This window comes from Mycobacterium montefiorense, assembly GCF_025823255.1.
GTDB lineage: Bacteria > Actinomycetota > Actinomycetes > Mycobacteriales > Mycobacteriaceae > Mycobacterium > Mycobacterium montefiorense.
The window spans coordinates 115343-171033 of sequence record NZ_JACKVL010000017.1 but is presented as its reverse complement, the minus strand read 5'-3'; the positions used below and the strand labels follow the sequence as shown (position 1 = coordinate 171033).

Here is a 55691-nt window from a genome sequence, read left to right as displayed (position 1 = left end):
CAATGCCGGTGTACCGCACCAGATTCCGCGAGCCGGCAATATGCTCAGTGTGTTCTTCGCGGACGCGCCGGTCACCGACTTCGCGTCCGCACGCAACAGTCAGACCTGGCGCTATCCGCCGTTCTTCCACGCCCTGCTGGACGCGGGCGTGTACCCGCCGTGCAGTGCCTTCGAAGCGTGGTTCGTTTCGGCGGCACTCGACGAGACCGCGTTCGAGCGCATCGCGGCCGCGTTGCCCGGCGCGGCGCGTGCGGCCGCAAGCGCGACCCGGGAGGGGAAGTCCTGATGGCCGAGCAAACCCGGGTGCACGTGATGCGGCACGGCGAGGTGCACAACCCCGGCGGCATCCTATACGGCCGGCTGCCCGGATTTCAGTTGTCCGACAAGGGGAAAGCGCAGGCGGCCGCGGTCGCCGACGCGCTGGCCGACCGCGACATCGTCGCGGTCATCGCCTCGCCGCTGCAGCGAGCCCAGGAGACCGCGACACCCATTGCGGCCGGGTTCAACCTGCCCATCGACACCGACCCCGATCTGATTGAGTCCGCCAACTTCTTCGAAGGCCGGCGGGTCAGCCCGGGCGACGGCGCCTGGCGCGACCCGCGGGTGTGGTGGCAGCTGCGCAACCCGCTCACGCCGTCGTGGGGGGAACCCTATCGCGAGATCGCGGACCGGATGTCCACCGCGGTGGACAAGGCGCGTGTCCGTGGCGCCGGCCACGAGGTGGTGTGCGTCAGTCATCAGCTGCCGGTGTGGACGCTGCGGCTGCACCTGACCGGCAAGCGGCTGTGGCACGACCCGCGGCGGCGCGAGTGCGGTCTGGCCTCGCTCACCACCCTGGTCTACGACGGCGACCGGCTGGTCGACGTCGAATACTCCCAACCGGCGGGCGCTTGAGCATGCGGCGACGCACGATCGCCGGGGTGGTGTTGGCAATCTCCGGATTGCTGACCGGCTGCTCGGCTGGTCACGACGCCGTCGCGCAGGGCGGCACCTTCGAATTCGTCTCTCCCGGTGGGAAAACCGACATCTCCTACGACCCGCCGTCGAGTCGTAGCCGCCCGGGCCCGCTGTCCGGGCCGGACCTGGCCGATCCCGCGCGCACGCTGTCGCTGGACGATCCGATCTTCTCGGGCAACGTCGTCGTCATCAACGTATGGGGCCAGTGGTGCGGGCCGTGCCGCGCCGAAGTCACCCAACTGCAGCAGGTGTATGACGCCACCCGCGAGTCCGGGGCGTCCTTCCTCGGCATCGATGTCCGTGACAACAACCGCCAGGCGGCGCTGGATTTCGTCAACGATCGCGCCGTCACGTTCCCGTCGATCTACGACCCGGCGATGCGCACCCTGATCGCATTCGGCGGCAAGTACCCGACCACCGTCATTCCGTCCACGCTGGTGCTGGATCGCCAGCACCGGGTCGCGGCGGTGTTCCTGCGCGAATTGCTGGCCGCCGACCTGCAGCCCGTGGTGCAGAAGCTGACCCGGGAAGCGCCGCCGGGACTGAGCACGCCGGCACGACCGGGTACGCCTCGATGACCGGTTTCGCACAAACCGCCGCCGCCGGGCCGTTACTAGTGGCGCTGGGTGCCTGCGTGCTCGCGGGGCTGGTGTCGTTCGCCTCGCCCTGTGTGGTGCCGCTGGTGCCCGGCTACCTGTCATATCTGGCCGCGGTGGTCGGAGTCGACGAGCAGCCCGGGTCCGGCGTGATCAAAGCCCCGCCGGCCGCCCGGTGGCGAGTCGCCGGATCGGCGGCGCTGTTCGTCGCCGGGTTCACCACGGTGTTCGTCCTGGGCACCGTCGCGGTGCTCGGCATGACGACGACCTTGATCAGCAACCAGCTGGTGCTGCAGCGGGCCGGGGGTGTGCTGACCATCGTGATGGGGCTGGTGTTCGTGGGCCTCGTCCCGGCTCTGCAACGCCAGGTCCGGTTCAGCCCGCAGCAGCTGACGACGGTCGCCGGGGCGCCGGTGCTGGGCGCGGTGTTCGCGCTCGGCTGGACACCGTGCCTGGGGCCGACCCTGACCGGCGTGATCACCGTCGCCTCGGCCACCGAAGGCGCGAATGTGGCCCGCGGAATCCTGCTGGTGATCGCCTACTGCCTGGGCCTGGGAATCCCGTTCGTGCTGCTGGCCTTCGGCTCGGCGCGCGCGGTGGCCGGCCTGGGCTGGCTGCGACGCCACAGCCGGGGGATCCAGATCTTCGGCGGCGCGCTGCTGATCGCGGTCGGGGTGCTGCTGGTCACCGGTGTGTGGAACGACTTCATCTCCTGGCTGCGCGACGCCTTCGTCAGCGACGTGAGGTTGCCGATTTGACCCCGCTGATCGTCGCGTATGTACGCAACACCTGGCGCGCGCTGACCTCGATGGGCACCGCGCTGGTGCTGTTGTGTCTGCTGGCGCTCGGCGCGATCCCCGGAGCGCTGCTGCCCCAGCGCAGCCTCAACGCCGGCAAGGTCGACGACTACCTGGCTGCCCATCCGACGATCGGCCCGTGGCTGAACCGGCTGCAGGCCTTCGACGTGTTCTCCAGCTTTTGGTTCACCGCCATCTACGTGCTGCTGTTCGTCTCTCTCGTCGGCTGCCTGACCCCGCGAATGATCGAGCATGCCCGCGGCCTGCGCGCCACGCCGGTCGCCGCCCCGCGCAACCTGGCCCGGCTGCCCAAGCACGCCAGCTCGCAGCTCACCCTGGCCGACGACGCCGACCTCAACGCCGTCGCGAACCGGCTTGCCGGCCGGCTGCACGGCTGGCGCACCGCCATCCGCCATGACGGAGACGCCGTGGAGATCTCCGCCGAAAAGGGCTACCTGCGCGAATTCGGCAACATCGTCTTTCACTTCTCGCTGCTGGGCCTGCTGGTCGCGGTCGCCGTCGGCAAGCTGTTCGGCTACGAGGGCAACGTCATTGTGATCGCCGACGGCGGCCCCGGCTTCTGCTCGGCGTCGCCGGCCGCGTTCGACTCGTTCCGCGCCGGCAACACCGTCGACGGCACGTCGCTACATCCAATCTGCGTGCGGGTCAACGACTTTCAGGCACACTACCTGCCGTCCGGACAGGCCACGTCGTTCGCCGCCGACATCGACTACCAGGACTACCCGTCCAGTCATGACCTGACGGCCAATAGCTGGCGGCCTTACCGGCTCGAGGTCAACCATCCGCTGCGCATCGGTGGCGACCGGGTGTACCTGCAGGGACACGGCTACGCGCCGAGCTTCACGGTGAGGTTCCCCGACGGGCAGACCCGCACCTCGACCGGGCAGTGGCGGCCCGACAACCCGCGGACCCTGCTCTCGTCGGGGGTGGCGCGCATCGACCCGCCGGCCGGCAGCTATCCCAACGCCGCCGAGCGTCGTAAACACGAGATCGCGATCCAGGGCCTGCTTGCTCCCACCGAACAACTCGACGGCGTGTTGTTGTCATCGCGGTTCCCGGCGCTAAACGCGCCCGCGGTGGCTGTCGACATCTATCGCGGCGACACCGGCCTGGACACCGGGCGCCCGCAGTCGTTGTTCTCGCTGGATCCCCGGCTGATCGAGCAGGGCCGGCTGACCAAGGAGAAGCGGGTCAACCTGCGCGCCGGTCAGGAGGTGCGGATCGACCAGGGTCCGGCGGCCGGCACCACCATCCGCTTCGACGGCGCCGTGCCATTCGTCAACCTGCAGGTCTCACACGACCCCGGCCAGATCTGGGTGCTGGTCTTCGCGGTCGCAATGATGGGCGGGCTGCTGGTGTCGCTGCTGGTGCGCCGTCGCCGGGTGTGGGTGCGCCTCGTTCCGGTCACAGAACCGGCCGACCAGCCCCCCGGTACGGTGAACGTCGAGCTGGGCGGCTTGGCCCGCACCGACAACTCCGGTTGGGGCGACGAGTTCGAAAGGCTTACCGAGCGATTGTTGACCGGGCTGAGCGAACCCGCTGCCGCCTCGCCCGCCAGGGCTGGAAGGGACGTCACATGAACACCCTGCACGTCAACATCGCCCTGGCGCGCTACTCCGACTGGGCATTCACCTCGGCGGTGGTGGTCCTGGTCCTCGCGCTGCTGCTGCTGGCCTTCGAGCTGGCCTATGCGGGTAGTCGTAGGGCGGACATCCGCGAGCGGGTGCTGGCCGGCTCGGTGGCCGCCGACAGCGCCACCCCCGGTGTCGTCGAAGACGTCGCAAGGCGGCCGGCCGACGAACGCGCCGGGCGAGCCGGGCTCGCGGTTGTCTACCTCGGCATCGGCCTGCTGCTGGCGTGCCTGGTGCTGCGCGGCCTGGCCACCATGCGGGTGCCGTGGGGCAACATGTACGAGTTCATCAACCTCACCTGCTTGTGCGGGCTGATCGCCGGCGCCGTTGTGCTGCGCCGTCCGCAGTTCCGCCCGCTCTGGGTTTTCCTGCTGCTCCCGGTGCTGATCCTGCTGACGGTTTCCGGCCGCTGGCTCTACACCAATGCCGCACCCGTGATGCCCGCCCTGCAGTCCTACTGGCTGCCCATCCACGTGTCGGTGGTCAGCCTGGGCTCCGGGGTGTTCCTGGTCGCCGGTATCGCCAGCATCCTTTTCCTGCTGCGCACCTCGCGGCTGGGGGAGCCCGCGGCCGAGGGCGCGTTGGCGCGGATCGTGCATCGGCTACCCGACGCGCAGACCCTGGACCGCATTGCCTACCGAACCACGATCTTCGCGTTCCCGGTGTTCGGCTTCGGGGTCATTTTCGGAGCCATCTGGGCCGAGGAAGCCTGGGGCAGGTACTGGGGATGGGATCCCAAGGAGACGGTTTCGTTTGTCGCGTGGGTGGTATACGCGGCCTACCTGCATGCCAGATCGACCGCGGGATGGCGGGACAGAAAGGCCGCCTGGATCAACGTGGTCGGGTTCGTAGCCATGGTCTTCAATTTGTTCTTCGTTAACCTGGTGACAGTGGGCCTGCATTCCTATGCGGGCGTGGGCTGACAGTTAGGAATCGACACCGCAATCAAGGGGGAATGCACGTGTCTGAGCAATCAACGGGAGGCGTGGGGGCGCCTGAACATCCGACGACTGAGTTGTCTGGCCGAGAGTCACCTCAGCAGCCGTCCGGCGACTCATCGGACGGCAACGCGCCGACTCGAGCCTTCGCCGGCTTCCGCACCGAGCGCCGGGTCCCGGCAACGGATAGGCGGGAAGCGCAGCCCGTCACCTCGCCGCCGCCAGCTGGCATGCCGCCCTGGGATTCCACGCCGGTGACCGGCATCCCGCGGGTCGATCCGACCGCGTACGGCGCCTATTACAACGGCCACGCCGAGGCGCCGTCGCCGCAAGCGGCGGCCCCGTATCGCCCCGAGCACGTGCCACACACGCCCTATCCGGAACTGTCCACGGGCATGCTGTTGCGGCCCATCAAGCCGCCGCCGTCGGAGGGCTGGCGCCGGTTGGTCTACGTGCTGTCCGGCCGGATGATCAACCTGGGGGAGAGCCCGCGCGCGGCCCGGCAGAACAATTTGGTGGCGCAGGTCAACCGGCCGTTGCGTGGCTCCTACCGGGTCGCGGTGATCTCGCTGAAGGGTGGCGTCGGCAAAACCACGGTCGCTGCCACCCTGGGTGCCACCTTCGCCGAGGTTCGCGGCGACCGGGTGGTCGCCATCGACGCCAACCCCGACCGCGGCACGCTGAGCCAAAAGGTGCCACTGGAGACGGCGGGCACGGTGCGTCAGCTGCTGCAGGACGCCGGGACCGTCGAGCGCTACAGCGATGTCCGCCGTTACACCTCGCGGGGCCCCAGCGGATTGGAAGTGCTGGCCTCGGAGAGCGATCCGGCGGTATCTGAGGCATTCAACGCCGACGACTACACCCGCACGCTGGGAATTCTGGAGCGCTACTACGGCTTGGTGGTCACCGACTGCGGGCCCGGCCTGCTGCACTCGGCGATGTCGTCGGTGCTGGAGAACGCCAACGTTCTGATCGTGGTGAGTTCTGGCTCCATCGACGGCGCGCGCAGTGCCTCGGCGACGCTGGACTGGTTGGACGCACACGGCCACGAAGCGCTGGTGCGCAATTCGATCGCGGTCATCAACGCGGTGCGCCCACGCAACGGCAAGGTCGACATGAACAAGGTGGTCGATCACTTCTCCCGGCGTTGCCGGGCGGTGCGGTTGGTGCCCTACGACGCTCATCTCGACGAGGGCGCCGAGGTTCATCTGGATCAGATGCGGCGCGAGACTCGCGAAGCGCTCATCGGCTTGGCCGCGGTTGTCGCAGAAGGGTTTCCGGGAGATCAGCCCAATCTGGGTGTCGGGTAGCCAGCGCCGTCGGAGCGGTCAGCGCAGGGTGTCGTCTCCGTTTCCTAACCGGCGCATGAAGTCTGGATCGTCGTCTGGTCCGATGACGCGCGACTTGGGCCGGTGCATCTGCGACCGGGCCGCGCGCCAGCCAACGTAGATCAGCGTCCCCAGAACCAGGACGACCACCAGGTAAAGCACTCGACACCTCCTTTGAGCGAATATACCCGCGCCGTAGGCTCGACCTGTGTCAGAAGGGCCGAGCGACAACAGCACTGGGGATAAGCCTGCGGACGGCGCGCCGGAGCGCGGTTCAGATCGCGTGGCTGTCGAGATTTTGCTCTACGCGGTGGCGCGCCTGCTGCTGGCGGCCGTGTTCACCGGCGTGATCTACCTGGCGGCCCGGCTGCTCGGGGTTAGCCAGTTCCCTGTCGTCGTTGCCGCACTGTTCGCGTTGATCATCGCGATGCCGCTGGGTATCTGGGTGTTCAGCCCGCTGCGCCGCCGCGCCACGGCCGCACTCGCGGTCGCCGGCGAACGCCGTCGCGCCGAACGCGAACAGTTGCAGGCCCGATTGCGCGGCGAGGCGGTATCCGAAGACGAACCCGACGAGAGCTGAGCTCAGCCGTTGGGCATCCGCACGACTTGTGCGGCATAGCTGAGGCCCGCACCGTACCCGATCAGCAGCGCCAGGTCGCCGGGCTTGGACGCCCCGGTGCCCAGCAGCTGGGCCATCGCCAGCGGGATGGACGCCGCGGACGTGTTTCCGGTGTGCTCAATGTCATTGGCGACGATCGCGTCGGGCCGCATATCCAGATTCTTGGCCAGCACTTCGTTGATCCGGGCGTTGGCCTGATGCGGGATGAAGACGTCGATCTGATCGGATCGCACACCCGCGGCGTCCATCGCCTGGCGCCCGACTTTGCCCATTTCGAATGCCGCCCAACGGAACACCGCGCTGCCTTCGAGCCGAAGGAACGGGCGTGGCCCGGTGGGGTTCTCGGTGTAGGCGATCCAATCGATGTCCTGGCGGATGGCCATGGCCTGTTCGCCGTCGCTGCCCCACACCGTCGGTCCGATGCCCTGTTCGGGCGTCTCACCCACCACCACCGCGGCTGCGCCGTCGGCGAAGATGAAGCAGTTGCTGCGGTCGAGCATGTCCACGGTGGGGGGATAGTTTCTCCGACCCGATGACCAGCATCTTGGCGACGCTGCCGCCGCGGATCATGTCGGCCGCGACGCCGACCGCGTAGCCGAAGCCGGCGCATCCGGCCGAGATGTCGAAGGCGGGCACGCCGGTTGCGCCCAGTCCCGAGGCAACCGCCGGGGCGCTGGCCGGGGTCTGCAAAAACTGGGTGCTGGTGGCGACAATGACTCCGTCGATGTCGGTGGGCTGCAATGAGGCTTTCGCGAGTGCTGCTCGGCTGGCCTCGATCGACATCGAAGCGACCGATTCGTCGCGGGCGGCGAATCGGCGCGTCTTGATTCCGGTGCGGGTGTAGATCCACTCATCGGACGAGTCGATGTTGCGGCACAGCTCCTCGTTTGTGACCACGCGCTCGGGGCGGTATGCCCCGACGCTGAGCAGTCCGATGTTCTTTGGCCCGCTAGTCGCGGCGATCTGCTGCATTGCGCTCCTCGCTCGGTGTTATCCGGCTAGCGATGTAATGGCTGTCACACCTGACGCTAACGCTTGTTATCGGAATCCGGCGAGCTCTTCGAGAAGACAGTCAATGCGCGAGCGCCAGCGCCGCGGCCACCGCGGCCGCCCAGACCAGCATTGCCAGCCCGGTGTCGCGCAGCACTGCGATCAGCTCGGGCCCGCCGCGGCCGGACCGCACCGGCCCGGCGGCGCGCAGCGCGAACGGCGTGGCGACCAGCCCCGCCGCGCACCACGGCGTCGCCAGCATCAGCACCAGGGTCAGCACCCCGGCGATCGCCAGCAGCCCTTGGTAGAACACCCGGGTGCGGGCATCGCCAAGACGTACCGCCAGCGTGATCTTGTGCGCCAGCGCGTCGGTCGGGATATCCCGCAGATTGTTGGCGACCAGCACCGACGACGACAGCGCGCCCGTCGCCACCGCCAGCACCAGCCCGACCCAATCGATCCGCAACGCCTGGGTGTACTGCGTGCCGAGCACGGCGACCAGGCCGAAGAACACGAAAACCGCGACCTCGCCGAAACCCGCATAGCCATAGGGCCGCGACCCGCCGGTGTACAGCCACGCCCCGGCGATGCACGCGACGCCGACCGCAATCAGCCACGGCGCGCTGGTCAGCGCCAGCGCCAGGCCGGCCGCCGCGCCCACCGTGAGCGATGTCACCGCGGCGGTCAGCACCGATCGCGGCGTCGCCAGTCGCGAGCCGACCAGTCGCGCCGGGCCGGTTCGATCGTCGTCGGTGCCCCGGATGCCGTCGGAGTAGTCGTTGGCGTAGTTGACCCCGATGATCAACGCGAGTGCGACGGCGAGCGCCAGCAGCGCTTTCCACCACACGGCGCAGTGCAGCCATGCCGCGGCGCCGGTGCCCGCGATGACCGGGGCGACGGCGTTGGGCAGCGTCCGCGGCCGGGCCCCCGAGATCCACTGCGCAAAATTGGCCACCAGGGCATCCTGCCCTATGGACCACAATGGGCGGATGCTCGGAGTGATCGGCGGCAGCGGCTTCTATACGTTCTTCGGCTCCGACGTTGCGCACGTCGAGGTGGACACCCCATACGGCCGGCCCAGCGCCGCGGTCACGGTCGGCACCGTTGGGGGCCACGATGTCGCCTTCCTGCCCCGACACGGCGCCACACACGAATTCTCGGCGCACACCGTGCCCTACCGCGCCAACATGTGGGCGCTGCGCACGCTGGGCGTGCGCCGGGTGCTCGCGCCGTGCGCGGTGGGCAGCCTGACGCCCGCCCACGGTCCGGGTGCGGTCGTGGTGCCCGATCAGCTGGTGGATCGCACCAATTCCCGTGCCGACACCTACTTCGACTCCGGGGCGATTCACGTCGACTTCGCCGACCCGTATTGCCCGACGCTGCGCGACGCCGTCACCGGCCTGCCCGGCGTCGTCGACGGCGGCACCATGGTGGTGATCCAGGGGCCGCGATTTTCCACCCGCGCCGAAAGTCAGTGGTTCGCATCGGCGGGCTTCACTCTGGTCAACATGACGGGATACCCCGAGGCGGTGCTGGCGCGTGAACTCGAAATATGTTATGCCGCAATAGCTTTGGTAACCGACCTGGATGCCGGCGTCAGCGCCGGCGAGGGCGTGAAGACGGTGGACGTCATGGTGGAATTCGAAAAGAACATCGAGCTGTTCAAGGAACGGGTGCGCGAAGCGATTGGCCGGTTGGACGCCGAGCGTGACTGCGCGCACTGTCTGGCGCATACCGGCGTGACACTGCCGTTCGAGCTGCCATGAGGGTGCTGTTGACCGGCGCGGCCGGCTTTATCGGGTCGCGGGTGGACTCGGCGCTGCGCGTTGCCGGCCATCAGGTAGTCGCCGTCGACGTGTTGTTGCCTGCCGCGCACGGCCCAAACTCGGTGCTGCCGAATGGATGTCATCGGGTCGACGTCCGTGACGGCACGGCGCTGGCCCCGCTGTTGGACGGTGTCGATCTGGTGTGTCACCAGGCGGCGATGGTGGGCGCCGGCGTGGACGCTGCCGACGCCCCCGCCTACGGCGGCCACAACGACTACGGCACCACGGTGCTGCTGGCGCAGATGTTCGCCGCCGGGGTACGCCGCCTGGTACTGGCGTCGTCGATGGTGGTGTACGGGCAGGGCCACTACGCGTGTCCCGATCACGGGCCCGTCGACCCGCTGCCCCGGCGGCGTGCCGACCTCGACGCCGGCAAGTTCGAGCATCGCTGCCCGGTCTGCGGTGCGCCGGTCAGGTGGCTCCTCGTCAGCGAGGTTGCCGCCCTGCGGCCGCGCAGCCTGTATGCCGCCAGCAAGACTGCCCAGGAGCACTACGCGCTGGCATGGTCGGAGTCGACGGGCGGCTCGGTGGTGGCGTTGCGCTACCACAACGTCTACGGCCCCGGAATGCCGCGCGACACCCCGTATTCAGGAGTGGCGGCGATCTTTCGTTCCGCGTTGGAAAAGGGTGAGCCGCCAAGGGTTTTCGAGGACGGCGGCCAGATGCGTGACTTCGTCCACGTCGACGACGTGGCGGCCGCCAACCTCGCCGCGGCGGCCCACCTTTGCGCAACGGACGGCGCTGGGTTCACGGCGGCCAATGTCTGCTCGGGACGGCCGATTTCGATCCTGCAGGTGGCCACGGCGATCTGCGAGGCACGCAACGAGCCGGTGTCCCCGGTGATTACCGGGCAGTATCGCAGCGGCGATGTGCGCCACATCGTCGCCGACCCGGCGCGAGCCGCCGAGGTGCTGGGTTTTCGCGCGGCGATCGATCCGCGCGACGGGCTGCGCGAGTTCGCGTTCGCGCCGCTACGCTAACCCGCGTTACGACGGGTTTTGCGGGGGCCGGTAAATCTGGGGCTTGGCGACGGGTATCTGCCCGGTGGCCGAGTCGTCACCGCGGAAGATCCGCGGTGACCCGGCCAGTAACGGTATTGCGGTAGTAGGCGATTCGCCCGTGTGGATGCGCGTGGTCTGCCCCGCCGAGGGCGGGGCAGCGGCGGTCGGGATGCGTGTCGTCGGTGCATGCGCGTTCTCCGCGACGGCACGCTTGCGGGCGGCGCGGCGCCGTAGGCGCCGGCGGGTGAAGTGCCCGGTGATGACCGCCGCTACCAGGATGCACAGCGACAGCGCAGCTAGGGCCACGTCGAAGGTGCTGGTGATCTGCTGGGCGAGATCGTTTCCGTAGACCGGATTCGGCGCGCCCGCATTCGGCGCTTCCAGGAATCGCGGCGCCAGCACGACGCCGACGATGACGCGCGAAATGCTTAGCGTGGCAACGAGTCCACACAGTGTCGTGATCAGCCGGGCGGATACTGAACCGTCGCCCAGTTTGATCCGTAGCCAGATCGCCAGCGCCGCGGTGGCCACGTCGAACGCGGCCAGCACCACGCTGTCGTAACGCGAGTACGGGTAGTCCAGGCTCACCGCGACGGCCAGGTCGGTGATCCGCATCGCCACCGATCCCAGGCACCAAACGATGATGAGCAGCAAGCCGGTCCGGGCCGCTGCCCGCCAGGCACCCTCCTCGGACGACAAGGTGCGGGCACGGCCGAACAGTGTCCGCGGCACGAAAATCGCGGCGGCCGCTGCCCACGCCAGATAGCCCTCGAAGCCGACGCCCGCCGTCGACGTGTTCTGCGCGATGCCGTGGAACGCGTCGATGTCACGGCCGGCGGGCAGGAACCAGACGACGACCCCGGCGACCAGTGTCGAGGCCCCCAGCGCGATGGTCGCCAGACGCGTTGCCCGGGTACCGCGAAGCAGCCACCGCGAGGCGACGAGCACCGCGATCAACGCCACCAAGCCGTACACGGCCGCAGTCGTGATGACCGCGATGTTCTGCTTACCGAAGCCCGCCGAGTCGCCCAGCGCGTACTTCACTCGCCAGTACAGGGTGAAGCCAAAGCTCAGCACCGCGGCCAACATCGAGACGTAGCCGATGATCTGAGCGGACCGCTGCCGCCCATCGGACGTGTCGTCGTCCGCGGCGGTCGTGTTGCTGGTCGACTGCGTGCTCAGTAGCGCACCGGCGACTCCTAGCCAGGCCCCCGGTCCGACGCCGCCCGGCACGGTCACGGTCCCACCGAAGCGGACGGTCTCAAACATGTCGAACCCGACGAAGGCGAGCACCAGCAGCAAATAGGGAGCGTTGAGCGCCAGCCGAACCCCGCGAGTCGTGCGCCCGGAGCCAGGCAAAGCAATCGCGATCAGGGACAGCAGCGTCACCGCGATCAGCACGGCGAACACGGTCGTGTTGCTGTCGGGGATCGCGATACCGAAGTACAGATTCCACGGCAGCAGCGGCGCGAGGAGCAGTAACACGGCGGCAGTCAGATCGGCGACGATGTTGCGCTGGCGGGCCGGGGCCCCGGCCGGCGGCGGGCCCGCAGCGGTCTGCTGCGCCGGCCCACCCGTGATGGGGCCGGTGGGCGCCTCTTCGCTGCTCTGACTCACGGTTCCCCCCGGGTATCGAGGACGGCTACTGACGGCCCAAATTCGCTTTGGCGGCCGGGGAACCCCCTGCCGAGGCGACTTCGTTGCTTACTTGGAAACATAATCTCCGTTCGGACGACGCGGGAGTGCGTCCCCCTGGTCTGGGAACGCGGTTACGCTGCGCCTGTAGGCGAACGGGGTCGCCTGGATGATTGTTACTGCCGACGGTACCGAAGTTTAATGATGCCGGGACATGCTGGTTGCGGGGTGGGCCAGCCGAAGGAGAGCAGGGATGGACGTCGTTTTGGGGGTCGCTGTCACAGGCCCCGTCGCCCGCTTGGCGCTTGTCGGAGCGGGTGCGGATGGTAGTGACGTGATCGACCAATCCGTCGTCGACCTGGCTAACAACCCGGTTCAGCAGCTGACCGAGACCGTGGTCGGCACCAACCGGCTGCTGGCGAACGAGAACCACCGGCTGGTCGGGACCCGGCTGTGCTGGACGGACCACCCCAGCGCCGACCAGCTGCGGCAGGCGCTAGAGGATTCCGGTGTCCACAACGTCGCGGTGCTGTCGCAGTCGCAGGCGGTGACCGCTCTGATGCGTGCGGCGGGCCGGTCCGGCGGTGTGCTGGTGCTCGACGAGAACACGGCGACGCTGTCGGTGGTGGGCTCGGCCGAAGGCGACCCGGACGCGCCGCCCACCATGTTGGCCAGCGAGCTGCTGGGCGGCGACGCCACCGGCACGTTGGACACGATGATGGCCCGGCTCGGCGAGTACCCGGACGCCACCAGTGACGTGTACCTGGTGGGCGACTCGTCGGACCTGACCGGGGTCGCCGACCAGCTTCGCGACGCCACGATGCGGGTGCAGATTCCCGAAGACCCCACCTTCGCGCTGGCCCGCGCCGCCGCGATCGCGGCCGCACCACCGACCGGCGATTCCACCGCGATGGCCCCGGCGGTCGGGCTGACCGGCGACGCGACCGCGATGGCTCCCGCGGCCGGACTTACCGGCGACGAAACCGCGATGGTCCCGGCCGGGTTTGGCGATCCTCCGCCAGCCGATGAGCAGCTGGCGTACTCGATGACCGAAGACGACGCCGACCTGCTTGAAGGCGAGTTCGACGAATTCGACGACTACTACGACGACGATCCGGACGCCGAGACCGGCCCGTTGAAACTGAGCCGACGGTCGTTGCTGGTCGGCAATGCCGTGATCGCGTTCGCGGTCGTCGGAGTGGCGTCGCTGGCTGTCGCGGTGGTCGTCGCTGTCCGGCCGACCGCGAGCCAGGAGCCGGTGGTCGGACACCAGAACGCTGCCCCCGGCAAGTTCATGCCGCTGTTGCCGACGCAGCAGCAGGCGCCGGTGCCCCCGCCGCCGCCCGAAGCGCCCAACGCGGGATACCAGGGCGGGATCATTCCGGCTCCGGCGGTGCCACAGGCGCCGGTGCCCGGCGTCGGCCCGGCACCCGTCGGTCCCGCTCCGGTCGTTCCCGGTCTGGTGCCCAATCCCAATGGGCCGATCCCGATTCCGGTGCCGATCATCATCCCGTACCCGGGCTGGCGGCCACAGCCATGGGTGCCGCCGTACTACCCGCCGTACACGCCGCCGACCGCAACGACGCCGACCACGCCGACGACCGTGACTACGCCGACGACCACCCCGACCACGACGCCGTACACACCGCCGACGACATCCACTCCGATTACGCCGACGACGACCGTCGCGCCGACGACAACCCAATACACGCCGCTTACACCGACGACCACCGTCGCTCCCACCACGGTCGCTCCCACGACAGTTGCGCCGACGACGGTCGCGCCGACGACGGTCGCCCCGACGACGGTCGCGCCGACCCAGCAAACCCAGCAGACCGTGCAGCCGACGCAACAGACTCAGCAGCCGACGCCGCAGACCCAACAGCAGACCCAACAGCAGACGGTCGCCCCGAAGCCGCCCACACAGCAGCAGACCGCCGCGCCGAAGCCGCCCACACAGCAGCAGACCGCCGCGCCGAAGCCGCCGCAGACGGTGGCTCCGAAGCCCCCGTCCAGCGGAGGCGGCAGTCACTCGTCGTCCGGGTTCTGATCCCGAGTTGGTATGACGTCCGGCGATCTGGTCACGGTGGTGCTGCCGTGTCTGAACGAAGAGGAGTCGCTGCCGGCGGTGCTGGCAGCCATTCCCGCCGGCTTCCGGGCGCTGGTGGTGGACAACAACAGCACGGATGACACCGCCGGAGTGGCCGCTCGGCACGGTGCCCAGCTGGTCGCCGAACCCCGGCCCGGATACGGGTCGGCGGTGCACGCCGGTGTCCTCGCCGCGACCACGCCGATCGTGGCCGTGATCGACGCCGACGGGTCGATGGATGCCGGCGAATTGCCGCGGCTGGTCGCCGCGCTCGAACAGGGCGCGGACCTGGCCCTCGGCCGGCGCCGGCCGGTCGCTGGGCTGCACTGGCCGTGGGTCGCGCGGGTCGGCACCGTCGTGATGAGTTGGCGGCTGCGCACCCGCCACGGGCTGCCGGTGCACGACATCGCGCCGATGCGGGTCGCCCGCCGGGAGGCGCTGCTGGGTCTGGGCGTCGTCGATCGAAGGTCGGGGTACCCGCTGGAACTGCTGGTGCGCGCCGCGGCCGCCGGCTGGCGCGTGGTCGAACTCGATGTCAGCTACGGCCCCCGCACCGGCGGTAAGTCGAAAGTCAGCGGGTCGCTGCGGGGCAGCATCACCGCGATCCTGGACTTCTGGAAAGTCATTTCATGACCGACCTGCCGGTGACCCTGCTGGTGGTCGCCAAGGCGCCGGAGCCCGGCTTGGCCAAGACACGGCTCGCCGCGACGGTCGGTGACCGGGTCGCGGCCGATATCGCCGCGGCGGCGTTGCTGGACACGCTTGATGCGGTGGCGGCCGCACCGGTGGCTTCGCGGGTCGTGGCGCTCACCGGCGACCTGGCCGCGGCCGCCGCCGCGACCCAGATCCGGCAGCGGCTTGAGTCGTTCACGGTGTTCGAACAACGCGGTGGCGATTTCGCCGACCGGCTCGCCAACGCCCACGCCGATGCCGCGGACGGCTTTCCGGTGCTGCAAATCGGAATGGACACCCCGCAACTGACCGCCGAACTGTTGACGGACTGCGCGCGCCGGCTGCTGCAGGCGCCGGCCGTGCTCGGGCTGGCCGACGACGGCGGTTGGTGGGTGCTCGGCGTGCAGGACCCGGCGATGGCCGAATGTCTGCGTAAGGTGCCGATGTCTCGATCAGACACCGGAGAACTTACCTTAAAAGCACTGCGCGACAACGGTATTAATGTGGTGCCGGTGCAGCGACTGGCCGACGTCGATGTCGCCGACGACGTCGCCGCGGTGCGAGAAGCTTGCGGGCCCGGCAGCCGTTTCGCTCGAGCCACCCGTGCGGCCGGACTGTAGCTGGCAAGCGCGCATCCGCGGCGTTGGCTGTGCACTCAGGGCGGCAAAATCGCCGGATTCACACCATAGCTGCACGCTCAACGCCGCCGACGCACAGTCGTTGCGCGCCCGGCGATTCCGACGGCGAATACCGCCAGGCCCACGATCGCCGATTCCCACGGCAGGGTGGCGACCAGTACCAGGCATCCGACCAAGCCGCAGACGCTTATGACGCGGCGCCGACGCATTGTGTACGTGGCGGCGTTGGCGATCGCGTAGTAGACCAACACCCCGAACGACGAAAAGCCGATCACTGCGCGCGAATCCCCACCCGGCGATGAAGCCCCACCACGGGCCGAGGCGTTCGCGCCCGTAGATATACGTTCCGCCCGACGTCGGATACACCGCGGCCAGTTGCGCGGACGATGAGGCGTTGCAGTAGGCGATCGCGGCGGCCAGTGCCAGCCCGATCAGCAGGCCGGTACCGGCGGCGCGGGCGGCCGGGCCGAACGCGGCGAACACTCCGGCACCGATCATCGAACCCAGCCCGATGACGACGGCGTCGGTCGTATTGAGCCGACGCGCCAGCGCGGGCTGATCCGCCATGTCCGCCTACCAGTTCGTGACCAGGACGGTGTTCACCACCAGCGCGCCGGCGGCGTTGACCGCCAGCCACATCCGGTGTGACCGCACCGGCAGCAGCGCGGGTGCGGCGGTGAGCCAGATGGTGAACGGCAGCCAGATCCGTTCCACCTCAGCCTTACTCAGCATGCTGAGATCGGCGCAGGCGATCGCGGCCAGCATGGCCAGCAACACCAGGTGAAAGCCGCAGCGGCGGCGGATGGCGGCAACGTCGAACACCCGGGTGATGCCCGCGACGCCGCCCAGGCCGATCGCGCACACCACGCACGCTAGATTGGCCCACCACCAATACTGGAACGGCCGGTCGTGGGCGATTCCTTGCCAATATCGTTGCTGCACAAGGTTGTAGCCGTCGAACCAGTAGAACCCGGCGACGGCGAAGGTCACCGCCACCGCCAGCGCGGCCAAAGTGGCGGGGCCCAGGGCCCGCAGCGCCGCTCGGAAGTTGCTGGCCGACGCCAGCACCGCCGCGGCGGGCAAGCCCATCAACATCAGGCCGTAACTCAGGAAGACGCCCCAGCCGAGCAGCAGGCCCGCGGCGGCCGCGACCAGCGCGGGGTACCGAACCTGGCGGTGCACGGCCACCGCCAACAATGCGATGCCCCAAGCGGTGACACCGGCGAAGTAGCCGTCGGCCGAGACCGCCACCCAGATCGCCGTGGGGGCTATCGCGACGAATGGGGCGGCGCGGCGCGCGGTCTGCTCGCCGGCCAATGCGCGGAGCGCGATCACCACGGCCGCCGTCGCGCTGGAGCCCACCAGCAGGCACAGCAGGCCCGCCCAGGTGCCGCCGTGCAGGCCGATCCGGTCCAACCAGACGAACGTCAACAGCGCGCCGGGTGGATGCCCGGAAACATGGGTGATCCACGAGTTGGGCTGGTAGTCGAGAATCCGGCTGGAAAACGTGCGTACCGCCGCGGCGATGTCGGTGATTCCGGGTACCTGGGACACGTACTCGTCCCTGGTCGTCAGCCGGCCCGCGAAGCCGCGCTGCCAGCCGTCGATCATCGCCAGGGCGAACGCCCATCCGCAGGCCAGCGCCCAACTGCCCAACGTTAACGTCCGCCACGAAAGTCGTTGCGCCACACCGGGCCCCCACAGCACGGCGGCGATGGCGAGCAGAATCGCCGGCGCGGTTCCCCAGCTGGCGTGGATCTCCCAGGCGCCGAACAGTGGGGCCGATTGGTCGTGCGTGGCGAAGCGCTCCGGGCCGATGTCGAGGCGCGGCCTGACCCCCCAGGGCAGCGACGGCAGCACAACCGCGGCCGCCACCAGGGCGGCACCGATCACGGCGGCCAGCATTTCCCGGCGAGCAACCCTCACGATCGATCAGCCTATTGATCGGCGGCGAACCGGCGCATCAACGCAGCTCGGTCCAGCTTGCCGATGCCGCGGCGCGGTAATGCGTCGACGATGCGCAAGTCGCGCGGCGCGGCGGTGCTATCCAGGGTGCGCGCCACGTGTGCCCGCAGCGCGTCCAGCGTCGGCGGCGCAAAACCGTCCCGCACCACGATCGCGGCGACCACCCGCTGTCCCAGCCGATCGTCGGCGAGACCGAACACCGCACAGTCGCCGACGGCGGGGTGGGTGCCCAGCACCGCCTCGACCGGTTGCGGCAGCACCGTGAGGCCGCCGCTGCTGATCGCGTCGTCGGCGCGGCCCAACACGGTCAGCACACCGGACTCGTCGACGGCGCCGAGGTCGTCGGTGCGGAACCAGCCGGCCTGCCCGAACGGGTCGGGATCAATCGGGTTGCGATAGCCCTTGGCCACTGTCGCGCCGCCGATCACGATGCGGCCGCCGGCTTGCACGCGCACCCGCACACCGTCCAGCGCGACACCGTCGTAGACGCAGCCCCCGGCCGTCTCGCTCATGCCGTAGGTGCGGACCACCGTAATTCCCGCAGCCGCCGCGGCGTCGAGCACCGGCCGGGAAGCCGGTCCGCCACCGAGCAGTACGGCGTCCAATTCGGCCAGCGCCGCCGCGGCCGCCGGATCGTCGAGCGCCTTGGCCAGTTGGGCGGCAACCAGCGACGTGTATCGGCGGCCCGGCCCCAGTTTGCTTACCGCGCACGCTAATTCGCCGGGGTCGAAGCCGCAGGAAACGTCCAGCTCGACGGGCGTCGAACCGCCGAGCACGCTGCGCACCAGCACCTGGATTCCGGCGATGTGATGCGGCGGCAATGCCAACAGCCAGCTGCCCGGTCCGCCTAGACGGTCATGGGTGGCGGCCGCGCTGGCGGTCAGCGCCGCGGCAGTGAGCAAGGCACCCTTGGGTGTGCCCGTGGTTCCCGAAGTCGTTGCCACCAAGGCGATGTCGTCGTCGATAGCTTCGCCTACCCGCAAGGCCCGGGGCTCGACGTCGGAATCCGGTGACACCGCAACGAAACCCGAGTCACGACCGGCCAACACCCGCTCCAACGCGGGCAACAGCACTGCGGCAGCGGAGCCGGGTGAAACACGCAGCGCACGCAGGACAGCTATGCGTGCGCTCCGCCATTGAGTTCGTCGTACTCCTCGTCGCGCGGGTCGTCCAGTGGCCAGCCCTTGTCTTCCAACCGGGCCCGCACTCGTTCGATGTCCGCTGGCGAGGGCAGCTCGTCGGTGAGTTTGCTGATCAGCACGCCGATATCGATGTTGTCGAAATCGCCGCGCGCCATCAGCTCATTGGCCACCAGCTTGACCTCGTCGTTCGACAACCGGTTGGCCAGCAGGGCCAGTAAAGCGAAGGTATCCGTCGGTGGGATGCCTTCCGGATATCCTGCCCGCAGCCACGAGACGACTGAGGTAAGGAATCGGTTCATTCGATCAACTCCGCCCGGGGGCTCGGTAGTTCGGTGGACGACGATTCGATGTTACTTAATCTTGGCGCCCAGGAACGGGTAGCCCGTGTGGTGCGCAATGAAATCGCGGGCGATGTAGAGCACCCCGATGACAATGACCGTGACAACCAGCGCGTAGATCACCCAGGCCAACCCGGACAACATCGGGTTGCGCTGCGCCGTGCTGCCGGTGCCTCCGGCGCCGAGGGCCTGCAGCCTGATGCCGAGGGCGAACAGCCCCGGCAGCGCGGCTCCGGCCAGCATGCTGAAGAGAAGAATCTTCAGCGTGGCTTCGTAGTTGAACCAATCGCCGAAGTGACTCATGAAGCGCTCCCCGCACTCACCGTGTCGTCTCCCACCCTAGGGCCCTGTTGATTGCTCGGAGGCTTGTCACTGTCCGAGTCCAGTCCGGCGGTCAGGTCGCCTTTCCACTCATCGTTGACGTTGTTTTGGTCGACCTTGTTCTTGCGCGACCGCAGGTAGATGGTGGTCGAGACCGCGACCAGCAGCGCGAAGCCGACGACGGCGCCGGGGTAGCCGCCGATGTAGTGGACGATCCAGTAGGTGACGGCCCCAACCAGGCCGGCCAGCGGAAGCGTCACCAGCCATGCAACAGCCATCCGGCCGGCCACGCCCCAGCGGACCTCACCGCCGGGCTTGCCTAGCCCGCTGCCCATCACCGAGCCGGTGCAGACCTGGGTGGTGGACAGCGCGTAGCCGAAGTGCGCGGACAGCAGAATGACTGCGGCCGAAGATGATTCGGCGGCCATGCCCTGGGGCGACGAGATTTCGACGAGTCCCTTGCCCAGGGTGCGGATGATTCGCCAGCCACCCAGGTAGGTGCCGGTGGCCATCGCCACGGCGCAGGCCACGATGACCCACAGTGGCGGGACCGCGGCGCTTTTGCTGACCGACCCATAGGACATCAGCGCCAGGAAGATGATGCCCATCGTCTTCTGGGCGTCGTTGGTGCCGTGCGCCAGTGAAACCAGCGACGCCGAGCCGATCTGGCCGCGCCGGAACCCAGCCTCGGTGCGCTCCTTCTGCAGGCCCCGGGTGATCCGGAAGACCGCCCAGGTTGCGATCGCGCCGACGAAGAGGGCCACGAACACCGACACGACGGCCGGGATGATCGCCTTGGACATCACGCCCTGCCAGATCACCCCGTGGGCGCCCACGGCGGCAATCGTGGCGCCGACGATGCCGCCGATCAATGCGTGTGAGGAGCTCGAGGGGATGCCGAGCAGCCAGGTCAGCAGATTCCAGACGACGCCGCCGACCAGGCCGGCAAAGACCAACTCCAGTGTGACGACGCTCGAATCGATCAGGCCCTTGGCGATCGTCGCCGCGACTGTGGTGGACAGGAACGCCCCGATTAGGTTGAGCACCGCGGACAGCGCGACGGCCGTCTTGGGCTTCAGCGCGCCGCTGGCGATCGACGTCGCCATCGCGTTTGCGGTGTCATGGAAGCCGTTGGTGAAATCGAAAGCCAATGCCGTAACAACGGCAATGATCAAGAGGAACAGTTGTATGTCCACAGGCCCTGATTCTGGTGGTAGGAGGATTAAATTGTCGAATGCTGGGACCGGTGAAACTCAGGTTAAGCACGACTCGTCGCCAGATGTTACCTGTCAGTTAACCGGACTTTCCCTGCCGTTCACCTCGGCTGTCGCGGCGCAGCGGGTGCTCCGGCGGCACCTCGACGAAGATCAGCGTAATGCCGTCCGGATCGGTCACCTGCATCTCGCGCAAACCCCACGGTTCGCGGCGCGCCTCGCGGGTAATCGGCACCCCGCGGCCCACCAGTTCGGCTTGGGTTGCCTCGATGTCGCGGACCTGTAGCCACAGCGCCCCGGGAAAGGGTACCGGGGTGTGGTCGGGGGAGCCGAAACCGGCCAGCTCCAGCAGCGACTGGCCGGCGAAAAAGACTGTGCCCGCGCCGTAGTCGCGCCAGATCGCCAGGCCGATCTCGTCGCGGTAGAACGTCAACGACCGCTGATAGTCCACCGGCCGAAGCAACATCCGACTGGCCAGGATCTCCATAGTGTCGTGTCTATCACAGCGCCTGTTTTGCAGGCCCTGCTCAGCTATCGCTCGTGCGGTTCGGCTGCAGGTTCTGGCGCGCCATGATGGTGTTCACCCAGCGCGGCCCGACGGTGTCGAGGGCGCGGGCCGCGATCGCCATCCGCGGAGCGATCCGCACCGGCCGGGTGCGGGCGGCGGTGACCATCCACTCGGCGGCTTCCTCGGATGTCAACGCCGGCAGCCCGTCGTAGGCCTTCGTCGGCTCGATCATCGGGGTGGCCACCAGCGGGTAGTACAGGGTCGTCGAGTGCACGCCGCGCTTACCCCACTCGGTTTCGGCGACGCGGCTGACCGCCGACAGCGCCGCTTTGGATGCGTTGTAGGGCGCGAACAACGGCGAGGCCTCCGACAGCACCCCCCAGGTCGAGACGTTGATGATGTGGCCGTCGCCGCGATCGAGCATTCCCGGCGCGAGCCCGCGGATCAGCCGCAACGGCGCGTAGTAGTTGAGCACCATGGTCCGCTCGACGTCGTGCCAGCGCTCCAGCGACTCGGTCAGCGGGCGGCGGATGGACCGGCCCGCGTTGTTGATCAGGATGTCGACCCCGCCGAGACGCTTTTCGACGTCGGCCACCAAAGCGTCCACGGCGTCCATGTCTGAGACGTCACACGGAATCGCCAGCGCCGTACCACCCGCGGAGGTGATCCGGTCCGCGAGCTCGTCGAGGCGGTCCTGGCGGCGGGCGACGACTACCACGGTGGCACCGCGCTCGGCCAACCGTTCGGCGCCGGCTTCGCCGATACCCGACGATGCCCCGGTCAGCAGGATCCGCTTCCCGTCCAGGTCGATCGGCTTGATTGCGGGGCGATTGACCAGCACTTGCGGCGAAATGGGCGGGCGCATGCTGGCCAGCACAATCTGGTCGGCGAACCGGCGAAGCGGACTCTTACTCACAGGCCCGAAGTCTAGGCGGCGCGGTTCACCGGCTGAGCGGTCCGGCGCGCGGGCAGCTCAGAAATAGCGCGGGAACGGGCTCCAGTCCGGGTCGCGCTTCTGCAGGAACGCGTCGCGGCCCTCGACGGCCTCGTCGGTCATGTAGGCCAGCCGGGTGGCCTCTCCCGCGAACAGCTGCTGACCGACCAGACCATCGTCGAGCAGGTTGAACGCGAACTTGAGCATCCGCTGCGCCTGAGGGGATTTGGCGTTGATCTCGGCGGCCCAGCCGATGCCGACCTTTTCCAGCTCGGCGTGCTCGACGACCTCGTTGACCGCGCCCATGTGGTGCATCTGCTCGGCGGTGTAGGGGCGCCCGAGGAAGAAGACCTCGCGGGCGAACTTCTGGCCTACCTGGCGGGCCAGGTAGGCACTGCCGTAACCGCCGTCGAAGCTGCCGACGTCGGCATCGGTCTGCTTGAAGCGGGCGTGCTCGCGGCTGGCCAGGGTGAGGTCGCAGACCACGTGCAGGCTGTGCCCGCCGCCGGCTGCCCAACCGTTGACCAGGCAGATGACCACCTTGGGCATGAACCGGATCAGCCGCTGCACCTCGAGGATGTGCAGTCGTCCCGCGCGTGCCACGTCGACGGTGTCGGCGGTCTCGCCGGCGGCGTATTGATAGCCCGAACGCCCGCGGATGCGCTGATCGCCGCCGGAGCAGAACGCCCAGCCACCGTCCTTCGGCGACGGGCCATTGCCGGTCAGCAGCACCACGCCCACGTCGGGAGACATCCGGGCGTGGTCGAGCACCCGGTACAACTCGTCGACGGTGTGCGGCCGAAACGCGTTGCGCACCTCGGGCCGGTCGAACGCCACCCGAACCGTGGCGTCGTCGACGTGGCGGTGATAGGTGATGTCGGTCAGATCGCCGAAGCCGTCAACAGGCCGCCACGCTTCTACATCAAATGGGTTACCGCTCAAGGTTATTCAACTCCTATGCCGGGTCGAGGCGGAATACCGTGCAGCGGCCCGCCAGGCCCTCGAACTCGTCGGGACTGCCCTCGGTGACGAGTCCGGCCCGCTTCATGAAGCCCACACCCGTGGGCACCTGTTTGGGAAACACCCGCAGAATCGGTCGCGCCTCGGGGGCGGGCAACTCGACCATCCGCATCCGCTGGGTGCGGCGGCCGCGTGCCACGGTCGCGAGCCCTGCAGCCCGCGCGTTGGCCACCCAGTCGGCGCCCGGAAACCCGGCCACGACGTACTGTTTGCCGTCGACGGTCATCGGTGTCACCGGTGTCGAGCGCTCGCGTCCGGATTTGCGTCCCGACACCGTCAGCACGACGGGGCTCTCGCCGCCGAAACTCATTCCCAGCCGCGACATCTGGATGAAGACTTTGTTCGCCGGTTTCAGCCACCAGGGCGGCTTTATCCGTTCAGCCATGCGACCACACTAATCATCGCCGCCGAATCAGCCGACGGAGCGCGCGGCGCCTTCCCAGAACTGCGCCCGGACGGCCTTCTTGTCCGGTTTGCCCAGCGCGGTCAACGGCAGCGCGTCGACGACGACCACCCGCTTGGGCGATTGCACCGAACCCTTGCGTTCCTTGACCGCGGCCTGAACCTCGGCGGTCATCGTCTCGATCGCGGCGTCGTCGCGGGCGGCGTCGGCGCGCAACACCACCACCGCGGTGACGGCCTCGCCCCACTTCTCGTCGGGCGTGCCGACCACGCATACCTGGGCGATCGACGAGTGCTCGGCGATCACGTCCTCGACCTCGCGCGGAAACACGTTGAAGCCGCCGGTGACGATCATGTCCTTGACCCGGTCGACGATGAAATAGAAGCCGTCTTCGTCCTCGCGGGCCATGTCGCCGGTGTGCAGCCAGCCGTCCTTGAAGGTTTCCGCCGTCGCTTCCGGCAGGTTCCAATAGCCGCCGGCCAGCAGCGGTCCGCTAACGCAGATCTCGCCCGGCTCGCCCTGTGGCACCGGCTTTGCATCCTCATCCAGCAACGCCACCCGCGCGAACAGCGTCGGGCGCCCACAGGACGTCAGCCGCTGCTCGTCGTGATCGGCCTTGGCCAGGTAAGTGATGACCATCGGCGCTTCGGACTGCCCGTAGTACTGGGCGAAGATCGGGCCGAACCGCCGGATCGCCTCGGCCAGCCGCACCGGGTTCATCGCCGAGGCGCCGTAGTAGACGGTCTCCAGCGACGACAGGTCGCGGGTGTGCGAATCCGGGTGGTCCATCAGCGCGTAGAGCATCGACGGCACCAGCATTGTGGCCGTAATCTTTTGCTCCTCAATGGTTTTCAGCACCTCGGCCGGGTCGAACTTGGCCAGCACCACCATCTCGCCGCCCTTGACCACCGTGGGCGTGAAGAACGCCGCGCCGGCGTGCGACAGCGGCGTGCACATCAGGAACCGCGGATGCTCCGGCCATTCCCATTCGGAGAGCTGGATTTGGGTCATGGTGGCGATGTTTCCGGTGGTGCCCAGCACGCCCTTGGGCTTGCCGGTGGTGCCGCCGGTGTATGCCATGCCGCCGATATGGTTCGGCGGCAGGTCGGCGACCACCAACGGCTTCGGCTGGTGTTTGGCCGCCTCAGCCGACAGGTCCACCGCCACCCCGGCCAGCGCTTCGGGAACCGGGCCGATGGTGAGGATCTGTCTGAGCGAGTCCACCTTCTCCATCAGCCCCAGCGCACGCTCGACGAACATCGGGTTGGGGTCGATGATCAGCGAGCTGGCACCGCAGTCGGAGAGCACGTAGGCGTGATCGTCCAGCGAACCCAGCGGATGCAGCGCCGTGCGTCGATAGCCCTGGGTCTGGCTGGCGCCGAGGATCATCAGCACCTCGGGGCGATTCAGCGCCAGCAGTCCCACGGTGACACCGGTTCCGGCGCCCAGCGCCTCGAACGCCTGGGTGTACTGGCTGATCCGCTCCGCCAGCTGGCCACCGGTCAGCGTGGTGTCGCCGAGAAACAGCACCGGCCGGTTCTTGTGGCGCTTGAGCGCCCCAACCAGCAGATGGCCGTTGTGGGTCGGGTTGCGCAACAGATCGACACTCATGTGGCAAGACTAGAACGTGTTGCAATTCGGGTCAGCTGCACCCTCGATGGGGGCGTCGATCACTAGGATTTCTGCACATGGCGTATGCAGATCTCGTCGTTACCGGAAACATCCTGACCGTCGACGACGCGCGGCCCACCGCCGAAGCGCTCGCCATCGCCGACGGCCGGATCGTCGCCGTCGGCAGCCGGTCCGAAGTCGCCGGTTTCATCGGCGCCGACACCCAAACCGTCGACGTCGGCGACGGCTGCGTGATGCCGGGATTCATCGAGGCACACGGTCATCCGCTGATGGAGGCTGTCGCACTGTCGGACCGCATCGTCGACATCCGCCCGGTCACCATCCCCGGCGCCGACGACGTCGTCGCGGCGATCCGCCGCGAGGTCGCCCGGCGCGGATCGGCGGGTGCCTACCTGAACGGCTGGGACGCGCTGCTGCAATCGAACCTGCCGGACCCGGCGCTGACCTGGCTCGACGACATCGCGCCGGACAGCCCATTGGTGATCATCCACAACTCCGGGCACAAGGCCTTCTTCAACTCACACGCCGCGCAACTCAACGGCCTTACCCGCGACACCCCGGACCCCAAGGGCGCCAAATACGGCCGGGACGCCGAGGGAAACCTGGACGGCACCGCCGAGGAGATCGCCGCGGTGTTCCCACTGCTGGGCGCGGCCATCGAGGCCGATAGCTACCCGGCGATGCTGCTCGCAGAGTGCGCCCGGCTCAACCGGGCCGGGCTGACCACCTGTTCGGAGATGGCGTTCGACCCGAAGTTCGGGCCGCTGGTCGAGGCCCTGCACGACGAGCTCACGGTCCGGCTGCGCACCTATGAGGTCTCCAACCCGCAGATGGCCACCGACGCCACCCCCGGCCAGGGTGACGACATGCTGCGCCAGGTCGGCATCAAGATCTGGGTCGACGGGTCGCCATGGATCGGCAACATCGCGCTGTCCTTTCCTTACCTGGACACCGACGCCACCCGGACGATCGGCGTCAAGCCCGGGTCGTGCGGATGCGCCAACTACACCGCCGAGCAACTACGCGAGATCGTCGGCGCGTACTACCCGCGGGGCTGGCAGATGGCCTGCCATGTGCAGGGCGACGCCGGCGTCGACACCATCCTCGACGTCTACGAAGAGGCGCTGCGCCGTGATCCGCGCGACGACCATCGGCTGCGGCTCGAACACGTCGGCGCCATCCGGGCAGAACAGCTGCAGCGCGCCGCCGACCTCGGGGTCACCTGCAGCATCTTCGTCGATCAGATCCACTACTGGGGCGACGTCATCGTCGACGGTCTGTTCGGCGAAGAGCGCGGATCCCGTTGGATGCCGGCAGGATCCGCGGTGGCCACCGGGATGCGTATCTCGTTGCACAACGACCCGCCCGTCACGCCGGAGGAGCCGCTGCGCAACATCAGCGTGGCCGTGACCCGGACGGCGCCGAGCGGCCGGGTGCTGGCGCCCGAAGAGCGGCTGACGGTCGAGCAGGCGATCCGCGCGCAGACCATCGACGCGGCCTGGCAGCTGTTCGCCGACGACGTGGTCGGCTCGCTCGAGGTCGGCAAGTACGCGGACCTGGTGGTGCTGTCGGCAGATCCCCGCACGGTGCCGCCCGAGCAGATCGCCGATCTCGACGTACGCGCGACGTATCTGGCGGGCCGCCAGGTCTACGGCCAGTGAGGCCCGCTTTAGCCGAGCTGTTGGAGCGCCTGCATGTGGTGGCGCTGCCGATGCGGGTGCGCTTCCGCGGCATCACCACCCGTGAGCTCGCGCTGATCGAGGGCCCGGCGGGGTGGGGCGAGTTCGGGGCCTTCGTGGAATACGGGCCCGCCGAAGCGTCGGCGTGGCTGGCCTCGGGCATCGAGGGTGCCTACCGGCAGCCGCCGCCGCTGCGCCGCGATCGCATCCCGATCAACGCCACTGTGCCGGCCGTGCCCGCCGCCCAGGTGAGCGAGGTGCTGGCCCGTTTTCCCGGTGCCGGGACGGCCAAGGTGAAGGTCGCCGAGCCAGGTCAGACGCTGGCCGACGACGTCGAGCGGGTCAACGCGGTGCGCGAACTGGTCGCAACGGTGCGAGTGGACGCCAACGGCGGCTGGACCGTCGAGCAGGCGGTGGCGGCCGCGGCCGCCCTGACCGCCGACGGACCGCTGGAATACCTCGAACAACCCTGCGCGGGCGTCGACGAGCTCGCGCAGCTGCGCCGGCGGATCTCCGTGCCGATCGCGGCCGACGAAAGCATCCGCAAGGCGCAGGACCCGTTGGCCGTGGTCCGCGCCGGTGCCGCCGACCTCGCGGTGCTGAAAGTGGCCCCGCTGGGCGGGATTTCGGCCCTGCTCGACATCGCCGCGCAGATCGACATCCCGGTCGTGGTCTCCAGCGCGCTCGACTCGGCGGTGGGTATCGCCGCCGGGCTGACCGCCGCCGCGGCGCTACCGCGCCTGCAGCACGCATGCGGGCTGGGCACCGGCGGGCTGTTCGTCGACGATGTCGTCGACGCCGATAGGCCCAGCGACGGGGCCCTGGCCGTCGGGCCGGTCGCACCGGATCCGGCGCGGCTGAGCGCGCTGGCGGCACCGCCCGAACGGCGGCAGTGGTGGATCGACCGGGTCAAGGCCTGCCATAGGTTCCTTGTACCGTCGTGCGAGTGATCAACCTGGCATACGACGACCGCGGCAGCGGCGAGCCCGTGGTCTTCATCGCGGGCAGCGGCGGGCCCGGGCGCACCTGGCTACCGCATCAGGTTCCGGCATTTGTGGCCGCGGGATATCGCGTGATCACCTTCGACAATCGCGGGATCGGTGCCACCGAAAGCGCCGACGCGTTCACCACCGAGACCATGGTCGCCGACACCGCGGCTTTGATCGAATCCCTGGACGCCGCCCCGGCGCGCATCGTCGGGGTGTCGATGGGCGCATTCATTGCCCAGGAGCTCATGGTGGCCCGTCCCGAGCTGGTCCGCGCCGCGGTACTGATGGCCACCCGCGGCCGCCTGGACCGTGCCCGGCAGGGATTTCACGACGGCGAGATCCAGCTCTATGCGTCGAGCACCGAGTTGCCGCCCGCCTACGAGGCGAAAGTCCGTGTACTGGAAAGCTTTTCGCGTAAGACGATCAACGACGACGTGCTGGTCGCGGACTGGATGACCATGTTCCGGACCTGGCCGGTCAAGCGCACCGCCGGGCTGCGCACTCAGCTGAGCGTGTCTCCGCAGACCAACCGGCTCGCGGCGTACCGCGGCATCGCCAACCCGGTGCTGGTGATGGGTTTCTCCGACGACGTGATCACGCCGCCGCATTTGGGGCGTGAGGTCGCCGACGCGTTGCCCAATGGCCGCTACGTGCAGATCCCCGACGCCGGGCATCTCGGGTTCCTGGAGCGGCCGGACGCCGTCAACAGCGTGGCGCTGAAGTTCTTCTCCGACGTCAAGGCCTGAGGCCACCGCAACCACCCTGGTCTGATTGCCCGCTTCCTCAGCCCGGCGCAGCGCGTCGGGCATCGTCAGCGCGCTGTGACACCCTGTAGGAGTGAACCCCTCGACGACACAGGCTCGCGTCGTCGTTGACGAGCTGATCCGCGGTGGCGTCCGCGACGTGGTGTTATGCCCCGGCTCGCGCAACGCCCCGCTGGCGTTCGCGTTGCAGGACGCCGATCGCCGCGGCCGGATCCGGTTGCACGTACGTATCGACGAGCGCACCGCCGGCTATCTGGCCATCGGTCTGGCGATCGCTGCCGGAGCGCCGGTATGCGTGGCGATGACCTCCGGCACCGCCGTCGCCAACCTGGGGCCGGCCGTCGTCGAGGCGAATTATGCGCGGGTTCCGCTAATCGTGCTGTCGGCCAATCGGCCCTACGAACTGCTGGGCACCGGGGCCAACCAGACGATGGAGCAGCTGGGCTACTTCGGCACCCAGGTTCGCGCCACCATCAGTTTGGGGCTGGCCGAGGATGCGCCGGAACGGCTGGATTCGCTGAACGCGACCTGGCGCTCGGCCACCTGCCGGGTGTTGGCGGCTGCCACCGGTTCTCGCACCGCCAACGCCGGGCCCGTGCAGTTCGACATCCCGCTGCGCGAGCCGTTGGTACCGGATCCGGAACCGCACGGTGCCGTCACGCCGCAGGGCCGGCCTGACGGTCAGCCCTGGACCTACGCGCCGCCCGTCACCTTCGACCAGCCGCTTGAGATCGATCTGTCGCCCGACACCGTCGTGATCGCCGGGCACGGTGCGGGCGTGCAGCCCAGTCTGGCGCAGCTGCCGACGGTGGCTGAGCCGACTTCATTTTCTGGTCGGCAGCCTCCGAACCCGCTGCACCCGCTGGCGCTGACTCTGTTGCGCCCGAAGCAGGTGATTATGCTCGGCCGCCCGACCCTGCATCGCCCGGTCTCGGCGCTGCTGGCCGACCCTGAGGTGCCGGTATACGCGCTGACCACCGGACCGCGTTGGCCCGACGTCTCGGGAAACTCACAGGCCACCGGCACTCGGGCGGTGTCTACCGGGACGCCCAACCCGGTCTGGCTGCAGCGCTGTGCCGAGATGAACCAGCATGCGGTCGACGCGGTCCGCAGCCAGCTCGCGGCACACCCGTTGACCACCGGCCTGCACGTCGCGGCCGCCGTGGCGGACGCGCTGCGACCCGGTGACCAGCTCGTGCTGGGGGCGTCCAACCCGGTTCGCGACGCCGCCCTGGTCGGCCTGAACACCGGGGGCATCCGGGTCCGGTCCAATCGCGGGGTCGCCGGCATCGACGGCACGGTGTCCACCGCGATCGGGGCGGCGCTGGCCCACGAACGCAGCGGCAGCGCCGACAGTCCGGCCCGCACCCTGGCGCTGATCGGCGACCTGACGTTCGTCCACGACAGCTCCGGGCTGCTGATCGGCCCCACCGAACCGACACCGCGGCATCTGACCATCGTGGTCTCCAACGACAACGGCGGCGGCATCTTCGAGTTGCTCGAGCAGGGCGACCCGCGGTTCTCCGATGTGTCCTCGCGGATCTTCGGCACCCCGCACGATGTGGACGTCGGCGCGCTGTGCCGCGCGTACCACGTCGAAAGCCGTCAGATCGAGGTCGGCGAGCTGAATGCGGCGCTGGGCGAACCTGGTGCGGGCATGCGGGTGCTGGAGGTCAAGGCGGACCGTTCCTCCCTGCGACAGCTCCATGCCGCCATCAAGGCCGCGCTGTGAAGTCCCCAAAAGCATTGCTGCGCATTCTGATCCACGGCCGCAGCGATGAACGGCCGAGGACCCCGGTGCGGATTGCGTTGCGAATCAGCCGGATTGCGGTGCTGATCGTCGCCGGTCTGGTCACGCTGCAGTCGGTGCTGTTGGTAGCCGGCGCCTGGCGCGATGACCTCGCGATTCAACACAACATGGGTGTAGCGCAGGCCGAGGTGCTCAGTGCCGGGCCGCGCCGGTCCACCATCGAATTCGTCACACCCGAGCGAGTCACTTACCGGCCCGAGCTCGGCGTCCTATATCCGTCCGAATTAGCCACGGGTATGCGGATATACGTCGAATACAACAAGAATGATCCGAACTTGGTTCGGGTGCAGCACCGCAACGCAGGGCTGGCGATAATCCCGGCGGGGTCGATCGCGGTGGTCAGCTGGCTGATTGCAATGGTTGTGCTGGTAGGCCTGGCGCTGCTAGACAAGCGACTGGATCGGCGTGATGTGGCCGAAAATGTGATCAGCAAAGACGGATCGGGCGTTTAGCAGCAGATTTTGCGCCCCGTATGCCCGTCGGCAACCTTATCGACAGGCAGTTCTGACATTGTGGTCTTGTGCGCGTTGCGATCGTCGCAGAGTCTTTCCTGCCACATGTCAACGGTGTCAGTAACTCGGTAGTTCGAGTGCTAGAGCATCTGCGCCGAACCGGCCACGAAGCTCTGGTCATCGCTCCCGACACCCCGGCCGGCGAACCTCCCGCCGAGCGCATTCACGACGGCATCCGGGTGCACCGGGTGCCGTCGCGGATGTTTCCGAAGGTGACCACGCTGCCGCTCGGTGTGCCCAGGCCGCGACTGCTCAAGGTGCTGCGCGGGTTTGCGCCCGACGTGCTGCATCTGGCTTCGCCGGCACTGCTGGGCTACGGCGGCGTGCGCGCCGCGCGCTACCTTGGGGTGCCGACCGTCGCCGTCTACCAAACCGACGTGCCGGGATTCGCGGAGAGCTACGGGATCGGGATCGCGACGCGGACGGCGTGGGCGTGGTTCCGCCACCTGCACCGCCTCGCCGATCGCACCCTGGCTCCCTCCACTGCCACCATGGAATCCCTTGTCGCCCATGGAATTCCCCGAGTCCATCACTGGGCGCGCGGAGTCGACATCATGGGGTACGCGCCGTCGGCGCGCGACGAGGCGCTGCGGCGGCACTGGTCGCCGGACGGCAAGCCGATCGTCGGATTCGTGGGCCGGCTGGCGCCGGAGAAGCATGTGGAGCGGCTCGCCGGGCTAGCGGCGGCCGGCGACGTGCGGGTCGTCATCGTCGGAGACGGTGTCGACGAACGTAAGCTCCAATCAGCCATGCCCACAGCGGTTTTCACCGGCGCCATGTACGGGCCGGACCTCGCCGCGGCGTACGCCAGCATGGACGTCTTCGTGCATACCGGCGAGCACGAGACATTCTGCCAAGTCGTGCAAGAAGCGCTGGCCTCGGGATTGCCGGTGATCGCCCCGGACGCCGGTGGGCCGCGTGACCTCGTCACTCCGTGGCGCACCGGATTGCTGTTGGGTGTCCAGGAATTCGAGCAGCGGCTGCCCGATGCGGTCGGACATCTGCTGCAAGAACGTCCGCGCTATTCGCAGGCTGCGCGCAAAAGCGTGCTGGCGCGCACTTGGCCCGCCATCTGTGAAGAGTTGCTCGGCCACTACACGGCCGTGCAGTCGCCGATCGCTAGGGCGCGGGCTCGTATCTCGCAACGACGCTACGCGCAAGGAGAGTGACGCTGCGCCGCTAGCCCTGCGCCAGCTCGGCCACCGGCTGCCACTGCTCCCAGGTCCGTAACCGGTTCTCGTAGTCGGCCTTTGCGGTCTGCAGCGGCGAAGCGCCGAAGAACACTCGCAGCGGCGGCTCCTCGGCGTCCACCACCCTCAACAGCGCGGCCGCTGACGCCGCCGGACTGCCGGGAGAAGCCCAGCGCCGACTGCGCTCGGCCTGGACGGCGGCGCGCACTTCGTCATAGGCGGACAGCGGCTGCGAGTGCCTCGCCGACGGGCCGGACCAGTCGGTGTCGAAGCTAGCCGGCTCGATCAGTGTGACGTGCACACCGAAGGGCGCGACCTCCTGGGCCAGTGCCTGCGAGAAGCCCTCCAGCGCCCACTTGGACGAGTGATACATGCCGACGAGGGGAAACGCGGTGATGCCGCCGATCGACGACACCTGGACGATGTGGCCGCTGCGCTGCTCGCGCAGATAGGGCAATGCGGCCTGGGTGATCCACAGCGCGCCGAACACGTTCGTCTCGAACTGGTCGCGTGCGTCTTGTTCGGACAGTTCTTCGACGAACCCGAAATGGCCGTACCCGGCGTTGTTCACCACGATGTCGAGGCGACCGAAATGGTCGTGAGCCTGCTTGACCGCCGCGAAATCCGCGTCACGGTCGGTGACGTCGAGCCCGATGGGCAGCAGCGCGTCGCCGTACTTCGCCACCAAGTCGTCCAGCGATGTGGTGTTACGCGCGGTGGCGGCGACCCGATCGCCTCGCTCCAGCGCGGCGATCGCCCACTCTCGACCGAACCCACGTGATGTACCGGTGATAAACCAAACTTTTTCGCTCACGCCGTAGGGTAACGCTTTTGTCGGCGCACCATTCCCGAGCCAGCCGGATGGGCCGGGTAGCGTCGTCGTCGTGAATCGCGCGGCCTTGGACAAGGATCCCCGGGAGGTCGCGTCGATGTTCGACGGCGTCGCCCGTCGTTACGACCTGACCAACACCGTGCTGTCGCTGGGCCAGGACCGGTATTGGCGGCGAGCCACCCGCGCGGCGCTGCGGATCCGGCCCGGCCACAAGGTGCTCGATCTGGCCGCGGGCACCGCGGTGTCCACGGTCGAGCTGGAGAAATCCGGGGCGTGGTGCGTGGCGGCCGACTTTTCGGTCGGCATGCTCGCGGCCGGCGGTGCGCGCAAGGTGCCCAAGGTCGCCGGCGACGCCACCAAACTGCCGTTCGCCGACGGTGTATTCGATGCCGTCACAATCAGTTTCGGATTGCGCAACGTAGCCGATGCGCAGGCGGGACTGCGTGAGATGGCCCGCGTCACCCGGCCCGGCGGACGCCTGGTGGTGTGTGAATTCTCGACGCCCACCAATGCGCTGTTCGCCACCGTCTACAAGGAATATCTGATGCGTGCGTTACCACGGGTGGCGCAGACGGTGTCGAGCAATCCCGATGCCTACGTGTATCTCGCGGAGTCGATCAGGGCCTGGCCCGATCAGGCGGCTCTGGCCGAGCAGATGGCACAGGCGGGTTGGTCGGGCGTGCGGTGGCGCAACCTGACCGGCGGAATCGTGGCCCTGCATGCGGGGCATAAGCCCCTGCGCTGACTAGTTCGGGTGGCTCCCGGCGGCCTGCACCACGCCCACCTGGTCCGGGCAGTAGTGGTCGACGGCCGCGCCGAGGAACTGGAACGCCTGCCCCTGGCTGGTGCCGCGCGGCAGGTTGTGCTGGATGAAGTTCGCCGACTGATACGCGTCGTGGTCGACGCCCCTGCCCAACCGGTCGCAAGTGATTTTGCCCAGCCACGCCAGCTGGTCTTGCGGCTGGTAGATGCCGAAGCCGTTGACGGTTTGCTTGAACGGGGCGTCGTTGTCGGTGGGTGGCGACGGCGTCCGGGGCGGCGTCGGAGCCGGAGGCGGCAACGGCGGCGTTGTTGGGTCGGCCAGTCCGGGCGCGGCCAGCGAAATGGCGGCCGCCGCCACGGCGACGCTGGTAAGCAGCTTGGTACCCCTCATTAGCCGGACTATACACCGCGACAACGACTCGGTCTCACGGACGATCAGTCCCGATGCGCCGTCAATAGCCACGCGCTGACCGACTTCAGACCATTGGATTCGTTGCGAACTCCGACGAACCCCACCTCGGGAGAGCTGTCCGGCAGGTTGGCGTAGATGCGGGCCGGCCGGATCTCGTCGACCACCCAGTAATTGGACACCGCGTCGCGCAGTTCGTCGGCGGTCACCGCATTGATCGGGCCTTCCGGTACGGCGGCTTTGTCGAAGACCAGGGCGAAGTAGGAGGCGCCGGGAGCGGCGGCGCGACTGATCGCCTGCTGGTAGCCCTCGCGTGCCTCGACCGGGATGGAGTGGAACAAGGTGCTGTCGACGATGGTGCCGAACCGGCCGTCGTGTCCGGTGAACGAACTGATGTCGGCGACCTCGAAGGTGGCCTTGGGCAGGCCAAGATTCGCGGCCTCGCGGCGGGCCAATTCGATCGCGGTGGGCGACAGGTCCAGTCCCAAGGTGTGGTGCCCGAGCTCGGCCAGCGTTAGCGAGATAGCGGCTTCCCCGCAACCCACGTCGAGCACGTCACCGTGGAACTTGCCCTGGTCGATCAGCGCAGACAGCTCCGGTTGGGGGGTGCCAATGCTCCATGGCGGGCGCGCTCCCTGGCCAAACTGCGCGGATTCACCGCGGTAGGCCGATTCGAACTCGAAATCAGTTGGCTGAGTCATGCCTCCAGATATATCAATCAGCCTGATGTATGTCAATGAAGTTGATATAGCGCGCATGGTTGAGTTCGCGGTGTAGGAAGTTGTTTCAGCTGAAGGGTGTTCGGCGATCGATGAGCCGCGAGAATCGGCCGCACCCGCGCCACGCTCGCGCCACCCAGTCGGCGTCGTCATCGGTGACCAGGTTGGCCATCACCCGCACGGCGATGGTCATCAGCGTGGTGGACCGCATCGCGATGGGGCCCGTCGTGGGCAGGAACCGCTGAAAGGTCAGCAGCAGCGCCAGCCGGCGCGCGACCGAGAAACCGCGGCCGTAGTGGTCGGACAGCAGCGCCAGCCACACTTTCGAGACGTCGCCGGAGTCCAGCAGCTCGGCGGCCAGCCGTCCGGTCTCGAGCCCGTAGTCGATGCCTTCGCCGTTGAGCGGGTTCAGGCAGGCCGCGGCGTCGCCGATCAGCATCCAGTTCGGCCCGGCCACCCCGGAAACCGCGCCTCCCATCGGCAGTAGCGCCGACGAGATCGCCCGCGGCTCACCGGTAAAGCCCCACTCGTCGCGGCGCAGGTCGGTGTAATAGGAGATCAGCGGGCGCAGCGCCAGGTCGGCCGGCCGCTTCGACGTCGACAGCGCTCCGACGCCGATATTCACCTCGCCGTTGCCCAGCGGGAAGATCCAGCCGTACCCGGGCAGCACGGCACCGTCGGGTGAGCGAAGCTCCAGATGCGACGTCAGCCAGGGGTCCTCGCTGCGATCGGTGGTCAGATACCCACGGGCCGCGACGCCATACACCGTCTCTTGATGCCAGCGCCGGCCCAGCTTGCGGCCCAGCGGCGAGCGGGCTCCGTCGGCGACGATCAACTGCCGGCAGCCCACCTCGGTGCCATCGGCCAACAGCAGCGAGGTCACCCGCCTCGACGAGTCGTGGTGCACACCCATGGCTTTGGTGCCGAGCAGCATGCGCGCCCCGGATTCCTCGGCGACCTTGCGGATCCGGTCGTCGAGTTCGAGGCGGGCCACCGCGCTGCCGGTCGACGGGAACGACGGGCCGGGCCAATCCACTTCGATCTCGCCGCCGAACCCGCTCATCCGCAGGCCCCGATGCCGGATACGGGTGTCCAGCCAGTCGCCAAGCCCCAGCCGTTCCAGTTCGGCGACCGCGCGCGGCGTCAGCCCGTCGCCACAGGGCTTGTCGCGGGGAAAGCTGGCGGAGTCGACGACGAGAACGTCGCGGCCCGCGCGAGCCGCCCAGGCAGCGGCCGCCGAACCGGCCGGTCCGGCGCCCACGACCACCACGTCTGCCTTGGTCTGCACGCCCACCAGTATGTTGGTCGCGTGAGTACTCCGGCGAATATGGTCGGTCGGGTGAAGACTCCCGCGACGGTGGTGGCGGGCATCGATTTTGGCGACGCCGCGTTCGCCGCGACGGTCCGAGACGGCGTCGGAAAGATTGAGCAGCTGATGGATGTCGAGCTGCGCAGCGCCGATGAGATCATGACCGACTCGCTGATGCATTTGTTCAAGGCCGGCGGCAAGCGGTTCCGGCCGTTGTTCACCGTGCTCTCCGCGCAGATCGGGCCCAACCCGGATGCGGTGGACGTCACAATTGCCGGTGCGGTCATCGAACTGGTCCACCTGGCCACGCTCTATCACGACGACGTGATGGACGAGGCCGAAGTTCGCCGGGGCGCCCAGACCGCCAATGTGCGCTGGAGCAACAACGTCGCGATCCTGGCCGGCGACTACCTTTTCGCCACGGCGTCGCGACTGGTATCGCGGCTGGGGCCGGACGCGGTGCGGCTGATCGCTGAGACGTTCGCTCAGCTGGTGACCGGGCAGATGCGTGAAACCCGTGGCATTGACAAAGGGGCCGAGGGGGCGGACCCGATCGAGCACTACCTGAAGGTGGTGTACGAGAAGACGGCCTGCCTGATCGCGGCGGCCGGCCAGTTCGGCGCGATGTTCTCTGGTGCCGACGAGGAGCAGGTCGCTCGGCTGAGTCGGCTCGGCGGCATTGTGGGCACCGCGTTTCAGATCTCGGACGACATCATCGACATCGACAGCGATTCGCATGAGTCGGGCAAACTGCCCGGAACCGATATCCGCGAAGGCGTGCACACCCTGCCGATGGTGTACGCGCTGCAACAGCCCGGGCCCGACGGGGATCGGCTGCGCGAGCTGCTGGCCGGACCCGTCGAAGACGACGACGCGGTGGCCGAGGCATTGGGGCTGCTGCGTGCGTCGCCCGGCATGGCGCAGGCCAAGGAGTTTCTGGCACAGTACGCCGCCAAAGCCCACGATGAGCTGGGACTTTTGCCCGACGTTGCGGGTCGTCGTGCGCTGCAGACGCTGATCGACTACACGATCAGCCGGCACGGCTAGCGGGTCGTGGAACCCGGACGGTTGTTTCGGGCGTTCAATTGACAGCAGTCAAGCAATGAACGAGTTCGCCCATGTCTTCTCAAGGAGGACACCGATGACCTGGCATCCGCACGCCAACAAGCTGAAGACCTTCCTGTTGTTGGCCGGCATGTCCGCGATGATCGTGTTCGTGGGCTCGTTGTTCGGCAGAACGGCGATGTTCCTGGCGTTGATGTTCGCCATCGGCATGAACGTTTACACGTACTACAACAGCGACAAGCTGGCGTTGCGGGCGATGCATGCCCAGCCGGTCTCCGAACTGCAGGCACCGATGATCTATCGGATCGTGCGCGAGCTGGCCACCGCCGCGCACCAGCCGATGCCCCGGCTCTACATCAGCGACACCAACGCCCCCAATGCCTTCGCCACCGGGCGCAACCCGCGCAATGCCGCCGTTTGTTGCACCACCGGGATCCTGGACATTCTCAACGAGCGCGAGCTTCGCGCCGTGCTGGGCCACGAGCTGTCGCACGTCTACAACCGCGACATCCTGATCTCGTGCGTGGCCGGCGCGCTGGCGGGCGTGATCACGGCGCTGGCCAACATGGCCATCTGGGCCGGCATGTTCGGCGGCAACCGTGATAGCGGGAATCCCTTTGCGCTGCTGCTGGTTTCGCTCCTCGGACCCATCGCGGCAACCGTAGTGAAGCTGGCCGTATCGCGATCCCGGGAGTACCAGGCTGACGAGTCCGGCGCGTTGCTGACCGGCGACCCGCTGTCGTTGGCATCGGCCCTGCGCAAGATTTCCGGCGGCGTGCAGGCGGCCCCGCTGCCGCCCGAGCCGCAGCTGGCCAGCCAGGCACACCTGATGATCGCCAACCCGTTCCGTGCGGGTGACCGCATCGGCTCGATGTTCTCGACGCATCCGCCGATCGAGGACCGCATCCGCCGGTTGGAAGCGATGGCGCGTGGCTAGCGCTTGGGCCGCGAATTGCCCGGCGGCTTAAGGTTATTCGGGCTCGACTAGAAGCCGGAGCCGTGCACTTCGTGGCCCGGGACCTCGGCGATAAGGCCGCTGTAGGCCTGCTCGACCGACGAGCCGTGGTTGATCACCGCGTCGACTTCGCGGGCGATCGGCATGCTCAGCCCGAACTCGTTCGCGAACTCCATGATCACGCTGGCGGCCTTAACGCCCTCCGCGACCTGGTTCATCGCGGCGATGATCTCGTCGATCGGCTTGCCCGAACCGAGTTGCTCACCGACGTGCCGGTTTCGGCTGCGCTGGCTGGTACACGTGACGATCAGATCGCCCAGACCGGCCAGCCCGGGGAAGGTGTCCGGATTCCCGCCCAACGCCACGCCCAACTTCGTCATCTCGCGCAGCGCGCGGGCGATTACGAGGGCCCGGGTGTTTTCACCGATGCCCAGGGAGTAACCCATCCCCACCGAGATGGCGTAGACGTTCTTCAGAGCGCCGGCCATCTCGACGCCGATCACGTCGTCGGTGGTGTACACGCGAAATCGCCTGGTGCGGAACAACGCCGACAACCGGGTGGCCAGATGCTGGTCGGGCATGGCTAGCACGGCAGCGGCCGCATAACCCTCGCCCACCTCGCGCGCGATGTTCGGCCCGGCCAGGATGCCGGCCGGGTGGCCCGGCAGGACTTCCTCGATGATCTGTGACATCCGCATATTGGTGCCCTGCTCGAGTCCCTTGACCAGCGACACCACCGGCACCCACGGCCGCAGCTCTTTTCCCAATTCGGTAAGTACACCGCGGAATCCGTGCGAGGGCACGCCCATCACGACGATATCGGCACAGTTGGCGGCCTCGGCGAAGTCGGTGGTGGCGCTCAGTGTGTCGCTGAGCACGACGTCATTGCCGAGGTAGCGCGTGTTGCGGTGCTTCTTGTTGATGTCGTTGGCGGTCTCTTCCGAGCGCACCCACTGCAGCGTCGGCCCGCGGCGTGCACAAATGGACGCCACGGTGGTTCCCCAGGAACCACCGCCAAGGACAACGACTTTGGGTTCGCGCTTCTCGGCTGCCATGGCGTTCAGCGTATTGCCGAAACCTCACATTTAGTAGCGATTCACGTCGTAGCGGTTCACTGGCGAGTGTGGGCGCGGGTCGGCGGCCGCAGAATCTACACACCGCGGGCGGCCGGCCACCGTGTTGCCGCCATTCCACACGAAATTCATATCTATCCACGAAAACTTTTGCGTTTGATAAGAACCCGGAGCGGCAAATGTATCCCGCGCACCGATAGTTCATAAGTTCCCGGCGAGGTTAATTAGTTTTGTAAGGCAAATTGCCGCGGCTATATCGAAACCATAAGACAGGCATTGTCGCGATCTCGTTCAAATGCGAAGCCACTCAAAGCTACTGGCCAGACGTCTCCACATGGGTTGACGCATTAATCGGTGCCGAAACTCGTGTCACTAAAAATCAGTATGAGTGTTGGCGAAAGCGCAAGTTCAGCGTCAATTTCAAGCAATCGAGCCCCTTCAATTTCCGGGGCCCTCGTTTAGCGTTTCGCGGCAACCGGACACATGAATCGCTGAAGGGAAACGGTATGTCCTTCGTAACTGTCTATCCAGAGGCGCTGTCGTCGTCGGCGAGCAATCTCGCGTCGATCACCGCGGCGCTGGGCGTCGGCAATGCGGCCGCCGCCGGCCCGACCACCGGGGTCGTTCCCGCGGCCGCCGACGAGGTATCCGCGCGGACGGCGGTGCAGTTTGCCGCCCATGCGGTGCGGTACCAGGCGCTGGCGGCCAGGGCTGTCGCGATTCATCAGCTGCTGGCGGCCACGCTGGCGGAGAGCGCTGGCTCCTACGCGGCCACCGAAGCGGCCAGCGCCGCGGCGTCGGCGCTCTGAGCAGGCAGGGATAGCGACATGGACTACGCGCTGTTGCCTCCGGAGATCAACTCGGGGCGTCTGTACGCCGGCCCGGGGCCGGGTTCGTTGTTGGCCGCCGCGGCGGGCTGGGATGGGCTGGCCGCCGAGTTGCACCTCAATGCGTCTTCTTTTCAGTCGATCATTTCCGCGCTGACCAGTGGTCCGTGGTCGGGCCCGTCGGCGTTGGCGCTGGCAGCGGCGACGGCTCCGTGTGTGGCGTGGCTACAAAGCAGTGCCGTGAGCGCCGAGCTGGCGGGCAGCCAGGCGGCGACGGCCGCGGCCGCGTTCGAGGCGGCGTTTGCCGCGGCGGTGCCCCCACCGGTGATCGCGACCAACCGCCTGCTGCTGGCGGAGCTGATTGCGACGAATGTGTTAGGGCAGAACACCGCTGCTATCGCGGCCGTAGAGGCGGAGTACTACGAGATGTGGGCGCAAGATGCCGCGGCGATGTATGGATATGTGGCGTCCTCGGTGACCGCGACACAGTTCAGCGACTTCGAGGAGCCAACCGAAGCGGTCGACCCGGCCGCGGCGGGCCAACAGGAAGCCGCCGTCGCGCAAGCCGTTGCCAACTCGTCCCAGAACGGTGCCCAGGAACTGGCGGCAAGCGCGGACACGCCAAACAGTCCGCCTCAAGCCACCTTCGGCAACCTCAAGCCGATCGATGATTGGATCTCGGCCAACACGCCGTTCGACGACCTCGCCGCGATGTACTCGAAATACTTTGTCCCCTATATCTCTTCGGGCCAGGTGGGCGTGCAGACCGCACAGTCCTTCGGCCAGATCAGCAATGGCATCACGGCGATGAGCTCGTTCGCGAAGGCGGCGGTGCCGGCTGCGGTGAAGGCGGTTGAGGGCGGTGCCAATGCGTTGGGCGCGGCCGGTGCCGGCCTGGGGAACGCCGGGGCGGCGGCAGCCGGTGTGGGGCGTGCGATTCCGATAGGCGCGCTGTCGGTCCCGCCCAGCTGGGCCCCGGTGACCGCGGTGACCAACCCGGGGATGCCGACTCTGGTCAGCGCGGCGACAGGGGCTCCGGTGGCCGCGAACGGGATGAACGCACTGCCGATGGCGCCGTTCGGGTCGATGGGCCAACAAAGCGTCTGGCGCAACGCTCCGACCTACGGGTTCAAGCCGTCGGTCATGGCCAGGCCGCCGGCGGCAGGATAGCGGTCTAGCCCGCGACCGACGCCCGGTCGGCGACGCGGCCGAATTCCATTGCCTCCTCGATCCTGTCGAACCGGTAATCGAGGGCGTCGGCGAGGTAGTTCTGCCGCACGTTCCACGGCCGCTTGGTGCCCGACTTGGGCAACTGATGCGCCGAGCGCTTGACGAATCCAGCGTTGATGTCCCAGGACGGCTTCACGCCCATCGGCTCGTTGCCCAGGTGCGGATAGGCATGGGTGTAGCCGTGAGAAGCCATGTGCGCCATCAGCTTTGCCGTAGCACGGGCCGTGATGTCGGCCCGCAGTGTCCAGGAGGCGTTCGTGTAGCCCACACACCAGAACAGGTTGGGCACGTCTTCGAGCATGTGCGCCTTGTAGACGAAACGTTCTCGGTGGTCGACCTTTTCGCCGTCGATGCTGATCGCTGCCCCGCCGAAAGCCTGCAGTTGCAGGCCGGTGGCGGTGACGATGATGTCGGCGTCGAGGTGCGTGCCGGATGTCAGCGCGATACCGGTCGCGTCGAAATGGTCGATGTGATCAGTGACGACCTCGGCGCAGCCCTGCGCGATCGAGTTGTACAAGTCGGCGTCGGGGATCAGGCACATCCGCTGGTCCCACGGGTTGTATCGCGGTTTGAAGTGGACGTCGACCTGGTACCCGTCGGGCAGGCTATCGACTGCCTTGTGCCGCAGCAGTGACTTGATCAAGCCAGGCAGCTTGCGGGAGATAAAGAAGAACACCGCTTCGGTCAACGCGTTGTATACCCGGATAGCCAGATGAGAAGCTTTGCGCGGCAACAGGGCACGCGCGACAGTCGTGACCCTGCTGTACTTCGGTGCCGAGATCAGATAGGTCGGCGAGCGCTGCAGCATGGTCACTTTCGCGGCCCGCTGCGACAGCGAGGGGAGCAGGGTGACCGCGGTGGCGCCGCTGCCGATCACCACAACCTTCTTGCCGGCGTAGTCCAGATCTTCGGGCCAGTGCTGGGGATGGACGACGGTGCCGCCGAACCGCTCGATGCCGGGAAACTCCGGGGTGTAACCCTCGTCGTAGTTGTAGTAGCCGGAGGCGAAGAATACGAACCTGCTGCGGTAGATCGTGGGGACGCCGGCTTGCTCGACGGTGATCGTCCAGGTGTCGGTCGACGAATCCCAGTCGGCAGAACGGACATAGCTGTTGCACTTGATGTGGCGGTCGATGCCGTGCTTGTGCGCGGTGGCTGCCAGGTACTCGCGGATGTGCTCGCCGTCGGCGACGCCTTCCTTCCGGGTCCAGGGCTCGAAGGGAAACGACAGCGTGAAGATGCTGCTGTCCGAGCGCACACCGGGATACCGGAACAGATCCCAGGTCCCGCCGATCTGCGCGCGGCGCTCCAGGACCGCGTACGTCAAATAGGGGTTGCGCTCGGCGATTCGGTAAGCCGCGCCGATGCCGGAGATGCCGGCGCCGATGATGACGACGTCGTAGTAGCCGGCCTCGGCCGGCGCACGGCCGGCGGCCTGCTGGGGAGTCACGGTCATCGTGAACCTCGCTTGGGGTGTGGGACTCGCCACTACATTAGGCACCCACCGGTTGGCGGGGCCAGCAGCCCTGACTAGTGCGTGTTACGACGGCTCCATCAGCACGTCGACGTGCCAGGGCGCGCACCGGTCGATCAGCCAGATCTGGTCGGCGGGGCTGGCGAAGATGCGTGCGTGCGACGGGTCCTGGGTAAATGCCTGAGCGCACCGGTCGCCGAAAAAGACGTACGCCAAGGTGTCGTTGCATTGCCGGGACATCCACACCAGCCCGTCGAACCCGGCGTCATGCGCGGCCTGCGCCCAGCGCACCGTGCTGGCATAGCTGGAGGCCGGGCTTGAGGTGAGTTCGCTGGCGGTCACCTTCAGGCGCCGCAGCCCGGTGCCGTGCAGAACGGCGACGCGCAGCTGCCGCTCGACCTTGAGCCGGACCAGCACCTTGGTCGCGTATTGGTCGTACGGCAGTAGGCCGCCGGAGGCCGGGATGTCGTGCAGCAGCGTCTCGGCGATGGCCGCGTCTTCGGTGTCGGCCGCGTACATGATCGGCACCACCGGCGCGCCGAAGAAGCCGAACCGGGTCCGCGCGCCGTAGCCGGGGTTGAAGTCGGTGGCGGTTCGGGTGGCTGACAGGACCCGGTAGAGCAGGTGCCCTTCCGGCAGGGTGTCGGTGGCCGGGTCGAAGGGGTTCGGCGGTCGCCTCACTGATCCTCTTACCAAGAGACGGCCAGAGCCTCCCCGGCGACCGCGACGACGCGGTCCGGATCAGTGACGAGATGGTCGACGGGCCGGGCCTCGTCCAGGTAGCTGGTCGGCGAGCAGAGCCACTGGACCAGACCCGCCTCCGACCAGCCGCTGTCGTCGGCCACCTGGAGCAGACGTGCGATCACGGCCAGCGGCTTTCCGTCCGGGCCGAACTGAAAGCCGGGATAGGAGAGGTAATTTCCCTGGCGGACCGCCACCAGCGTCTTGTTGCGCCGCGCGGTGGTGGCCAGATTGCGGGGGGCGCTGGATCGCGACCCCATCCGTTTGCCCGCTTCAGTGCTGGTCAGCATCCCGAACTCGGCTTCGATACGGGCGTAGAGGTTCAGTTCGGCCTGCACGGCGCGAGCGACGGCGGGCTCGGTGTACACCGTGACCGAGGACAGGGCGACGCCCACGGCGTGGGCGCTGTCGCGCAGGCGCCGGTTCGCGGCGTCCAGCTCGGCGACCGTGGGCTTCATGGCAAGCTCCTGCATTCGGTTCGTGCAGTGCAGTTTACTGCACGAACCGAATGCAGGAGCGCTGGCTAGCGGTAGTTCACGAACTGCAGCGCCACCGCCACGTCGGCCTGCTTGAGCAGCGCTTGGACCGCCTGCAGGTCGTCCCGCTTCTTGCTGGTCACCCGGATCTCGTCGCCCTGGATCTGCGTCTTGACGGATTTGGGCCCGTCGTCGCGGATCAGCTTGGTGATCTTCTTGGCGTTCTCGCTGTCGATGCCTTGCTTGAGAGTCCCGCTGACCTTGAAGGTCTTGCCCGAGGCCTGCGGCTCGCCCGCGTCGAAGGCCTTCATGGAGATGTCGCGACGAATGAGCTTTTCCTTGAATACGTCGACCGCGGCCTTGACGCGCTCCTCGGTCGACGAGGTCAGTTCGACGCCCTCGTCGCCCTTCCACACGATCGTGGTGTCGGTGCCGCGAAAGTCGAAGCGGGTGGCCAACTCCTTGGCGGCCTGGTTGAGTGCGTTGTCCACCTCTTGCCGATCGAACTTGCTGGCGATGTCGAACGATGAGTCCGCCATGCAATCGCCCTTCCTCGTTGCTCCTAGCCGTTTGTGAATTGTCTACCCGCTCGTTGTACCCTGCTAGGCGGCAGGTTGCCCGAGCGGCCAATGGGAGCGGACTGTAAATCCGTCGGCTTACGCCTACACTGGTTCGAATCCAGTACCTGCCACCAAAATTGTTGCAGCTCAAGGCATATTTCCCGTCCGCCGAGGGGGTCTGCGCCCTAGGCGCATCCTGTGACCTCAGCGTTGCTGGCCCGTAGACGTCCACGACTTGTGAATGTCGGTTTGCCCAGGCGCTATTGGGTGATTACCGGCCGGCACGCACCCGCCCTAAAGTTCGGCGGATGGGGACGAACGAGCTGAAGGTGTCCGCCGACCAGCTGCTACAGGCAGCCGTCCAGTGGCGAGGATTGACTGCTGGGCTCAGCACTGCGGCGCCCCCGCCGGGGCAACCGTTCGAACTGACGACGGCGGCGATCAGCGCTGTCGACACGGCTACCGGAGTCCGGTATGGGACGGCGTTCTACACCGGGATGGCCGTGCTGTTCCTGGCCCTGTTCGTACTGAATGCATGCACCCGCGGAACGATGCTGGGCCTGATCAGTACCGGAGGCCTCGCTGTGTCGGTGGGCTACCTCGCCTACCGAGCCTGGTCCCGCAAGCGGCGGACGAACCAGCCATGGCTCAGCCCGCCAATTGGCTAGAGGCCGGGGCGACGGGCGCATGCAGGTTCCATTTCGGAAATGCGCGACGAAGCGACTGTGGGCACTGACGGTGATATCGCCGGTTCGCAGCACATCCCGCCAGGTTCGGGCGCCCCGGTGCCAGTCGACGAACGCCTGGGATCGTGCCTCGACGCACAGATCAGGCTGTCCGCCCGGGTCTGAGGGACATAATTCGGCCCTCCCGTGGTCGACCAACATCCAGAACGAACTGCCATCACGGATTCGTCGACAGCAGTCGCAACCTCTCGGCGACGTTCTGCAGCAACCAGTGCAAGTCGCAAGCCGCGGCGGGGTGTGCCGCACCTGGCCACTCAACTGCCGTCGATTGCCGCGACGATCTTTCCGAGGACTTTTCGTTCCCCAAGGCGCGTGAGCGCTTTGGGGATGTCGTTGAACGACAAGGTTTCACCGACCGTGTGCCGGAGAGCACCGGTGTCGATCAATTCCTCGAGGCCGCGCAGGATCCCTTCGAGATGCTCGCGGCGGTAGCCCGCCGCGAGCACACCAACCAGGGTCGTATTCGTCATGACCATCATTGGTACCTCGGGGGTTGGCCAGGTGCCGCTGGCGAAGCCGACGGCTAGATGCCGGCCGTCGCGGGCCAGGGTGCCCATCGCCGCGGTGCCCTGCGCACCGCCGACGGGATCGAAGACCACATCGAGGCCGGCCCAGTCCGTCGCTTCGCGCAGCGCCTGTGCGAGTGGTGTTCCGTCAGAAGCGGTTTCGCCATGGGCGACGACAACGTGGTCGGCGCCCAAGGACCGACAGAATTCTGCTCTCTGCTGGTCGCTGACGACGGCGAGTACCCGTGCGCCTCGAGCCTTCCCGAGTTGGACTGCCGCGATTCCACTGCCGCCCGCGGCGCCGAGCACCGCCAGGCGTTCGCCCGCTTCGAGTCCGCCGCGATCGATCAGGCCGATCCATGCCGTCATGTTGGGGATCCAAAATCCTGCCGCGGCGGAGTCGTCCATCCCGGCGGGAGCCGGGAACACGGTGCTCGCGTGCGCGAGGGCTTCGGCGGCGAAGGATCCGTTGCCACTGACGAAGTCACTGACACCCAGCACGCGGGTGCCGATTGCGATGTCGACGCCCGGTCCGACCGCGGTGACGGCGCCGACCAATTCCTGCCCGGGTGTAAACGGCAGCGGGGGAGTCAACGGGTAGCTGCCCCGACACATCAGCACATCGGGTAGTCCGAGGCCCGCCGCCGCGACGCGGATTCGTACTTGCTCGGCGCCCGGGCTCGGCAGATCCCGGTCTACTTCGCGCAAAACATCGGTCGGCTCGCCGATTCCGTGGACCTGCCAAGCTTTCACGTGACCGCCTAACTCACAGTGTCTGCAGCTGGTCTAGCTTCCGGCGGCGCGCAGACGCTCGCCCGCGAGCTGACCAGAACGAAGGCCGGGATCGCGCCGACGCCCATGTCGCATTTTATGAACGCACTCTCGCCACGCGCAGCACATTCGACCTATGCGCGCCGCCTCAACGACTTATAAATCCCGGAACTCCAGTGTCTGGAACGGAATTGAATCGATGGCGAGTGTCGAGGCGCTCGTTGATCTCACGGATCCCACTTTCGGGAAGGGCGGTGACATCGGCGTTTTCGCGAATGCGTTGCGGGTTGGCCGACGATGTGAGAACAGCACTGCCACGCTGAATGCCCCACGCCAGCAACACTTGTGCAGGGGTCTTTTCGAACCGACGGGCCATCTCGACGATCAGCGGATCGTCGAGCAGTCGCGGCTCCAGCGCATGCCCCAGCGGTGCGAAGGCCAACATGACGATGCCTTGTGTTTCAAGGAATTCGTGCAGCTCCCATTGCGGGTGATAGGGATGTGACTCGACCTGGACGACCGCCGGCTTGATCCGGGCGGCGTCGATGATCTTTCGGGTGCCTTCAACACTGATATCCGACAAGCCGATCGTTCGGGTAAGTCCCTCGTCGACAAGGGTTTCCATCGCGCCCCAGGTCTCTTCCAACGTGACTGCGTCGTCGTAGACGACGGCTCCGTGCGCGTCGCGGGGATCCTGGTCGTCGCCGGGTGCGAAGGCGAATGGTGTGTGCACGAGATAGAGATCAACGGCGTCCAGCCCTAGTCGGTCCAGGCTGGCCTGCAACGCGGGCCTGACTCGTTTGGGCTGGTGGTTGTTGTTCCACAGCTTCGTGGTCACGAAGAGGTCCTCACGCCGGACCGTTCCCTCGGCGAACAACTCCTTGAGCGCCGCGCCGATTTGCGCTTCGTTGCGATAGCGTTCGGCGGCGTCGAGGTGGCGGAACCCAACCTCGACCGCGGTCTTAACGGCAGTGCGCGTTTGGTTGGGGTCGGAAAGCAATGTGCCGAACCCGAGTGCCGGAATCTCGGCACCGTTGTTCAGGGCGAATTTGTGCTGGTTCAGATTTTCAATGGTTTCCATTTTGTTCGACCTCCTTGTTGGTCAAAAGATATTCGGTGACAACATGTTTCGTTAGCTGGGTGACCGCCTCGGCGGTGGTCCACACCACGCTGGCGAGGAATCGAAAGTTCACCAGCGCGGCCAGGTAGCCGTCGCCTTCGGGCAGTCGTGGGCCCGCCGTGGCGTCCTTGACGACTGCCACCTCGAAGCCCTGTTCGATGAGTTCGCGCAGGTGCCCCTCGACACACAGATTGGCCGCCATTCCTGCCAGGACGACCTGGCTGACCCCGCGCTTGCGCAACTGCAGCACCAAGTCGTTGGACTCGGGGCCGACGATTTTGTGCGGAGAGGCGATCACGGTTCGGCCGTCGTGAATGTGGTGCTGGTAGTCGGGCAGGAAGTCGGCTCCGGACCCGGCGAAGCCGTCCGTTGCGTACGCGTCCCGGCGCCCGAACATGCCGACGTTGATCATGAATTGTTCGAGCGGATCACCAAACCGCCACTGGCTGTCCGTCGGGTAGAAGTAGTGCGGCGACACCGCGACGGTGACACCCGCAAGCTTCGCGGCTCCGAACAGTTCACCGATGTGCGCGACGGTGTTGTTGTCGCGGACACTCTCACCGAACACCGGCCACGAGACCCCTTCGGGGCTGAGGAAATCAACCTGCGGGTCGGTGATGACGAGTGCGGCACGCTGGTGATCGAGCTGGAAGTGGGCGCTTGGCAGCCCTGGGTTCTCCGGTTCGGCGTACCTAGACAAGTCGGCCATCGAGGTGATCCTTACGCTCGTAGTGCTCCAAGAATAGATGACCAGTCGTCTATAAATCAAGAGGTGGTGGAGTCTCCCCGATCACACCGGGATCAGCGCAGAACTGACGGCACCGTGACCGTTTCGAATCGTTCATACGGGGCTCGGCTGCGGGTCACCTTCCCGCGCAGGGCCGCGCCCTCCCACGATTCGATTAGTAGCGAGGCGAGCTCGGCCGCGTCCAGATCTGCGCGGATGCCATCGGCGCCACGCTGGCCGGAACGCACACACGCCGTCAGGGCCGAGTCCCAACGGTCGAGAATGCGAACGAGCTCGGCACGAACCTGCTCGCTGCAACCGCCGAGTTCGAGGGACAGATTGCCGACCAGGCAGCCGAGCAGGAAATCGCCCGACTCGTGTTCATCGGCGAGTGCATGGAAGAAGCGGGTGATTCGTTGCTGCGCCGTGCCGTCCGCGTCAAGCATTGGCAGCAAACGCGTTTCGATGTCGGACCAATGGTGGGCGAGGACCGCGGCGGCGAAAGCCTCCTTGCTCGGAAAGTAGGCGTAGAACGAGCCTTTCGGCACACCAGCCGCATCGGTGATGTCTTTGACGCCACTGGCGGAGAAGCCGCGTGCGTGCACCAGTTCGAGGCCCGCCGCAAGAAGGCGACGGCGCACGTCGGGATTCGGCGGCCGCGGCATACGACAATAGTAGCCGACCGGTCGCCTATCTACTGCCGGCCTGAATTAGCTGCGTGCCCCAGGGCCGTGCACGACCAGTCCCATGCAATTGCTCCGGCACCGGATCCGGTGGATGATCCGCCCGACCGTGTCTCCCCGCGAGGAGTACTGGTACCAGACCAGGGCATCGGCGAGCCCCTGGCACTTGCGGCATTGTTCGGTTTCACGTTTGTACATTGGATTCCTCCATCTCGGGGAGTGGGGGGAATCGTCCAACGTTGGGCGACTTAATTAAAATTACATCAGCATTTTTCGTGCGGCGCTTTCCCGCGCCAAGAGTTATTTACATTAAACACTATGCGACATTCCCGCAGCTCAGTCGCAACATAATTGATACATAGCTTGCTGACCGGCTGGCCGAATCTGCGTGGTTAGTGTCGGACTTATTGTGCGATTCGCCTTTTCGAGGAGGCAAGCGTCGTATACCTATACTTGACTCCGTGGTGGCGGGTAACCTTCCGGAAGGCATTGGCGAAATCGCCGATTTCTACAACCTGCTGGCCCCGCAGCGCCGCACCGAGGTCGTCGACGTCGGTGCGAATCCGATCGATTCCGAACCGCCTTACACGCCGATGCTTGGCGCGGGACTATGTCGTGTGACGGGATTCGAGCCTCAGCACCAACCGCTGCACACGCTGCTGGGACGCCAAGGCCCACACGAGCGTTATCTCCCGTGTGCGGTGGGTGATGGAAATGCGCACACGCTCAACGTATGTCGTGGATCCGGGATGACAAGCCTGTTGGAACCGGACCCGGCGGCGCTGGACGTGTTCGAGTATCTCAAGCTCCCGGCGGAAGTGGTGCAACGGCTACCCGTGCAAGCCCGCCGACTCGATGACATCGATGAAATTGAACACATCGACTTCCTGAAGGTTGACGTTCAAGGGGGCGAACTCGCGGTGTTTCAAGGGGGGACAGTCAAACTCGCTGAGACAGTGGCGATCCAGACCGAGGTTTCGTTCGTGAGCCTGTACAAGGACCAGCCAACTCTCGGTGACATAGATTCCGAGCTACGTGGTCAGGGATTTGTGCCGCACTGCTTTCCCGCGATCAAGCTGTGGCCGATTGCGCCGTGCGTGGATCCGCGCCAGCCCGTCAACCAGCTGCTGGAGGCTGACATCGTCTACGTGCGGGACTTCACCCGCGCGGACTCGATGAGCGACGAGCAACTCAGGCATCTCGCCGTCATCACGCACTACTGCTATCGGTCGTTCGACTTGGCCCTGCGCTGTGTGATGTTGCTGGAGCAGCGGCAAACGGTGCAGGCCGGAACTTTGCAGCGCTATCTGGATCTCTTGGCGACCTGATGGCACCCAGGCCAATCGGCGGCTAAATGCTTGACGCTCTTGATATCTCAGGCAGGATGCAGGCTGACGGCTATGCCGGAATAGCGCACCATGCCGGTCACCACGTCGATGTCGTCTTTGTTGGTCAGTCGATTGACGTTGGCATCGTGGTGGCCGTGCGGGATCGACACCGCTCCGCGTCGCATCGCTTCGTCGACCTTCGCGATGCCGGTCAACTCTCCGTTGGCGCTGCGCACGGTTACCCGACGGCCGCTGACGACGCCCGCGGCGGCGCCGTCCTGCGGGCTGATCAGGATCTCGGCGGCTTCGCCGAGAAAGTCGAGTTGCCCGTTCAGCTTTCGGCGCTGCCGGCGCGGCACCATCACCAGCGGCGGGGTCGGCTCGAGAGCGGCGAGTTGATCGACGAGCAGCGGTGGCGCCAGCCGCCAGCCGCCCATCCGCCCGACGTGCTCCTCGACCCACGCCGCCGGAAGCTCGCGCGGCGCTTCCGCCCAGCCCGTGGCGGCCACTTCGTCGTACTTGGTGCGGGCTCCGGCCAGCAGGACGGCGAGCACGTCGTCGTCGGTGCTGGTGTCGGGGTCGCCGAGACTGCTTAGGTCGTAGCCCAGCCGCCTGCCGATTTCGGCGAAGACCCACCACATCGATCGCCGCTCACCGACCGGATCGACGACCGCGCAGCTGTATTGCACCGACACCTGCGAGCTCAGGATGTCGTGAATGGTGATGTCGGGACGTTCCAGCGGATCCTTGGTCGGCAGCACGTGGGTGGCCAACTCGGTGGTCTCGTTGTTGATGATCTCGGTAGTGGCGAAGACTTCCAGGTTCTGCAGCGCGGGGATCAACTTGCCCGTTTCGGGAAACGACGTGACCAGGCTGCCGCCGACGTTGATCAGGGCGCGGATGTTCCCGGCCGCGATCTCGTCGGGCAGTACCGCGCACGGCCATTCGTTGATGAACGCCTGGGCCTCCGGGCGGCTGCGCGGACCGGGGCCGAATGATCCCTCGACTGGGGTGACCGGCAGCAGATCGCCGAAAGTTTCGAGCTGGTAAGCGAATCCGGGATGGAACCAGGTGCCGCCGGGCCGGTTCATGGCGCCGGTGAGGATCATCAGCACCCAGGCGAGCCACTGGGTGACGTTGGCCCGTTCGGCCGTCATCGTGACGCCGGTACCGGTCTCGACCGCAACGCATTTGGCGGCGCGTACCGCCTCACGCAGCAGCGTCAGCTCCGCCGCCGGAACGTCGGCGAACGCCGCGGTGTGTTCGAGAGTGAACGGCTCAACCGCGGCAGTCAGTTCGTCGATACCTTGAACCGGCACATCCGATTTCATGCCGTCGCGCAGAACTTCGCGGACCAGATAGGCCAGCACCGCGTGGTCGGTGCTGGGCCGCGGTGCGAGATGGCCCGAGGCCAGTCGCGCGGTCTCGGTGCGCCGCGGGTCGATCACCCAGACCTGACCGCGCCTGGCAATCGCGCGCACCGTGCCGGTCGGGTTGGGCATCGAGATCGCATGGCCGTGGGAGACCACCGGGTTGGCGCCGACGAGCATCAGGAAATCGCACTCGTCCAAATCGGTTCGGCCGGACAGGCCCATGAATCCGCCCACCAAATCGGAGACCAGAGGTTTGGCGGTGCCGTCGATGGTCAGCGGGCTGAACTTCGCGGGTGTGCCGATCGCGGCGTGCAGGGCTTCGGCCATCCGGAACCCGGCGCTTTCCATCGTGCTGAAGTAGAAGCCAACCGACTGGGGCCCGTGGCGGTCGATGATGTCCTTGAGTCGGGTGCCCAGGTCGTCGAGACAGGTGTCCCAGCTGGTGTCTTGCAGCGCCCCGTCCACCCGAATCCGCGGCCGTTCCAGCCGGTCCGGATGGTGGTGCAGCAGCGGCAGCGCCCGGCCCTTCGGGCAGCAGTAACCGCGCGAAAACGGGTGGTCTTGGTCGCCGCGAACGCGGACCACCTCGTCTCCGTCGACGTCGACCAGAATGCCGCAGACCGACGTGCAAATACGGCAGAAACTGCGCACCGTTTTCATACATCGGTAACGTACTCTCGCAATGCGAGAAGAACTATCACTTTTTTGATAATGGCATTTCCAGCGCTATGCGCTGTCCACCCGCAAAGCCGTGGGTGCACACTCAACGCGCCAAGCAGGTTATCGGTCTCTGAGTTGAGCCCGCCCTAGAACCAGGGGCCGGGGTAATGCCCGTCCTGGTCTTGCACCATCACGATCTCCTTGCAGTCGCCACCGGCGGTGGTTTCGCCGCGACAGACCAGCGTCCATCCCGATATCCGCTCGAAGGGCCGGACGGACCAGTTCGTCGCGACCGGATCGGGGGCAGGCAAGGCGAGCACCGAGTACGTTGCGCCGATGTTCGTGATGTAGAGATGGTCGCCGAAGAATGCCATTTTGGAGATCGGCAGCTCCTTGGCGTCATCTCGATTCTTCAGCAAGTCCCAGTGCTGGGTGCGCAGGTTCCACACTCCGAAGCCGAACTGCGAGTCGGCCGAGTCGCGGCCGTCGACGAACAGCTTTCCATCCGACAACGTCGCGGTTAGTCCACCGCCGGAGATCCGATCGGATTCACCTACCTTGATCACGGCCTTGGCGTTCAGGTCGAAAAACATGGTCGACACGACGGTGGGCGAGTCTCGATGGGTGATCTTCACCAACTTGTCCGGACCGTCCGATAATTCGGCATCCACCGTGATCACATCATTGTCCTGATAGATCGCTTCGCCCGACGGCCGGCGCAGCTGGACTTCAGAGGGCTTGCCCGGCTGGGTGTTTCGCTGAAACGACAGCACGTCCTGCCAGACGCGAGCGGCCGCAGGGTCGTTCCACGCCATGGCCAAGTCGCTACCGGACAGAATGACGGTCCGTGGCGGCGAGGTGCTGCCGTGTCCGTCGGTGAAGGCGTTGAGCCATGCCGCACCGGATGTCGTTGCGCCGAGCCGCCATTGCTTGGCCTCGGTCAATGTCAACTCGGGAACCGGTGGCTGCAGCTCCTTCATAGCCACCTGGTGTCCGGTCTTGAAGTCGAAGGCGTACGCGGTGGTCTTGGCGACTTCGGGTGCCGGCGGCTGCGCCGCTTTGACGGTCGTCACCAGGTAGACGACCAAAAGGTTGTCCGCCGTGCCCGCCAGCGCACACATGGCTCCGGTGACGTTTTCGCCGACGGGAACCGTGGGCAGGGGCGGCGCTACGTACTGGCCTGTTTTTGTGTCGAATACTTTCGGACGAATGTCCTCGAGCGCGGACTTGCTGAGCGAGAATTCCTCGGGGCAGCCGAAGTAGGCCGTTCCGCCGTAGCTTTTCCAGTCCTTCTCCAAGGGGCCAGTCACCGGCGACGGTGGGGGAGCCGAACTGGTGCTGGCCGTCGAGGTGGAAGTCGAGGTCGTCGTTATCGCCGGTGGAGACGCGGTCTCCGAACAGGACGCGATGACCAGACAGGCCGCCGGTCCGAGCAGGGCAAGCCGGCGCCTGGGCATACATGTCCCCTTGACCGCACGCATCAGCAAACCCCCATTAACTTCGTGTAACCAACGAGCGTAAAACGGGTTCGGTGCGACCGCGACTGGTGCGGCCTTTCTCACTATTGCCGATCACGAAACCGGTTGGGCCGCTGGGAATGTCCATCCGCCATTGAGGATCTCTTCATGCGGCCGGTACAGCCGGACCAAGTAATTCCATTCCGGAGTGATCGGCAGGCAGTTGGATGACGCGGCATCGCAGCCGCCGAATTGAATGGTGATCTCGCCGCCACCGTCCCGCTGCGCGGTGATGTTGTTCAGCGAATAGGCGTTGAGCGGGTTCGGGGTGAAGTAGCCGTCTTTGTTATAGACGGTAACCGACCAGAACCCGTCGACCGGCACCTCGCCGACGGTGAGTCGATAGACCGTGGCGCCGTCATTGTTGGGTGTATGGACGCTGAAATAGAAGGCGTCTTTTTCCGGATTGCCGCCCCATGCCACTGCCGAGCCGATCAGGTGCCGTACCGGGTCGACGTCATTCTTGGCGCCGAACATCGCTGCGGAATCAGGCACCGTGGCCCCCAGCTGAACAAGTGCGTCCCGGACGGCCTTCTGGCTGACCGGGTCCCACTTCGGGATCTCGAAGCTACCCGCGTTGTCCTGTCGCACCCCGACAGCGTCTTGAAGTCGATGGACGGTGTTCAGATCGGCGTCGTCATTGGGGTCGACGAGGGTGCGAACGATCGCCACCACGTACCGGGTGCCGATGTCGTTGCGGGTCAGGGTGTGTTCGCCCTGCCCGTAGCACACCGCCGGCACGTAGTGGTCTTCGGTAACCAGCTGCATCGACATGAACCGGCCGGCGGGATCCGGCAGCGATATCGTCAACGGTCCGGCCTCGAGGTCGAAGACGCCCGCCGAATACAGCGTGTCGCGGTTGGGCCGCACCACCAGCTGATTGTCCAGTGGCGTCAGCTCGCGGATGTGCATGAAGGTCCCGAAACCGCCGTCGGCGACGACATTGCCGAAATACAAGTCGCTTTCAGCCCGGGCGAAATTGTCTGGTGAAACGAGTACCGCGCCGTCGGATGTCCTGCGCTCTTTCATCGTTCGGACCATACCCGCCGGGCCGAACGCCACCTATCAATTCACGTCGAACTCGATGGGCAGGCTAGTCGGTCCGCTCAAGCTCACCATCGGCTTCCATGGCACTGGTCCGGCGATGCGTGGGTTCACCAGCCGTTGGGACAGAACCCTCAGCGCTTCGGCGAGCTCGCGGCGGGCCAGGTTGGCGCCCAGGCAGTAGTGAATGCCACCGCCGAAGGTCAGGATCGGGGGTACCCCCTCGCGGGTGATGTCGACGCGGTGCGGGTCGGCGTACACATCGGGATCACGGTTGGCCGCAGCGGTATTGACCAACACCATGGTGCCGGCCGGGAATAGGTACCCGTCGAGCTCGGCATCCTCGACCACCAGCCGCAGCGTCCCGCAGGCGATCGGTGAGTGGCGCATGGTTTCCTCGACCGCGCGCATCGCCAGTTCGGGGTGGTCGGTGAGAAGTTCCCATTGCTCGGGGTGCTCGCACAGCACTTGCACCGAGGCGCCCACCTGGTTGCGGGTGGTGTCTGTTCCCGCCAACAACAGGCCTCCGGCAAGCATGCGTAGTTCGGCGGGGTTGAGGCGATCTCCGTCTTCCCCGGCGCGGATGAGATCGGAAAGCAGGTCGTCGGTCAGGCTGTGCCGGCGT

58 protein-coding genes, 1 tRNA gene and 2 pseudogenes (2 of these 61 running past the window's edge) are annotated in these 55691 nt (G+C 67.0%); 28 read left to right on the top strand and 33 right to left on the bottom strand.

Annotated features, from left to right (window positions below; translation table 11 throughout):
- The 7 genes in view from hemL to H7K34_RS20680 are tightly spaced (at most 50 nt apart) and all read left to right on the top strand, a layout consistent with a single transcriptional unit that may run on beyond the window.
- On the top strand, positions 1-286 hold the 3' portion of the coding sequence (hemL, locus tag H7K34_RS20710; protein ID WP_264063946.1) for a glutamate-1-semialdehyde 2,1-aminomutase. 1046 nt of this gene lie to the left of the window's left edge; 286 of the gene's 1332 nt are visible here — the last part of the coding sequence; its start codon lies beyond the left edge, outside the window; it ends in the stop codon at positions 284-286.
- Positions 286-894 carry a histidine phosphatase family protein gene (locus tag H7K34_RS20705; RefSeq protein ID WP_264063945.1) on the top strand — a complete coding sequence of 203 codons (609 nt, stop codon included), beginning with the start codon at positions 286-288 and terminating at the stop codon, positions 892-894. Before hemL ends, H7K34_RS20705 begins: the two co-directional genes overlap by 1 nt.
- A 2-nt stretch (positions 895-896) precedes the next feature.
- Positions 897-1535 (top strand): TlpA disulfide reductase family protein, encoded by a 639-nt coding sequence (locus H7K34_RS20700; RefSeq protein WP_264063944.1) that lies wholly within the window; start codon positions 897-899, stop codon positions 1533-1535.
- The gene (locus H7K34_RS20695) at positions 1532-2311 is read left to right on the top strand and encodes a cytochrome c biogenesis CcdA family protein (RefSeq protein ID WP_264063943.1); all 780 of its coding nucleotides are present in this window, start codon (positions 1532-1534) and stop codon (positions 2309-2311) included. Before H7K34_RS20700 ends, H7K34_RS20695 begins: the two co-directional genes overlap by 4 nt.
- Before the next feature lie 50 nt (positions 2312-2361).
- Entirely contained in the window at positions 2362-3951 is a 1590-nt protein-coding gene (locus tag H7K34_RS20690) for a cytochrome c biogenesis protein ResB (protein ID WP_108926291.1), read from the top strand.
- A complete protein-coding gene (gene ccsB, locus H7K34_RS20685; RefSeq protein WP_264063942.1) occupies positions 3948-4925 on the top strand; it encodes a c-type cytochrome biogenesis protein CcsB in 978 nt (325 codons plus the stop codon). The genes H7K34_RS20690 and ccsB overlap by 4 nt, the downstream gene beginning before the upstream one ends.
- Before the next feature lie 32 nt (positions 4926-4957).
- The gene (locus tag H7K34_RS20680) at positions 4958-6250 is read left to right on the top strand and encodes a MinD/ParA family ATP-binding protein (RefSeq protein WP_276059895.1); all 1293 of its coding nucleotides are present in this window, start codon (positions 4958-4960) and stop codon (positions 6248-6250) included.
- An 18-nt stretch (positions 6251-6268) separates the two neighbouring features.
- Here the strand turns inward: H7K34_RS20680 and H7K34_RS20675 are convergent, their stop codons facing one another.
- Complete coding sequence (locus H7K34_RS20675; protein ID WP_108926134.1) at positions 6269-6430, bottom strand: hypothetical protein; 162 nt, start codon at positions 6428-6430, stop codon at positions 6269-6271.
- 46 nt (positions 6431-6476) lie between these two features.
- Between H7K34_RS20675 and H7K34_RS20670 the strand changes: the two genes are divergently transcribed.
- Positions 6477-6848 carry a DUF4229 domain-containing protein gene (locus tag H7K34_RS20670; RefSeq protein WP_372510822.1) on the top strand — a complete coding sequence of 124 codons (372 nt, stop codon included), beginning with the start codon at positions 6477-6479 and terminating at the stop codon, positions 6846-6848.
- A 2-nt stretch (positions 6849-6850) separates the two neighbouring features.
- On the opposite strand, the pseudogene H7K34_RS20665 reads toward H7K34_RS20670, so the two are convergent.
- Together H7K34_RS20665 and H7K34_RS20660 are read right to left on the bottom strand one after the other, a co-directional pair.
- Positions 6851-7859 (bottom strand): annotated as a pseudogene (locus H7K34_RS20665) (beta-ketoacyl-ACP synthase III).
- A gap of 100 nt (positions 7860-7959) precedes the next feature.
- Positions 7960-8832 (bottom strand): 1,4-dihydroxy-2-naphthoate polyprenyltransferase, encoded by an 873-nt coding sequence (locus H7K34_RS20660; protein WP_264063939.1) that lies wholly within the window; start codon positions 8830-8832, stop codon positions 7960-7962.
- A gap of 34 nt (positions 8833-8866) precedes the next feature.
- Between H7K34_RS20660 and H7K34_RS20655 the strand changes: the two genes are divergently transcribed.
- The gene (locus H7K34_RS20655; RefSeq protein WP_264063938.1) at positions 8867-9643 is read left to right on the top strand and encodes an S-methyl-5'-thioadenosine phosphorylase; all 777 of its coding nucleotides are present in this window, start codon (positions 8867-8869) and stop codon (positions 9641-9643) included.
- Entirely contained in the window at positions 9640-10683 is a 1044-nt protein-coding gene (locus tag H7K34_RS20650) for an NAD-dependent epimerase/dehydratase family protein (RefSeq protein WP_264063936.1), read from the top strand. Before H7K34_RS20655 ends, H7K34_RS20650 begins: the two co-directional genes overlap by 4 nt.
- A gap of 6 nt (positions 10684-10689) precedes the next feature.
- Here the strand turns inward: H7K34_RS20650 and H7K34_RS20645 are convergent, their stop codons facing one another.
- Positions 10690-12285 (bottom strand): DUF7937 domain-containing protein, encoded by a 1596-nt coding sequence (locus tag H7K34_RS20645; protein ID WP_264064811.1) that lies wholly within the window; start codon positions 12283-12285, stop codon positions 10690-10692.
- Positions 12286-12592: 307 nt separating this feature from the next.
- Here H7K34_RS20645 and H7K34_RS20640 point away from each other — a divergent pair, with 307 nt between their 5' ends.
- From H7K34_RS20640 to H7K34_RS20630, 3 genes are read left to right on the top strand one after another with little or no spacing between them, the layout of a single operon-like run.
- Positions 12593-14389 carry a hypothetical protein gene (locus H7K34_RS20640; protein WP_264063934.1) on the top strand — a complete coding sequence of 599 codons (1797 nt, stop codon included), beginning with the start codon at positions 12593-12595 and terminating at the stop codon, positions 14387-14389.
- Between the two features lie 12 nt (positions 14390-14401).
- Positions 14402-15061 (top strand): glycosyltransferase family 2 protein, encoded by a 660-nt coding sequence (locus H7K34_RS20635; RefSeq protein WP_264063932.1) that lies wholly within the window; start codon positions 14402-14404, stop codon positions 15059-15061.
- Positions 15058-15720 (top strand): TIGR04282 family arsenosugar biosynthesis glycosyltransferase, encoded by a 663-nt coding sequence (locus H7K34_RS20630; protein ID WP_264063930.1) that lies wholly within the window; start codon positions 15058-15060, stop codon positions 15718-15720. Before H7K34_RS20635 ends, H7K34_RS20630 begins: the two co-directional genes overlap by 4 nt.
- A gap of 77 nt (positions 15721-15797) precedes the next feature.
- On the opposite strand, the gene H7K34_RS20625 is transcribed toward H7K34_RS20630, so the two are convergent.
- From H7K34_RS20625 to fadD8, 12 genes and pseudogenes are all read right to left on the bottom strand, one after another.
- Positions 15798-16013: a hypothetical protein gene (locus H7K34_RS20625; protein WP_264064882.1), complete on the bottom strand. Its 216-nt coding sequence runs from the start codon at positions 16011-16013 to the stop codon at positions 15798-15800.
- Positions 16014-16020: 7 nt separating this feature from the next.
- Positions 16021-16305, bottom strand: a pseudogene (locus H7K34_RS20620) (amino acid permease); the annotation flags it as partial.
- Between the two features lie 6 nt (positions 16306-16311).
- Positions 16312-17664, bottom strand: a complete 1353-nt coding sequence (locus tag H7K34_RS20615) for a hypothetical protein (protein ID WP_264063928.1) — start codon at positions 17662-17664, stop codon at positions 16312-16314.
- 11 nt (positions 17665-17675) lie between these two features.
- A complete protein-coding gene (menE, locus tag H7K34_RS20610; protein WP_372510862.1) occupies positions 17676-18752 on the bottom strand; it encodes an o-succinylbenzoate--CoA ligase in 1077 nt (358 codons plus the stop codon).
- A 68-nt stretch (positions 18753-18820) separates the two neighbouring features.
- A complete protein-coding gene (locus tag H7K34_RS20605; RefSeq protein WP_264063926.1) occupies positions 18821-19144 on the bottom strand; it encodes a DUF3349 domain-containing protein in 324 nt (107 codons plus the stop codon).
- Between the two features lie 51 nt (positions 19145-19195).
- Positions 19196-19486 (bottom strand): hypothetical protein, encoded by a 291-nt coding sequence (locus tag H7K34_RS20600; protein ID WP_264063925.1) that lies wholly within the window; start codon positions 19484-19486, stop codon positions 19196-19198.
- Positions 19483-20700, bottom strand: coding sequence for an inorganic phosphate transporter (locus H7K34_RS20595; RefSeq protein WP_264063924.1), 1218 nt, complete (start codon positions 20698-20700; stop codon positions 19483-19485). Before H7K34_RS20595 ends, H7K34_RS20600 begins: the two co-directional genes overlap by 4 nt.
- Positions 20701-20797: 97 nt before the next feature.
- Positions 20798-21205, bottom strand: coding sequence for a VOC family protein (locus H7K34_RS20590; protein WP_264063923.1), 408 nt, complete (start codon positions 21203-21205; stop codon positions 20798-20800).
- Positions 21206-21245: 40 nt separating this feature from the next.
- Positions 21246-22142: an SDR family oxidoreductase gene (locus tag H7K34_RS20585; RefSeq protein WP_264063922.1), complete on the bottom strand. Its 897-nt coding sequence runs from the start codon at positions 22140-22142 to the stop codon at positions 21246-21248.
- A gap of 57 nt (positions 22143-22199) precedes the next feature.
- Entirely contained in the window at positions 22200-23102 is a 903-nt protein-coding gene (locus tag H7K34_RS20580) for a 1,4-dihydroxy-2-naphthoyl-CoA synthase (RefSeq protein ID WP_108926149.1), read from the bottom strand.
- Positions 23103-23115: 13 nt separating this feature from the next.
- Positions 23116-23565 carry a nitroreductase family deazaflavin-dependent oxidoreductase gene (locus tag H7K34_RS20575; protein WP_264063921.1) on the bottom strand — a complete coding sequence of 150 codons (450 nt, stop codon included), beginning with the start codon at positions 23563-23565 and terminating at the stop codon, positions 23116-23118.
- A gap of 27 nt (positions 23566-23592) precedes the next feature.
- A complete protein-coding gene (fadD8, locus tag H7K34_RS20570; protein WP_264063920.1) occupies positions 23593-25194 on the bottom strand; it encodes a fatty-acid--CoA ligase FadD8 in 1602 nt (533 codons plus the stop codon).
- Positions 25195-25271: 77 nt separating this feature from the next.
- On the opposite strand from fadD8, the gene H7K34_RS20565 reads away from it, so the two are divergent.
- The 6 genes from H7K34_RS20565 (at position 25272) to H7K34_RS20540 (ending at position 32138) form a co-directional block, all read left to right on the top strand.
- On the top strand, positions 25272-26876 hold the full coding sequence (locus H7K34_RS20565) for an amidohydrolase (RefSeq protein WP_264063918.1): 1605 nt from the start codon (positions 25272-25274) through the stop codon (positions 26874-26876).
- A 50-nt stretch (positions 26877-26926) separates the two neighbouring features.
- Positions 26927-27844 carry an o-succinylbenzoate synthase gene (locus H7K34_RS20560; protein ID WP_276059945.1) on the top strand — a complete coding sequence of 306 codons (918 nt, stop codon included), beginning with the start codon at positions 26927-26929 and terminating at the stop codon, positions 27842-27844.
- Positions 27841-28629 (top strand): alpha/beta fold hydrolase, encoded by a 789-nt coding sequence (locus H7K34_RS20555; protein ID WP_108926154.1) that lies wholly within the window; start codon positions 27841-27843, stop codon positions 28627-28629. The genes H7K34_RS20560 and H7K34_RS20555 overlap by 4 nt, the downstream gene beginning before the upstream one ends.
- A gap of 91 nt (positions 28630-28720) precedes the next feature.
- On the top strand, positions 28721-30379 hold the full coding sequence (menD, locus tag H7K34_RS20550) for a 2-succinyl-5-enolpyruvyl-6-hydroxy-3-cyclohexene-1-carboxylic-acid synthase (protein WP_264063916.1): 1659 nt from the start codon (positions 28721-28723) through the stop codon (positions 30377-30379).
- Positions 30376-30909 carry a DUF3592 domain-containing protein gene (locus H7K34_RS20545; RefSeq protein WP_264063915.1) on the top strand — a complete coding sequence of 178 codons (534 nt, stop codon included), beginning with the start codon at positions 30376-30378 and terminating at the stop codon, positions 30907-30909. The genes menD and H7K34_RS20545 overlap by 4 nt, the downstream gene beginning before the upstream one ends.
- A gap of 68 nt (positions 30910-30977) precedes the next feature.
- Complete coding sequence (locus tag H7K34_RS20540; protein WP_264063913.1) at positions 30978-32138, top strand: glycosyltransferase family 4 protein; 1161 nt, start codon at positions 30978-30980, stop codon at positions 32136-32138.
- Positions 32139-32148: 10 nt separating this feature from the next.
- Here H7K34_RS20540 and H7K34_RS20535 read toward each other — a convergent pair whose 3' ends face one another.
- Entirely contained in the window at positions 32149-32973 is an 825-nt protein-coding gene (locus H7K34_RS20535; RefSeq protein WP_264063912.1) for an SDR family oxidoreductase, read from the bottom strand.
- Positions 32974-33043: 70 nt separating this feature from the next.
- Between H7K34_RS20535 and H7K34_RS20530 the strand changes: the two genes are divergently transcribed.
- The gene (locus H7K34_RS20530) at positions 33044-33736 is read left to right on the top strand and encodes a demethylmenaquinone methyltransferase (RefSeq protein WP_264063911.1); all 693 of its coding nucleotides are present in this window, start codon (positions 33044-33046) and stop codon (positions 33734-33736) included.
- On the opposite strand, the gene H7K34_RS20525 is transcribed toward H7K34_RS20530, so the two are convergent.
- The 3 genes from H7K34_RS20525 to menJ form a co-directional block, all read right to left on the bottom strand.
- A complete protein-coding gene (locus tag H7K34_RS20525) occupies positions 33737-34144 on the bottom strand; it encodes a DUF732 domain-containing protein (protein ID WP_264063910.1) in 408 nt (135 codons plus the stop codon).
- A 44-nt stretch (positions 34145-34188) separates the two neighbouring features.
- On the bottom strand, positions 34189-34863 hold the full coding sequence (locus H7K34_RS20520) for a class I SAM-dependent methyltransferase (protein ID WP_264063909.1): 675 nt from the start codon (positions 34861-34863) through the stop codon (positions 34189-34191).
- Between the two features lie 85 nt (positions 34864-34948).
- Positions 34949-36169: a menaquinone reductase gene (menJ, locus tag H7K34_RS20515; RefSeq protein WP_264063908.1), complete on the bottom strand. Its 1221-nt coding sequence runs from the start codon at positions 36167-36169 to the stop codon at positions 34949-34951.
- A gap of 51 nt (positions 36170-36220) precedes the next feature.
- Between menJ and grcC1 the strand changes: the two genes are divergently transcribed.
- Both grcC1 and htpX read left to right on the top strand, forming a co-directional pair.
- Positions 36221-37237 (top strand): nonaprenyl/(2E,6E)-farnesyl/geranylgeranyl diphosphat synthase, encoded by a 1017-nt coding sequence (grcC1, locus tag H7K34_RS20510; RefSeq protein ID WP_264063907.1) that lies wholly within the window; start codon positions 36221-36223, stop codon positions 37235-37237.
- Positions 37238-37331: 94 nt separating this feature from the next.
- Positions 37332-38192: a zinc metalloprotease HtpX gene (htpX, locus tag H7K34_RS20505; protein WP_264063906.1), complete on the top strand. Its 861-nt coding sequence runs from the start codon at positions 37332-37334 to the stop codon at positions 38190-38192.
- 47 nt (positions 38193-38239) lie between these two features.
- On the opposite strand, the gene H7K34_RS20500 is transcribed toward htpX, so the two are convergent.
- Positions 38240-39265 carry an NAD(P)H-dependent glycerol-3-phosphate dehydrogenase gene (locus H7K34_RS20500; protein ID WP_264063905.1) on the bottom strand — a complete coding sequence of 342 codons (1026 nt, stop codon included), beginning with the start codon at positions 39263-39265 and terminating at the stop codon, positions 38240-38242.
- Positions 39266-39789: 524 nt separating this feature from the next.
- On the opposite strand from H7K34_RS20500, the gene H7K34_RS20495 reads away from it, so the two are divergent.
- Positions 39790-40092: a PE family protein gene (locus H7K34_RS20495; protein WP_264063904.1), complete on the top strand. Its 303-nt coding sequence runs from the start codon at positions 39790-39792 to the stop codon at positions 40090-40092.
- A gap of 18 nt (positions 40093-40110) precedes the next feature.
- The gene (locus H7K34_RS20490) at positions 40111-41280 is read left to right on the top strand and encodes a PPE family protein (RefSeq protein WP_264063903.1); all 1170 of its coding nucleotides are present in this window, start codon (positions 40111-40113) and stop codon (positions 41278-41280) included.
- Between the two features lie 4 nt (positions 41281-41284).
- Here the strand turns inward: H7K34_RS20490 and H7K34_RS20485 are convergent, their stop codons facing one another.
- The 4 genes from H7K34_RS20485 to H7K34_RS20470 form a co-directional block, all read right to left on the bottom strand.
- Complete coding sequence (locus H7K34_RS20485; protein WP_264063902.1) at positions 41285-42796, bottom strand: flavin-containing monooxygenase; 1512 nt, start codon at positions 42794-42796, stop codon at positions 41285-41287.
- Between the two features lie 84 nt (positions 42797-42880).
- Complete coding sequence (locus H7K34_RS20480) at positions 42881-43495, bottom strand: RES family NAD+ phosphorylase (protein ID WP_264063901.1); 615 nt, start codon at positions 43493-43495, stop codon at positions 42881-42883.
- 8 nt (positions 43496-43503) lie between these two features.
- Positions 43504-44013 (bottom strand): hypothetical protein, encoded by a 510-nt coding sequence (locus H7K34_RS20475; RefSeq protein WP_264063900.1) that lies wholly within the window; start codon positions 44011-44013, stop codon positions 43504-43506.
- Positions 44014-44078: 65 nt separating this feature from the next.
- Positions 44079-44570 carry a YajQ family cyclic di-GMP-binding protein gene (locus H7K34_RS20470; RefSeq protein WP_264063899.1) on the bottom strand — a complete coding sequence of 164 codons (492 nt, stop codon included), beginning with the start codon at positions 44568-44570 and terminating at the stop codon, positions 44079-44081.
- Between the two features lie 69 nt (positions 44571-44639).
- On the opposite strand from H7K34_RS20470, the gene H7K34_RS20465 reads away from it, so the two are divergent.
- The 3 genes from H7K34_RS20465 (at position 44640) to H7K34_RS20455 (ending at position 45442) form a co-directional block, all read left to right on the top strand.
- Positions 44640-44725: transfer RNA gene (locus tag H7K34_RS20465), tRNA-Tyr, on the top strand.
- Between the two features lie 363 nt (positions 44726-45088).
- Positions 45089-45259 carry a hypothetical protein gene (locus H7K34_RS20460; RefSeq protein WP_264064809.1) on the top strand — a complete coding sequence of 57 codons (171 nt, stop codon included), beginning with the start codon at positions 45089-45091 and terminating at the stop codon, positions 45257-45259.
- A 39-nt stretch (positions 45260-45298) separates the two neighbouring features.
- On the top strand, positions 45299-45442 hold the full coding sequence (locus H7K34_RS20455) for a hypothetical protein (RefSeq protein ID WP_264063898.1): 144 nt from the start codon (positions 45299-45301) through the stop codon (positions 45440-45442).
- 149 nt (positions 45443-45591) lie between these two features.
- Here the strand turns inward: H7K34_RS20455 and H7K34_RS20450 are convergent, their stop codons facing one another.
- The 4 genes from H7K34_RS20450 to H7K34_RS20435 all read right to left on the bottom strand — a co-directional run bounded on the left by H7K34_RS20450 (position 45592) and on the right by H7K34_RS20435 (position 49126).
- A complete protein-coding gene (locus tag H7K34_RS20450; RefSeq protein ID WP_264063897.1) occupies positions 45592-46596 on the bottom strand; it encodes a zinc-binding dehydrogenase in 1005 nt (334 codons plus the stop codon).
- Positions 46597-46762: 166 nt separating this feature from the next.
- Entirely contained in the window at positions 46763-47695 is a 933-nt protein-coding gene (locus H7K34_RS20445; protein WP_264063896.1) for an aldo/keto reductase, read from the bottom strand.
- Complete coding sequence (locus H7K34_RS20440; RefSeq protein ID WP_264063895.1) at positions 47682-48443, bottom strand: cysteine hydrolase family protein; 762 nt, start codon at positions 48441-48443, stop codon at positions 47682-47684. Before H7K34_RS20440 ends, H7K34_RS20445 begins: the two co-directional genes overlap by 14 nt.
- Positions 48444-48535: 92 nt before the next feature.
- Positions 48536-49126 (bottom strand): TetR/AcrR family transcriptional regulator, encoded by a 591-nt coding sequence (locus H7K34_RS20435; RefSeq protein WP_108926174.1) that lies wholly within the window; start codon positions 49124-49126, stop codon positions 48536-48538.
- 479 nt (positions 49127-49605) lie between these two features.
- Here H7K34_RS20435 and H7K34_RS20430 point away from each other — a divergent pair, with 479 nt between their 5' ends.
- On the top strand, positions 49606-50472 hold the full coding sequence (locus H7K34_RS20430; RefSeq protein WP_264063894.1) for an FkbM family methyltransferase: 867 nt from the start codon (positions 49606-49608) through the stop codon (positions 50470-50472).
- Between the two features lie 47 nt (positions 50473-50519).
- On the opposite strand, the gene H7K34_RS20425 is transcribed toward H7K34_RS20430, so the two are convergent.
- The 4 genes from H7K34_RS20425 to H7K34_RS20410 all read right to left on the bottom strand — a co-directional run.
- Entirely contained in the window at positions 50520-52505 is a 1986-nt protein-coding gene (locus H7K34_RS20425; protein ID WP_264063893.1) for a molybdopterin-containing oxidoreductase family protein, read from the bottom strand.
- A 146-nt stretch (positions 52506-52651) separates the two neighbouring features.
- Positions 52652-53962 (bottom strand): hypothetical protein, encoded by a 1311-nt coding sequence (locus H7K34_RS20420; protein ID WP_264063892.1) that lies wholly within the window; start codon positions 53960-53962, stop codon positions 52652-52654.
- A 114-nt stretch (positions 53963-54076) separates the two neighbouring features.
- Positions 54077-55051 (bottom strand): DUF1254 domain-containing protein, encoded by a 975-nt coding sequence (locus tag H7K34_RS20415; RefSeq protein ID WP_264063891.1) that lies wholly within the window; start codon positions 55049-55051, stop codon positions 54077-54079.
- 36 nt (positions 55052-55087) lie between these two features.
- Positions 55088-55691, bottom strand: partial view of a cytochrome P450 gene (locus H7K34_RS20410; RefSeq protein ID WP_264063890.1) — the 3' end only. Its footprint extends 629 nt past the window's final position; only the last 604 of its 1233 coding nucleotides appear in the window; its start codon lies off the right edge, out of view; its stop codon occupies positions 55088-55090.

Excerpts from the sequence above, each read along its gene's own strand:
- htpX (WP_264063906.1), top strand. The coding sequence starts at position 37,332 with ATGACCTGGCATCCGCACGCCAACAAGCTGAAGACCTTCCTGTTGTTG.
- H7K34_RS20690 (WP_108926291.1), top strand. The coding sequence starts at position 2,362 with ATGGGCACCGCGCTGGTGCTGTTGTGTCTGCTGGCGCTCGGCGCGATC.
- H7K34_RS20560 (WP_276059945.1), top strand. The coding sequence starts at position 26,927 with ATGCGGGTGCGCTTCCGCGGCATCACCACCCGTGAGCTCGCGCTGATC.
- H7K34_RS20440 (WP_264063895.1), bottom strand. The coding sequence starts at position 48,443 with ATGGCCGACTTGTCTAGGTACGCCGAACCGGAGAACCCAGGGCTGCCA.
- fadD8 (WP_264063920.1), bottom strand. The coding sequence starts at position 25,194 with ATGAGTGTCGATCTGTTGCGCAACCCGACCCACAACGGCCATCTGCTG.
- H7K34_RS20575 (WP_264063921.1), bottom strand. The coding sequence starts at position 23,565 with ATGGCTGAACGGATAAAGCCGCCCTGGTGGCTGAAACCGGCGAACAAA.
- H7K34_RS20705 (WP_264063945.1), top strand. The coding sequence starts at position 286 with ATGGCCGAGCAAACCCGGGTGCACGTGATGCGGCACGGCGAGGTGCAC.
- H7K34_RS20525 (WP_264063910.1), bottom strand. The coding sequence starts at position 34,144 with ATGAGGGGTACCAAGCTGCTTACCAGCGTCGCCGTGGCGGCGGCCGCC.
- H7K34_RS20605 (WP_264063926.1), bottom strand. The coding sequence starts at position 19,144 with ATGAACCGATTCCTTACCTCAGTCGTCTCGTGGCTGCGGGCAGGATAT.
- H7K34_RS20460 (WP_264064809.1), top strand. The coding sequence starts at position 45,089 with ATGGCCGTGCTGTTCCTGGCCCTGTTCGTACTGAATGCATGCACCCGC.
- H7K34_RS20425 (WP_264063893.1), bottom strand. The coding sequence starts at position 52,505 with ATGAAAACGGTGCGCAGTTTCTGCCGTATTTGCACGTCGGTCTGCGGC.
- H7K34_RS20695 (WP_264063943.1), top strand. The coding sequence starts at position 1,532 with ATGACCGGTTTCGCACAAACCGCCGCCGCCGGGCCGTTACTAGTGGCG.
- H7K34_RS20420 (WP_264063892.1), bottom strand. The coding sequence starts at position 53,962 with ATGCCCAGGCGCCGGCTTGCCCTGCTCGGACCGGCGGCCTGTCTGGTC.
- H7K34_RS20700 (WP_264063944.1), top strand. The coding sequence starts at position 897 with ATGCGGCGACGCACGATCGCCGGGGTGGTGTTGGCAATCTCCGGATTG.
- H7K34_RS20490 (WP_264063903.1), top strand. The coding sequence starts at position 40,111 with ATGGACTACGCGCTGTTGCCTCCGGAGATCAACTCGGGGCGTCTGTAC.
- H7K34_RS20485 (WP_264063902.1), bottom strand. The coding sequence starts at position 42,796 with ATGACCGTGACTCCCCAGCAGGCCGCCGGCCGTGCGCCGGCCGAGGCC.
- H7K34_RS20565 (WP_264063918.1), top strand. The coding sequence starts at position 25,272 with ATGGCGTATGCAGATCTCGTCGTTACCGGAAACATCCTGACCGTCGAC.
- H7K34_RS20470 (WP_264063899.1), bottom strand. The coding sequence starts at position 44,570 with ATGGCGGACTCATCGTTCGACATCGCCAGCAAGTTCGATCGGCAAGAG.
- H7K34_RS20455 (WP_264063898.1), top strand. The coding sequence starts at position 45,299 with ATGCGCGACGAAGCGACTGTGGGCACTGACGGTGATATCGCCGGTTCG.
- ccsB (WP_264063942.1), top strand. The coding sequence starts at position 3,948 with ATGAACACCCTGCACGTCAACATCGCCCTGGCGCGCTACTCCGACTGG.
- H7K34_RS20640 (WP_264063934.1), top strand. The coding sequence starts at position 12,593 with ATGGACGTCGTTTTGGGGGTCGCTGTCACAGGCCCCGTCGCCCGCTTG.
- H7K34_RS20600 (WP_264063925.1), bottom strand. The coding sequence starts at position 19,486 with ATGAGTCACTTCGGCGATTGGTTCAACTACGAAGCCACGCTGAAGATT.
- H7K34_RS20680 (WP_276059895.1), top strand. The coding sequence starts at position 4,958 with ATGCACGTGTCTGAGCAATCAACGGGAGGCGTGGGGGCGCCTGAACAT.
- H7K34_RS20500 (WP_264063905.1), bottom strand. The coding sequence starts at position 39,265 with ATGGCAGCCGAGAAGCGCGAACCCAAAGTCGTTGTCCTTGGCGGTGGT.
- H7K34_RS20520 (WP_264063909.1), bottom strand. The coding sequence starts at position 34,863 with ATGACTCAGCCAACTGATTTCGAGTTCGAATCGGCCTACCGCGGTGAA.
- H7K34_RS20590 (WP_264063923.1), bottom strand. The coding sequence starts at position 21,205 with ATGGAGATCCTGGCCAGTCGGATGTTGCTTCGGCCGGTGGACTATCAG.
- H7K34_RS20635 (WP_264063932.1), top strand. The coding sequence starts at position 14,402 with ATGACGTCCGGCGATCTGGTCACGGTGGTGCTGCCGTGTCTGAACGAA.
- H7K34_RS20655 (WP_264063938.1), top strand. The coding sequence starts at position 8,867 with ATGCTCGGAGTGATCGGCGGCAGCGGCTTCTATACGTTCTTCGGCTCC.
- H7K34_RS20445 (WP_264063896.1), bottom strand. The coding sequence starts at position 47,695 with ATGGAAACCATTGAAAATCTGAACCAGCACAAATTCGCCCTGAACAAC.
- H7K34_RS20415 (WP_264063891.1), bottom strand. The coding sequence starts at position 55,051 with ATGAAAGAGCGCAGGACATCCGACGGCGCGGTACTCGTTTCACCAGAC.
- H7K34_RS20650 (WP_264063936.1), top strand. The coding sequence starts at position 9,640 with ATGAGGGTGCTGTTGACCGGCGCGGCCGGCTTTATCGGGTCGCGGGTG.
- H7K34_RS20495 (WP_264063904.1), top strand. The coding sequence starts at position 39,790 with ATGTCCTTCGTAACTGTCTATCCAGAGGCGCTGTCGTCGTCGGCGAGC.
- H7K34_RS20475 (WP_264063900.1), bottom strand. The coding sequence starts at position 44,013 with ATGAAGCCCACGGTCGCCGAGCTGGACGCCGCGAACCGGCGCCTGCGC.
- H7K34_RS20630 (WP_264063930.1), top strand. The coding sequence starts at position 15,058 with ATGACCGACCTGCCGGTGACCCTGCTGGTGGTCGCCAAGGCGCCGGAG.
- H7K34_RS20435 (WP_108926174.1), bottom strand. The coding sequence starts at position 49,126 with ATGCCGCGGCCGCCGAATCCCGACGTGCGCCGTCGCCTTCTTGCGGCG.